Here is a 57,671-nt window from a genome sequence, read left to right as displayed (position 1 = left end):
TGACGCCTGCCCTGTTCATCCTTCTCCCATTTCTTGCCCTTGCCGGCCAGCGGCCATGAGGCGAACTTCTTCTCATGAGTGCGCACACTCAGACCGAAGTGCGTCTCGAAGCCGTCGACGAGATTCCACGGGATCGTCACGGTCTGCAGAGGGTTGACCAGGACGAGCTGCTGTCTGTGCAGCTCGACACGGGGATAGCGATAGAAGACGAAGACCAAGGTGCCGACGGCCAGCGGGATACCCGCAGCGGCCAGACCACGCAGGGTGAAATCGCCGAACACGATCGAGAGCACACCGAAGGCACAGAGGCCGCCGACGATGAAGAAGAGGGCCGTCGAACTCGTCGTCCGCACGACGGTCGGCTCGGTTTCATTGCGATCTATCTCACTGTCAGCCACCTGATCATCCTATCCATTGAGACTGAACAAAAGTTGCCTGTTTTCTTGGTCTCGAAACGGTAACGATTCGGAAATTTGCTCATTATGTGGACTCCGTCACAGTCGCCCGTGAATTAACTTTGATGCAATCCATGTGAAAAGCATGAACGCGGTCACAAGCGCTTCGGTCTCTGCCGACCCGCTGCATGTGACCGGAATGCACTCCGGTCTGGGAGTGTAAGAACGAGGGTGACTCGCCCTAGAACAACAAGGAGAGAACGTGAACAAACGCTTCCTCGCGGCCGGTGCCTCTGTGGCTGCCGCTGCAATGGTGCTCACCGCCTGCACACCCCCTGGCGGAGGCAGTGACGATGAAGCATCGAATGACACCGCCGTCAACATCGGTTGGAACGAATCCTTCCGTTCGATGAACACGCTGACCGCAAACGGCAACGCGACGTCGAACGCCATTCTCACTTACATGATGAATGACAACTTCGGGTACTACGACGACAACCTGGAGGTTCAGGAAGGCGCGCTCGGCAAGGTCGAGCAGGTTTCGGAAGATCCGCTCAAGGTCAAGTACACCTTCAACGACGATGCCAAGTGGTCCGACGGCACCCCCGTCGACGCTGCTGACCTGGCGCTGACCTGGGCTGGCACCTCGGCGAACTTCAACACCGTCGAATCCAACAACAACGACGACGGAACGGTGAAGAAGAACGACGCGAAGACCGTCTACTTCGACTCCTCGACCGCCGGTTCGGCTCTGGTCAAGAAGTTCCCCGAGATCTCCGAAGACGGGAAGGAGATCACCCTCGAATACTCGAAGCCCTACGCTGACTGGCAGACCGAGTTCGGCACCGGTGCCGACGGCGTCGGTGTGCCCGCCCATATCGTGGCGAAGAAGGCGCTCGGAATCGATGACGCCCAGAAGGGCAAGGACGCGATCCTCAAGGCCATCAAGGACAAGGACACCGAAGCCCTGTCGAAGATTTCGAACACCTGGAACACCGGGTTCGACTTCACGTCGATGCCGAAGGACAAGGACCTGCTGGTCCACAACGGTCCGTACAAGATGACGAAGTTCGAAGAGGGACAGTACGTCACCCTCGAACTCGACGACAACTACACCGGGCCGGTGAAGCCGAAGGTCAAGACCGTCACGGTCCGCTACAACGGTGACCCGATGGCCATGATCCAGGCGATCGAGAACGGCGAAGTCGACATGACTCAGCCGCAGGCGACCGCTGACGTCCTCTCCGCAGCCGAGAAGATCGACGGCGTCACGGTCGACGCCGCCGATGGTGCGACCTACGAGCACGTCGACTTCACCTTCAACAACAAGGGTCCCTTCGACCCGGCTGCCCACGGTGGCGACGAGGAGACGGCGAAGAAGGTCCGTCAGGCGTTCCTCAAGGCGCTGCCGCGTGAGGACATCGTCGAGAAGATCATCAAGCCTCTCAACGACAAGGCCGTCACCCGCGATTCGTACTCGCAGGTTCCCGGCTCGCCGATGTACGACGCGATCACCAAGGTCAACGGCGTCGCAGACGCGCCGATGGTGACGTCGCGGCCGCGAAGAAGCTGCTCGAGGAAGCGGGCGTCGACGCTCCGACCGTGCGTGTCATGTACGACAACACGAACTCGCGTCGTCAGCAGGAGTTCCAGCTGATCAAGGAATCGGCCGAGAAAGCCGGCTTCAAGATCAAGGACGTCGGAGACGTCAATTGGGGCACCCGCCTCGGCGACGGCACCTACGATGTCTCGCTGTTCGGCTGGCAGTCCGAAGGCACCGGAGTCACGGAGAACGATGCGAACTTCCGCACCGGCGCTCAGAACAACTACGGCGGCTACTCGAGCAAGGAGATGAACAAGATCCTCGACAAGCTGCTCGTGTCCAAGGAAGATGAGCAGCAGGAGCTTCTCATCGACATGGAGAAGCAGCTGACCGAGGACGCATTCGGTGCGCCGATCTTCCAGTTCCCCGAACTGACGATCTACCGTGACAGCGTGAAGAACGTGAAGTCGACGTCCGTGTCGCCGACGATGTTCTGGAACTACTGGGAGTGGGAAGTCAACTGATTCGCGACTGGCGCGATCGGTTCTTCTCCACCCAAGCCTTCTGTGGGGATCACTGTGTGATCCCCACAGCGGCGTTTTCGGAAGATTGAAACGGAACCCTCATCATGATCAGATTCATCCTCCGACGACTGCTGTCGACGGCGCTCGTACTCCTCGTCGTCACCTTCGTCCTCTACCTGCTCCTCAACGTCGCGCTCGACTTCTTCTGGGACCTGCGCGCGAGCACCTCACCGAATATCGAGGCCCTCTACGAGTCGCGTCGACGACTCCTCGACCTCGACACTCCCGCAGTCGTCCGCTACTTCAAGTGGTTGGCGGGCGTCGGCGGCTGCGCCATCGGCCAATGTGACTTCGGCATCGCCTGGAAGTCCGGCCAGGAAGTCACCGAACAGCTGCAGGGCGCGATCATCAACACGATCAAGCTCATCACCGCCTCGACGATCGTGGCCATCATCCTCGGCATCGCCGTGGGCATGATCTCGGCCATCCGCCAGTACTCGGGCTTCGACTACTTCATCACCTTCGTCTCCTTCCTCCTCTACTCGCTGCCCGTCTTCTGGGTGGCGGTGCTGCTCAAGCAGTACGGTGCGATCGACATCAACAACTTCATCAACGATCCGACCCTGGAATCCTGGTGGCCGATCATCATCGGCTGTGTGGCCATGGGCCTGTTCTGGATGGGTGCGCTCGGAGGCAGCGCGAAGCGTCGAGCCATCACCTTCGCCGCTGCCGCGCTCATCACCTTCGGCACCATCTACTACATCCTCGCCAGCGGCTGGATGCAGCAGCCGACCATCGGCCTCCTCGGCGTGGTCGTCATCGGCGTCGGCGCGGCCATCGTCATGACGTACCTGTCGACTGGCCTGAAGAACCGCCGCGTGCTCTATGCCTCGCTGACGACAGTCGTCATCGGCGCGCTGCTCTACTGGCCGCTGATGAATCTCTTCTACTACGTCGAAATGAACTGGCTGTGGATGTTCGGGCTCTTCATCGTGGCGATCGCGGTCGCCATCGGCGTCGGACTGGCATTCCGGGGACCGGATCCCTGGGACACCGCACGCACGACGAGCTTCACCGCCATCATCGTGGCCGTGCTCATCTTCGCCGACCGCGTGCTGCAGGGTTGGCAGGAGTATTCGGACGACCCGGCCATCAACAATCGCCCGATCGCGACGATCGGCGCTTCCGCACCGAACATCGACGGTGACTTCTGGATCACGAACCTCGACTCGTTCACCCACCTCCTGCTGCCGTCGATCGCTCTGGTCCTCATCTCCTTCGCCTCGTACACCCGCTACACCCGCGGTTCGATGCTCGAGGTCATGGGGCAGGACTACATCCGCACGGCACGGGCCAAGGGCCTCAACGAACGCACGGTGATCATGCGCCACGCACTGCGCAATGCGCTGCTGCCGCTGGCCTCGATCATCCCCGTCGACATCATCACGATGATCGGCGGCGCCGTCATCACGGAGACGATCTTCGGCTGGAACGGCATGGGCAAGCTCTTCATCGACTCGCTGCGGCAGGCAGAGCTCGACCCGGTCATGGCCTACATCCTGATCACAGGCCTGCTCGCCATCATCGCCAACCTGGTCGCGGACTTCCTCTACGCCGTCCTCGACCCGAGAATCCGAGTGAACGCATGAGTACCAACAACGACAATCCGAACGCTCTCGCTCTCGACGAAGTCGGGGACAATGCGATCGAGTCGAAAGAGACCGAAGGACTGTCCCAGGGCAAGATCGTCCTGCGCAAGTTCCTCCGTCACAAAGGTGCGATGATCTCCATCGTCGTCCTTGTGCTCGTGGCGGTCTTCGCCTTCAGTGCGCTGGGCTTCGCGGGCATTCCCGGATGGTGGAAGTTCACCCACACGGCCTCCGGGCCGGTGGTCAACCCCGGAGGTGCCCCGACCTGGTCGTTTGCGAACTTCTTCTCGCTCGGCGATCATCCGTTCGGGCAGGACGAGATCGGTCGTGACAACTTCGCCCGAGTGATGAAGGGGACGCAGATCTCCCTCGTCGTCATGTTCATCATCGGTATCGTGTGCCTGATCATCGGCACGGTCGTCGGCGCCCTCGCGGGCTACTACCGCGGCTGGATCGATTCGGTGCTCATGCGCATCACCGACGGCTTCGTCATCCTCCCGGTCATCGTGGTCGGATCGATCCTCGGTGTCCTCGTCGGCGGAGCGAACGGTCCGCTGCTCGGTGTGGCACTGGGCTGTATCCTCTGGGTCGGCCTCGCACGTCTGGTCCGCGGTGACTTTATGTCGCTGCGCGAACGCGAATTCGTCGATTCGGCCCGCGTGGCCGGGGCCAGCGACTTCCGGATCATGTTCAAGCACATGCTGCCCAACGCCATGGGCGTCATCATCGTCAACACGACACTGATCATGAGCCAGGCGATCGTCCTCGAAGCCTCCCTGAGCTACCTCGGCTTCGGCATCAAGCCGCCCGGCATCTCGCTCGGTCAGCTCATCAGCGAATACCAGACCTCCTTCGCCACGCGCCCGTGGCTGTTCTGGTGGCCCGGTCTGTTCATCATCGTCATCGCTCTGTGCGTGAACTTCATCGGCGACGGTCTGCGCGACGCGTTCGACCCGCGGATGAAGACCATCCCGAGCTGGAGGAAGATGAAGAAGGCCGAGCGCATGGCACAGAAGGAGGCCAAGTGATGGCTGAGAAGAAGACAGAGACCCAGCCGAAGAAGGGCTCCCCGATCCTCGAGGTCAACGACCTCGGAGTCCAGTTCTGGGTCAGCGACGAATGGTGGATGGCCGCCGAGCACCTCGACTACACGGTCAACGCCGGCGAGGTGCTGGCGATCGTCGGCGAATCCGGCTCCGGAAAGTCCCAGTCGAGCATGTCGCTGCTCGGCCTCCTGCCGACCAATGGTCGGGCCACCGGCTCGGCGAAGCTCAATGGGCGTGAGCTCATCGGGATGCCGCCGGAGAAGATGCAGGCGGTGCGCGGCAACGACATCTCTGTGATCTTCCAGGAGCCGATGACGGCGCTCAACCCGGTCTACACCGCCGGTTACCAGATCGTGGAGACGCTGCGCGTCCACCTCGACATCGGCCCCAACGAGGCCAAGGAGCGGGCGCTCGAGCTCATGCGGCTCGTCGAGATCCCGGATCCGGAGGACCGGTTCCATTCGTTCCCGCACCAGCTCTCGGGTGGTCAGCGTCAGCGCATCATGATCGCGCAGGCTCTCGCCTGTCAGCCGAAGCTGCTCATCGCCGATGAGCCGACCACGGCGCTCGACGTCACGGTGCAGGCCGAGATCCTCAAGCTCATGCGGGAGCTCAAGCACAAACTCGACGCCGGCATCATCCTCATCACCCACGATATGGGTGTGGTGGCGGACATGGCCGACCGCATCATCGTCATGCGCGCCGGCAAGGTGGTGGAGTCGGGCACTGCGGAGGAGATCTTCTACAGCCCGCAGCACCCGTATACGAAGCAGCTGCTCGAGGCCGTGCCCCACCTCGGCGCGGGAACCGACAGTGAAGCATTCGGCGGCAGCGTCGGCGATGTCGAAGCCTCTCTGAGCGATATCAGCTCCGATCAGGCTTCGCACGCCGACGACCCGGTCGGACTGTCGGAGACCGGCGGAGGCGGCGATGGTCTCTCCGAGGCCGGTGCCGCCGATATGGCCGTGGCAGAGGCTCGAGCTCAGGCGACCGAGCAGGATCGCCCCGAGATCGAGATGGACTCCACGGAGACGTACTACCATCCCGGTTCGCAGGCGGACTTCTCGAAGCCCTCTGCTCTGCAGCTGCGCGATGCCGCGATCGAGTACCCCGCGATCGGCCGGAAGAAGGCCTTCCGCGCCGCTCACCACATCAATCTCATGATCGCTCCCGGCGAAGTCGTGGGCCTGGTGGGGGAGTCCGGTTCGGGTAAGACGACGATCGGGCGTGCCGCTCTGGGGCTGCTGCCCACCGTCGAAGGCGACATGGTCGTCAACGGCACGAGCATCAAAGGCCTGAGCAACAAGCAGATGCGGCCCCTGCGCAAGGAAGTCGGAATCGTGTTCCAGGATCCTGGTTCCTCGCTCAACCCGCGACTGCCGGTCGGGGAGTCGATCGGAGAGCCTCTCTACCTCCATGAGGGGATGAAGGGGCCGCAGCTGAGCAAGCGAGTCGAGGAACTGCTGACTGCGGTCGAACTGCCGACCTCCATGCGCAACCGCTATCCGCATGAGCTCTCCGGCGGTCAGCGCCAGCGCATCGGCATCGCCCGTGCTCTGACTCTGCGACCGAAGCTGCTCATCGCCGATGAGCCGACCTCGGCGCTTGACGTGTCCGTGCAGGCGAAGGTCCTCGACCTGTTCGAAGGTCTGCAGAAGGAATACGGCTTTGCGTGCCTGTTCATCAGCCACGACCTCGCCGTGGTCGAGCGCATCGCCGAGCGCATCGCGGTCATGCGCCATGGCTACCTCGTCGAGATCGGCAAGTCCTCGCAGGTCGTGTCGAACCCCGTCCACCCGTACACACAGCGACTGCTGTCGGCGGTTCCGGTTCCGGATCCGAAGGAGCAGCGCAAGCGTCGGGAGGCCAGGGACGCGGTTCTCGAAGCCACGATGGACGCCTGACTTCGCCCAAGCTGACGGCCACCTGCACGCGAGAGCGTGCGGGTGGCCGTATAATTGTCTGTTGGGTCCGGGCTGGACCGATCTCTCTATCTCAAAAAGGTTCTTGATGACTGAAGCCATCACACGACGGGAAAACCGCCGAAACGTAGCAATCGTCGCACACGTCGACCACGGCAAGACCACTCTGGTCGATGCCATGCTCCGGCAGACCGGTGTGTTCAGCGAACACGGCGACTTCGCCGAACGCGTCATGGATTCAGGCGACCTCGAACGCGAGAAGGGAATCACCATTCTCGCGAAGAACACCTCGGTCCTCTACAACGGGCCCTCCGCCGGCGATGAACCCATCGTCATCAACGTCATCGACACCCCGGGCCACGCCGACTTCGGCGGAGAGGTCGAACGCGGACTGTCGATGGTCGACGGCGTCGTCCTCCTCGTCGACGCCTCCGAAGGTCCGCTGCCGCAGACCCGCTTCGTCCTGCGCAAGGCGCTGGCTGCGAAGCTGCCCGTGATCCTCGTGATCAACAAGACGGACCGCGCCGATGCCCGCATCGACGGTGTCGTCGAGGAAGCTCAGGACCTGCTCCTGGGTCTGGCCTCCGACCTCGCCGATGAAGTCCCGGACCTCGACGTCGATTCCGTCCTCGACGTGCCCGTCGTCTTCGCCGCAGCGAAGGCAGGTGCCGCCTCCCTCGAACAGCCCGCCGATGGAGCGGTCCCGGACAACCCCGACCTCGAGCCGCTGTTCAAGACGATCCTCGAGACGATTCCGGCACCGGAGATCAACTCCGACGGCATCCTCCAGGCCCATGTCACGAACCTCGACGCCTCGCCGTTCCTCGGCCGTCTGGCGCTGCTGCGCATCTTCGGCGGCACGCTGAAGAAGGGCCAGCAGGTCGCGTGGGCTCGCGGTGACGAGATCAGCTCGGTGAAGATCACCGAACTGCTCGAGACCCAGGGCCTCGACCGAGTGCCCGCCACGGAGGCTTCGGCCGGTGACATCGTCGCCGTCGCAGGCATCCCCGACATCATGATCGGTGACACGCTCACCGACATCAACACCCCGAAGCCGATGCCGGCGATCATCATCGACGATCCGGCGATCTCGATGACGATCGGCATCAACACCTCCCCGCTGGCCGGCCGTGAGAAGAATACGAAAGTCACCGCTCGTATGGTCAAGGACCGCCTCGACCAGGAGCTCGTCGGCAACGTGTCCCTCAAGGTCGTCCCGACCGAACGTCCCGACGCCTGGGAGGTCCAGGGTCGCGGTGAGCTGGCTCTGGCCATTCTCGTCGAGCAGATGCGCCGTGAGGGATTCGAACTCACGGTCGGCAAACCCCAGGTCGTGACCAAGCAGGTCGACGGCAAGGTCCACGAGCCCTTCGAAGAGCTCACGATCGACGTTCCGGAGGACTACCTCGGCGCCGTGACCCAGCTGCTGGCTGCCCGCAAGGGCGTCATGTCGACCATGACGAACCACGGCACCGGCTGGGTGCGGATGGAGTTCAAAGTTCCCGCCCGCGGCCTCATCGGCTTCCGCACACGGTTCCTCACCGAGACCCGCGGCACCGGAATCGCGAACACGATCTCGGCCGGATACGGACCGTGGGCCGGCAACATCGAGTTCCGCATCAACGGATCTCTCGTGGCCGACCGTGCCGGAGCAGTGACTCCGTACGCGATGATCAACCTGCAGGACCGCGGAACCTTCTTCGTCGAACCAACCTCCGAGGTCTACGAGGGCCAGATCGTCGGCGAGAACTCGCGCGCCGACGACATGGACGTCAACATCACGAAAGAGAAGAAGCTGACGAACATGCGTTCGGCATCGGCTGACAGCTTCGAGAACCTCACCCCGCCGCGCAAGCTGACCCTCGAGGAGAGCCTCGAATTCGCCCGTGAGGACGAATGCGTCGAGGTCACCCCGGGTGCCATCCGCATCCGCAAGGTCGAACTCGATCAGAAGGAACGCGCAAAGCTCTACGCGAAGCTGCGCCGCCAGAACGCCTGAGCCGGACCCCCGGACCCGGCAGCACCGAATGACCTCGAGCACCCAGGAACCAATGACTGTTACGCCACGCGTCCTCCTCGTGCACGCTCATCCCGACGATGAGACGATCACGACGGGCGGCACGATCGCAGCATTGGTCTCCGAAGGTGCCGAGGTCATGGTGCTCACCGCCACCCGAGGTGAGGGCGGCGAGGTCATCCCCGCAGACCTGAAGCAGCTCGAAGGCGACCGCCCCGGTCTCGCCCGGGTCCGGGAGCAGGAGATCGCCGAGGCGATGCGTGCGCTCGGGGCGCGCATGCACACCTTCCTCGGCGGGACCACCCGAACCTTCGAGGATTCGGGAATGGAATGGGGACCGGACGGGCACGCCCGGCCGGCTTCGTCGATGAGCGACAATGCCCTGTGCGCGACCGATGTCACGACGGTGGCCAGGCATATCGCCGCCGTCATCGATGCCTTCGAACCGCACGCGGTCATCACCTACGCCGCCAATGGGGGATACGGTCACCCGGACCATGTTCGGGTGCATGAGGCCACGACGATGGCCTTCGATCTCGCCGAATGGCGGACCGGTCGGCTCCTCTATGTCGACACCCCCACCGAGGTGGCCCGCCGTTCGTTCGACCCGAACCAGAACGGTTTCGCTGAGACCGGTTTCGCCGCAGCCGAAACGATCCCGGCCAAACCTCCGGTCGGTCAGATCGTCATCGATCAGGACATCACTGCGGTGCTGCCGGCGAAACGGGCAGCCCTGGAGGCCCACCGCACCCAGGTGAGCGTGTCCGGCGACTTCTTCGCTCTGTCCAACAGCGTCGGTCAGAGGATCGGCCACCGCGAATTCTTCTCCATCGGCGCCGGACCGCGATCCCGCCCGAGATCCTCAGCGCCGGACCGGCCCCGCACGTGCTCACCGGTCTCGACATCGCAGCAGTGGAGACGCAGGAGAATGCGGCAGCGGCCGCGCCTCTGCGACGTCGTCGTGAACCGCGCAAACCCGGGATCTTCGCCTATCTCCACTCAGCTGTGCTCGGATTGCTCATCGCGTTCCTCGGCACCATGCAGCATCTCAACGTCACGGTCATCAACCTCGGTGAGACCCCGATCATCCTGCCGTGGGGGCTCGTCCTGGCCCTGGCCCTGGCGGCCGCGGGACTCTGGCATCTGAAGACGATGTACCGCAGCAGCGCTCCGATGCTGGTCGCGGCTGTCATCATCGCCGCGTTGTCCTTCGTCTTCGGTCAGCCGACGTGGCTGCCCGGGGCCGATATGATCGTCACCGGACTGCTGCGTTCGGTTGTGTGGCTGCTCGGACCGATGGTCCTGGCCGCTGTCTTCTCCTTCATCAACGTGCGCGGACACGATCGCACTCGCTAGACTCGTGCGAACCGCACCGAATAAGTCGTTATCGACACCCTCGGGAGAATGATGCCGACCAATACCTTGTCCGATGGAACCTCGAACCCCGGCGGGCCCGACCCGTCCGGCAGCGGTGCCCGGAAGAAGACGATCTGGCCCTTCATCGTCCTCCTGGCAGTCGTCGTGCTGGCCGCCATCTACGTGGTGATCGGATTCTTCAGCGGACGTATGCTGGCGCCGGGGACGACCGTGGCCGGAATCGACATCGGCGGCAAGTCCGCGACGGAGGCCGAGAACACCCTGCGCAACGACCTGCGCGGCGATGCGGAGAAGAACATCGTCCTGAAAGCCGGAGAACCGACGGCGAAGCTCAACCCGGAGAAGGCCGGAATCACCTTCGATTCGGAAGCGACAGTAGAGCGCCTCACCGGCTTCAGCCTCGACCCCACCGTCATCTGGGACCGCCTGTTCGGCGAAGACGAGGTCGATCCCGTCATCGAGGTCGATGAGGAGAAGTTCGACAAGGAGACGTCGAAGGTCACGGAATCTCTTGCCGTCGAACCCAAGGACGCCGAACTCGAGTACGACAAGACCATACCGAAGGTCAAGGACGGCAAGAAGGGCCAGACCGTCGACTCCGCGGCCGTGCGCACCGCCGTGGACGAGAATTGGCTGCGCACCGAGGATGCTCTGCCGGTCAGCCCGACGAGCGTCGATCCCGATATCACCACGGACGAAGCCGAAGACATGGCCGACGGCTTCGCGAAGGATGCCGTGAGCAAGGATCTCACGATCACCGCGAAACCGGCGAAGGACGCGGACTCCGAGGTCAAGGGCGGTGACCTCACCGTATCCCCGAAGACCGTCGCGAAGACTCTGACATTCAAGGCCGAGGACTCGAAACTCAAACCGGTCTTCGACCAGGACGCTCTGCAGAAGTCCGTGCTGGCCGCGAACAAGGACATCGGTCGGCCGGCCGAAGACGCGAGCTTCGAGATCAAGGACGGCAAACCCGAAGTCGTTCCCTCCCGCGACGGAATCGGGATCAAGGCCAAGGAGCTGACCACCGCAGTCACCGATGCCATCAACGGCAAGGAGGACAAGCCGACAGTCACGTTGTCCTCCGTCAAACCCGAATTCACGACGAAGGACGCGGAGAAGGCCGATGTCTCTGACACCGTGTCTCACTTCTCCACCGGGTACAAATCGGAACCCGGCCGAGACACCAACCTGCGGGTGGCGTCGAAGAAGGTCTCCGGCACCGTCGTCCAGCCCGGGGAGCAGTTCTCCCTCAATGAGGCTCTGGGCCAGCGCACCGCCGCGAACGGCTACAAACCTGCCGGAGTGATCTCCGAAGGGCAGATGAAGGAGGACTACGGCGGCGGAGTTTCGCAGGTGTCGACGACGCTGTTCAATGCTGCGTTCTTCGCCGGCTTCGACCTCGACGAGCATCAAGCTCACTCGCGTTATATCTCCCGCTACCCGGAAGGGCGGGAGTCGACTCTCGACTGGTCCTCGATCGATATGAAGTTCACGAACAACTCGAAGACCCCGGTCGTCCTCGACATGTACCTCAAGGACGGAGAGGTCCACGCGAAAGTCTTCGGCGTCAAGAAGTACGATGTGTCGGCCGACGCCTCGGACCGGTTCAACCACACCTCACCGGGATCGGTCACCGAAAGCGGGCCGTCATGCACTCCGCAGTCACCGAAGGGCGGCTGGTCGATCCGCATCACCCGTACCATGAAGGACATCGCTTCGGGCAAGACCACGAAGGACGGCTTCACCACGGTCTACCGGCCGGTGAAAAAGGTCGAGTGCAAGGACTGAGCCCACTTCGATCGAGTGCACCCGTCTGAGCGCGGCGGCAGTGTCGAGCTCTCTCCGACGGGGCCGCGCCCAGTCGGTGCGGAGCCGACAGCTGCCGGTCAGCGGGCTTCGGCGTACCAGGACCGGTGACGCACAGTCGCACCGACAGAGGCGAAGAGACCCAGCGACGCGTCATTGCTCGACTCGATATCGACGAGGTAGGACCGGACTCCGCGCTGCGCAAGCAGCGCCGCCGCGGCAGAGACCACCGAACGACCGGCACCGCGACGCCGCAGATCGGGGCGAGTGATGAGGTTGGTGATAACACCCCACTTGCTGCGTTCGACGACCCTGCACGCCGCCACCATGGACTTCGAGCCATCGGGATGCTCGGCGTACGCGGTGACGAACTCACACGGCTGATCGGCTTCGATGAGCGTACGGAACGCCTCTGCCGAACCCGGTTCCTCACCGGGGCTGCGCTGGGACGTCCACGCGGCGAAATGCTCGGAAGTCGGCGCATCGGCAACGTCGATGATGAGTCCGGGAGCGGCCGCCTCGGCGGGGGAGGACGCGCCGCCGGACGCTTCGACCGTGGCGCCGGTGAGCAGCAGGGTGGCCTCCGATGGGGTGTAGCCGCGAGCAGAGAGAAGGGGAGCGAGCCCCTCGCATTCGGGCGCCAGCGCCGAGGAATCGTCGGCCGAATAGATCTGAATGCGACTGGGCCTGTTGCGGGTCCGGTACCACTCTTCGACGGCGTCGAGGCCCTGCTCCCAGCCCAGACCGGAATCGGTCACCGGCAGGCAGGAATTGGCGCGGCGGGTCGCGGATTCCGAATGACGCAGCAGCCAGCCCTTCTGCAACAGGCTGACCTCGGCGGCCGACTCGGTGCCTTCGTTGCGCAGGTTCTCCACGTGCAGCCACGACACGTCGTGGGGGAGCCAGGCGGCAGCGGAGATGCGCCGCAGATCCACGGCGGAGACGACCTCATGCGTGCGTCCGGCCTTCGTCGGGGCCGGGGGGACCTCATGGACGAGGAGGACCTGGTCGCGCGCGATGCGCAGCGGACCGCGCTTCGTATCGATTTCGAGCCCCGCCGCGTCGACGGCTGTGACGACGCCGAGGGCATCGGACGTCGAATGGGTGTCACCGGGCTCGAGCGAATACCGCACGACCACTCGTCTGCCGGGCTGCAGATCGTCCACTTCTGGCCTTCCTCCGCGAAATTGATGCCCTCCCACCCTATGACACGCACATCCCGGACCGGCGCAGGCGTGAGCGGTGATGTCAGATGCAATGCGAATCACCTGAGACCGGTGGGCACGGGAATCCGGCGAAGGCGTATTGTGGGATGTATATGCGCACCATCTGTGAGTCTTTCGAGGAGTCAGCCCAGTGACGTACATCATCGCCCAGCCCTGTGTCGACCTCAAGGACAAGGCCTGCATCGACGAATGCCCCGTCGACTGCATCTACGAAGGCGAACGCAGCCTGTACATCCACCCCGACGAATGCGTCGACTGCGGTGCGTGCGAGCCTGTGTGCCCCGTCGAAGCCATCTTCTACGAAGACGATGTGCCCGATGAGTGGGAAGAGTACTACAAAGCCAATGTCGAATTCTTCGACGACCTCGGTTCGCCCGGAGGCGCTGCGAAGCTCGGCAACACCGGCAAGGACCATCCGATCATCTCTGCCCTGCCGCCGCAGAACCACGACGACTGAACGATGACGAACGCTTTCGGACTCAACCTTCCGGACTACCCCTGGGACCGCCTCACCGAGTTCCGGCGGCGGGCCGAGGCACATCCGGACGGAGTATGTGACCTCTCCATCGGCACGCCCGTCGACCCCACCCCCGAGGTGATCCGTCGTGCGCTGTCGGACGCAGGAGACGCCCACGGCTACCCGACGACGGCCGGCACCGCGCAGCTGCGCGAGGCCATCGCCTGGTGGTACGAGCATTGGCATTCGGTCCAGCTCGATCCCGCGACTCAGATCCTGCCGACCGTGGGATCGAAGGAGCTCGTGGCCTGGCTGCCGACGCTGCTGGGGCTGCGTGAACGAGGACTGAGCGTCGCCTGTCCCTCCGCCGCCTACCCGACCTACGAGATGGGTGCGACGATCGCCGGGGTCGACTGCCTCCGCCTCGACGCCGCGCAGATCGTCGACGGAGCCTCCTTGGACGGCATCGGGCTGCTGTGGATCAACACTCCGAGCAACCCGACCGGCGAGGTCCTCGACGTCGACACCATCGCCGAGGTGGTTCGGCGTGCTCGTGCCGCCGGAGTCGTCGTCGCTTCCGACGAATGCTACGGACTGCTCAATTGGGAATCCGATGAGCCGGCACCGAGTGTGCTCTCGGCCGCGGGGGAGTCTTTCGCCGGCGTGCTGAGTGTGTACTCGATGTCGAAGCAGTCGAACCTCGCCGGGTACCGGGCGGCGTTCGTCACCGGTGATGCCGAACTCATCGCCGATCTCACCCGATCCCGCAAACACGCGGGAATGATCGTGCCGTTCCCGATCCAGGAGGCGATGGTCGCCGGACTGCGCGACACCGCGCACGTGCTCGCTCAGAAGGGGGCCTATCGGTCACGGCGCGAGCAGCTGCGAACTGGTCTCGAAGAGTTCGGATTCCGCATCGACCATTCGACCGCCGGTCTCTACCTGTGGTCGACCGCGGACAAGAACTGCTGGGAATCCCTGGCTGACCTGGCCGAACTCGGCATCGTCGCGGGTCCCGGCGAGTTCTACGGGGCTGCGGCGGCCGACCACGTGCGGATTGCGCTGACTGCCACCGACGAACGGATTCGGGCCGCGGCTGAGAGGCTCAGATCCGCCGCGAACTGAACCCGGAGCGGGAATGGGCGCTCGGAAACCGACGGTTTCCGAGCGTCCGCTAAGTTCGTGCTAAGACTTCGTTCAGGGCAAAATATCTGTCATCTGCCCTGCTCAGGAGTATTACCGACCAGTAGATGCAGGGTGCAGTGATTTTTTGATTCCCGCAGTTGTCGGTAGTCTTTGAAAGAACTGTGCAAGATACCTCAGGAAGTTCTTGAGGCCGATCAACGGTGAGGAGATCGAATGACTTCGGAGGCGAACCTCAGGATCGCTGATAAGGAGCTGACACTGCCCGAGGTGTCGGCCGCAGCGGGCAACAACGGATACCGCATCGGCTCTCTGCTGAAAGAGACCGGCTCGGTCACATACGATCCAGGGTTTGCCAACACCGCAACCACCTCGTCGTCCATCACCTACATCGATGGTGACAACGGTGAACTGCAGTACCGCGGGTACCCGATCGAACAGCTCGCCGAACAGTCGAACTTCGTCGAAGTCTGCTACCTCCTCATCTACGGTGAGCTGCCGACTCAGGAACAGTACGACGCCTTCGACGCTCGCCTGCGCGGACACACCATCGTCCACGAGGATCTGCGCCGCTTCTTCCGCGCGTTCCCGTACGATGCCCATCCGATGCCCATGGTGGCAGCTGCAGTCGCGGCTTTGTCGACGTTCTACCAAGATGACCTCGATGTCTTTGACGAAGACCAGATCGACACCTCGTCGTTCCGTCTGCTCGCGAAGATGCCGACCATCGCCGCTCTCGCGCACCGGAAGAACATGGGCCTGCCGGTCATCCACCCGGATAACTCGCTCAGCCTCGTGGAGAACTTCCTGCGTGTGAACTTCGGCGTTCCCGCTGAGGAGTATGAGCCGGATCCGCTGGCGGTCAAGGCCATGGATCAGCTGTTCATCCTCCACGCCGACCACGAGCAGAACTGCTCGACCTCGACTGTGCGTCTCGTCGGCTCTTCGCAGGCGAATGTGTTCCAGTCGATCTCGGCCGGCGTCAATGCCCTGGCCGGACCGCTGCACGGCGGCGCGAACTCCGCAGTTCTCGAGATGCTCGAGCAGATCGCGGCCTCGGACGATGGACCGAAGAAGTTCATGGAACGCGTGAAGAACAAGGAAGACGGCGTTCGTCTCATGGGCTTCGGACACCGCGTTTACAAGAACTACGATCCGCGTGCGAAGATCATCAAGAAGACGGCAGACGAAGTGCTCGCCCGTTCCGGCGGCGACCCGCTGCTCGAACTGGCTCAGCAGCTCGAAGAGATCGCGCTGGCCGACGACTACTTCGTCGAGCGCAAGCTCTACCCGAACGTCGACTTCTACACGGGCCTTATCTACAAGGCGCTCGGATTCCCGACGAATATGTTCACCGTGCTCTTCTCGGTCGGCCGGCTGCCCGGCTGGATCGCGCAGTGGCGTGAGATGATCAAGGACCCCGAGACGAAGATCGGCCGTCCTCGCCAGATCTACACGGGTGAATACAACCGGACCTATAAGGACATCAGCGAACGCTGAGTCCCGGTGATCGGCAGTCCGCTTTTCCGCGGACGACTGAGCACCGCCACGGCACGGGGAGTGCCGCGGTCAGACGCAACGGCGTCGGAGCAGAGTCTTCTGCCCGACGCCGTTGGTCATTCACTATTCCCGATCGCCCGGGCTCTGCCGCAGCATCCCTCACCCCTCGTGCCATAACCACCAGCAGGAGCGGGGCGTTGTGGCAGTCCCGGGACGACTTGCGACGATGGCGGTGTTTCGGCACGAAGCATGCTGGATGGCGGGCGCCGGCACAGAAATGAATGCGCTGAGCACACGCTGCCCCGGGAGTGAATGAATGTGCTGAGGGCGCGTCCACACGATGTGAACGCGCCCTCAGCGATTCGGCTGGGCCGACGGTCAGTGCAGGTCGGGGTTGAGCTCGATGCCCTTGGAGTCGCGGGCGATCGCCTCGACGGTGCCGGTGACCGAATTGCGGCGGAAGAGGATGTTGTTCTTCCCGCTGAGGTCGGCTGCCTTGACCACGGCATCGCCTTCGCCGGGAACCGTCACGCGGGTGCCGGCGGTGATGTAGAGGCCGGCTTCCACGATGCAGTCGTCGCCGATGGAGATGCCGACTCCGGCATTCGCACCGAGCAGGCTGCCCGAGCCGATGGAGATGCGGTGTGTTCCGCCGCCGGAGAGCGTGCCCATGATCGAGGCTCCGCCGCCGATGTCCGATCCGTCACCGACGACGACGCCCTGCGAGACGCGGCCTTCGACCATGGCCGAACCCAGCGTGCCGGCGTTGAAGTTCACGAAGCCTTCGTGCATGACCGTGGTGCCGGGAGCCAGGTGGGCGCCAAGGCGGACACGGTCGGCATCAGCGATGCGCACACCGGAGGGGATGACGAAGTCGGTCATCCGCGGGAACTTGTCGAGTCCGTATACGGCGACGGGTCCGCGGGCCAGCAGCTTCGCGCGAGTGGCCTCGAAGTCTTCGGGCGAGCAGGCGCCGAAGGACGTCCACACGACATTGGCGATATGGCCGAAGATGCCGTCGAGGTTGACATCGTTGGGAGCCACGACGCGGTGGGAGAGCGCGTGCAGACGCAGGTAGGCATCGGCCGCCGAGGCGGGACCGGCGTCGAGATCGATCGTGGTGGTGACGACCTCGGAGCGGGTGCCGCGAGCCTCATCGGTGCCCACCAGGGCGTCGAGGCCATCGTCGGCTGCGCGGGCGGTGGCGGCCGCCTCGGCGGCGTCATGGGTATCACCGGTGCTCAGGGCGGGATACCAGACGGAGAGGACGGTGTCGGAGTGAATCGTGGCGAGTCCACGTGCGGAAACTATGCGTTCTGTCATGCCTCAAGCCTAGACGGTGGCGCCGTACTAGGCTAAGAGACATGACTGTCGATCCAACTGCTGAGACTGATGCCATATTCGCTCCTGCCGGCGAGCTCGGTGAGTACCTGTTCGCCGCACTGGGCGACCCGGCCGAACTCACCGGCCGCCTGTGCGCCGTCGAATCCGTGTCCGGGAACGAAACCGCCCTGGCCGACGCCGTCGTCGACGTGCTGGAGAAGATCAGCGCGGGACCGGGACCAGACCTGGAGATCCTCCGCGATGGAGACACCATCGTCGCTCGCACGAACCTCGGTCTGTCCGAGCGCATCGTCGTCGCCGGCCATCTCGACACCGTTCCTGTCGAAGACAACCTTCCGCCGGTGCGCACCCACATGACCGGAGAGAACTACCCTGACGATGAGGTCATCTGGGGCCGGGGAGCCTGCGATATGAAGGCCGGAGTGGCGATGCAGCTGTCCACGGCGGCAGCACTGACGGCACCGAGCCGCGATGTCAGCTGGGTCTTCTACGACCACGAGGAGGTCGATGCCTCGCTCAATGGGCTCGGCCGCGTCTCCCGCAACCACCCCGACTGGCTGGCCGGCGACTTCGCGATCCTCGGCGAACCCTCGAATGCCTCGGTCGAAGGCGGCTGCAACGGAACCATCCGCGTCGACGTCACCACCACCGGGGTCCGCGCCCACTCGGCCCGGGCATTCATGGGCGTCAACGCCATCCACTCCGCCGCCGAGGTGCTCACCAGGCTCGCCGAATTCGAAACCGACACGGTCACGGTCGACGGCCTCGACTACCGCGAATCCCTGTCCGCCGTGAACATCCGCGGGGGAGTCGCCGGAAACGTCGTGCCCGACGAATGCGTCGTCTCCGTGAACTATCGCTTCGCCCCAAGCAAGTCCGCAGCCGAAGCAGAGGCCTTCCTGCGCGAGCTGTTCACCGGATTCGACGTCGTCGTCACCGACGCCGCCGAAGGGGCACGCCCCGGGCTCGACAGGGCGATCGCGCAGGACTTCATCGACACCCTCGGTCTGTCCCCGGCCCCGAAGCTCGGCTGGACGGATGTGTCGCGATTCAGCGCGCTCGGCGTTCCGGCGGTGAATTTCGGTCCCGGCAACCCGCTGTATGCCCACAAGTCGGATGAGCATGTGAGAGTCACCGAGGTGGAACAGGCCACCGCAACTCTGCGCAGCTACCTCCAGGGTCGGTGAACGAGATGACCAGAGCGACGGACGATCCGAGAGGCGATGCGATAGGCGCCTCGGCAGGTGATTCTGCGGGCACCCTGACAGGCACCCCGACAGGGGATCCGAAGTCCGACACAGCCGGCGACCCAAGCTACTACAGCAAGGGGCCGCTGCGGCTGAGCGGTGACCAGGTGCCGGAGACGACGACGGACCAGCGTCTCCTCGAATCGAAGTCGGGCACCGACTGGGTGCACGAGGATCCGTGGCGCGTCATGCGCATCCAAGCCGAGTTCGTCGAAGGATTCGGCTCACTGGCAGAGATCGGACCCGCCGTGTCGATCTTCGGCTCCGCCCGTCTCAAAGCCGGCACGCAAGCCTATTCGGACACACGGGAGATCGCCCGCCGCATCGCAGAGAACGGCAATGCGATCATCACCGGCGGAGGCCCCGGAATCATGGAGGCCGGCAACCACGGCGCCTGCGAGGGCGGGGGAGTGTCCATCGGACTGGGCATCGAGCTGCCCTTCGAAACCGGCCTCAACGAGCACGTCGAACTCGGCGTGAACTTCCGCTACTTCTTCGTGCGCAAGACCATGTTCCTCAAGTACTCGCGGGGATTCGTCGTCATGCCCGGCGGCTTGGGCACACTGGACGAGCTCTTCGAGGCCCTCACCATGGTCCAGACCGGCAAGATCACCTCGTTTCCGATCGTGCTGTTCGGAACCGACTATTGGCGCGGACTCGTCGATTGGATGCGCGATTCGCTTCTCGCCGCGGGAACGATCAGCGAAGCAGACCTGCACATGTTCACCCTCACCGACGACATCGACGAGGTCGTCGCCGCGATCGGACCGGGAGCGAATGACTCAACCGCGTCGAATCCTGTGGACGGCCGACAGTGAGGGGCGGCACTTCACCAGCGGCGGAGACCGAACGGTTCGATCTGGCCCGCGCCCGGCCCGGCACCCCGGCGATCATGGCCGTGATCAACCGCACCACCGATTCCTTCTACGAATCCGCCGCCACCCTCGATGAGGCGATCACCGTCGTCGAGGCGGCGGCGTCCGCCGGTGCCCACATCGTCGATATCGGGGGAGTGCGCGCCGGTCGCGGCCGGGAGATCTCCGTGAGCGAGGAGATCGACCGCGTGTGCCCGACCATCGAAGCCGTCGCCGGGTCCCACCCGCACATGCTCATCAGCGTCGACACCTGGCGTCATGAGGTCGCCGAGGCCGCCTGCCGGGCCGGCGCGGGACTGCTCAATGACACTTGGGCCGGGGTCGACCCGAAACTCGCCGAGGTGGCTGCCCGACACGGTGTCGGCATCGTCTGCTCCCACACCGGGGGACTGGACCCGCGCACCGACGCTCACCGCAACCGCTATGGTCTGCAGGCCGGTGAGGTCGTCGACTCGACCCTGTCCGGCGTCATCGAGCTCGCCGAGGCGGCCCGTGCGGCGGGCGTTCCCGACGACCGGATCATCATCGATCCGACACCGGACTTCGGAAAGAACACCTATCACTCGCTGCGGCTGCTGCGCGAACTCGAACGGTTCACCGCCACCGGCTACCCGGTGCTGCTGGCGATCTCACGCAAGGACTTCGTCGGTGAGGCGATCGGCGAGGTCGCCCCGCAGGACCGCCTGTACGGCACGATCGCCGCCACCGCGCTGGCCATCGAGAAAGGCGCGGCGATGATCCGCACCCACGACGTGCGGGCGACTGCCGACGCCATCGACGTGACCGTGGCGATCACCGGCGAAGCGGCACCGAAACACACCGTGCGCGGACTGCGCTGAGCGTTGCGCGCACTTGCCTATGCGAAAATGGGGGCATGCCTCTGTGGATTGTCATCGGTGTCGCGGCCGCGATCTTCGTCCTCGTGTTCGTCGTCGCGGCGACCTTCAACGTCTTCTCGTCCGAAACCGTCGACGAGGCCGAAGAACGCTGGACCGGGCTGCCTGCGGAGTTCACGAGTGAGGACCTGGAGTCGGTGCGTTTCCGGCCCGCCCTGCGCGGCTACCGGATGGACGACGTCGACGAGGCCATGGCGGTGCTGCGCGCACGCCTGAGCGAGCTGGAATCCGCGACCACCTCCGCCGAGGCGGCAATCACAGCCGGCCCGACGACCGCTCCTGACGGACCGGAAACCGCTGCCGGATCACGATGACCCGCCCCGCAGACCTGCCCGGAATCACCCTCGCCTCCGAAGTCTTCGACTCCTCCCGCTTCAGCCGCCTCGGCGCTCTGTTCATGAGCCTGCCCGTGTGGCTGCAGGCCGTGGCCGTGTACTTCGCATCCCGGGTCGTGAGCATGTCGATCTTCGCCGCGGTCCTCAAACGTCAGGACCCGGCGAACTGGTCGTCGTCCCCGGTGAGCACGACGCTCAATGACTTCCTCAACTTCTGGGACGGCGGCTGGTACGGACGCGTCGCCGATGAGGGGTATCCGCGCATCCTGCCCGTCGACGATACGGGAGCGGTGGCGGAGAACCAGTGGGCATTCTATCCGCTGCACCCGTCGATCGTGTCCACTCTGGCCGACCTCACGGGGCTGAGCTACGAGGTCATCTCGCCGATCGTGTCCACGCTTGCCGCGGGGCTGGCCTCGATCGTCGTCCTCCACCTCTTCCGGAAGTACGTCGACGCCGGACAGGCCCTGATGGGACTGGCGCTCGTGATGTTCTTCCCGCCGGCCGCCATCTTCTCCACCGGCTATGCCGAATCCCTGACTCTCCTGCTGCAGGCGACGGCGCTCTTCCTCGTGGTCGAACGCCGCTATCTCACCGCGCTCCCTGTCGTCGTCTTCATGGATCTGTCGCGACCCATCGGCGTGGCGTTCTCGTTCTTCATGCTCTTCCACCTCATCGACCGCTTCCTCCGCCGCCGCAGCGATCCGTATCCGGCCGGTGAGGCGATCCGGTCCTGGACCCTGGGCGTGCTCTCCTGCGCGGCGGCCCTCATCCACCCGATCCACGCATGGTGGGCGACAGGTTCGCTGACGGCCTATACCGACACCGAGGCGGCCTGGCACACCGGAGAGACCACGTTCGTCGTCCAGTGGGTGGCTCGGTCGATCAGCCTCATCGGTCCGCTCGGCCCGGTGCTGCTCGCCATCGTCATCGCCGGAATGCTCGCCCTGATCTTCTCTCCGGCCGGCGCGCATATGGGACGGACCCTCCAGCTGTTCTGCCTCGGCTACGGTGTGTACCTGCTCATCTTCTTCAATCCGCAGACCTCCACCCTGCGACTGCTGCTGCCGCTTTTCCCGATGGCACTGACCCTGGCGCTGGTGCGCTCCCGAGGCTACCGGGCAGCGATGCTGATGGCCTATATCCTTCTCCAGATCGTGTGGGTCGCCTACCTGTGGCACTTCACTCCGCCCGCTGATCTGCCGCCGTGATCGTCCATTGAGTGGGAGAGTTACCGGGAACGCGCGGATCATGGAATAATCGGGAGTACATCTTTCGGTCCACCTGGTGTGAACCGTCTTTGTATGACAACGGAAGGAAGAGCCCATATGGCAGCCCAGAAACCCCGCACCGGCGACGGACCTCTGGAAGTGACCGAAGAAGGCCGAAGCATGGTGATGCGGCTTCCAGTCGAAGGCGGAGGTCGCCTGGTGATCGAACTCAGCAGAGATGAAGCCACCGGACTCCACGACACTCTCGCCCAGACACTGGGGCTCTGAGCCGACGGCCGCAGAACACGGCCGGACGGAGACGCACGAACAGCAGAGACTTACCTGTAAGTCTCTGCTGTTTTCGCTTCACCGGGTCTTCTGCAGAAGCAGCAGACCTTCGCCGATGGGCAGCAGCACCCGCTCGAGGTGTTCCTGTTCCGCGATGCGGTTGAGCATGCCGCGGGAAGCTTGGGTACGCGGGCTGCGATCGACGGGATCGGCGACGGCGCCCTTGAGCAGCGTCTTGTGGATGACCAGCAGGCCCTGGGAGTCGAGCAGCCGCAGTGACGGCTGGATCATCCTCTCCAGATTGCCCGGCTCCACGTCGATGAAGACCATGTCATAGGCCGCAGGAGCGAGTCGTTTGAGCACCTCTTCGGCACGGCCGCTCATCAGCCGCAGCCGACCAGGTCTGATCCCGGCCATGTCGACGAGGTCGCGAGCAGCGCCCTGAGTCGTGGAGTTCGTATCGATGGACGTGAGTATCCCGGCGGTGGGCATTCCGCGCAGCAGCGACAGGGTCGATGTTCCGACCCCGGTGCCGACTTCGACGGCCGCCACCGGGGTGAGCAGTCGGGCAAGCAGAGTCAGCGTCTTCGCCGTGGTCTGGGACACCGGCGCGATTCCGAACTCATGAGAGTGGGTGCGAGCGGCATCGAGCAGCGGATCGGGACCGTTGTACTGTTCCGAGAAGGTGAGATCACCTGCATTTTCGCGTGCCAACCGGCCCCTCCCATCTGGTGCTGAGTTCTCCCAAGTCTAACCGCATTCGGGATCGATTCCGTGGGTGCGCCACAGCTGATCGAGTTCATCGACATCGAGGAATGCCGTGCGTTCGACGCGCTGGTGAGAATGGGGAGTGCCTTCGTCATCCCAGTGGATGCGGGCTCGAGCGAAGATCTCGGCCGGCAGAGCCCCGGCCGCATTGACGACCCGCCACCACGTGACGTTCGACCCGAATTCCCGCATCACCCGCCCGACGTAACGGGGTGAGCAGTCGGCGACGGCGCCGACCGTTCCGTAGGCGACGACGCGCGCGGCGGGAACGAGTTCGACGATGCGCAGCACCCGTTCGACGGCTATCTCGTCCACTGCACCTCCCGGCATGATCGAGTTGTCGAACCTGTGCTGACCATGAGTCGATGCTACCGCCGTCCACGGTAGACTTGAGACCATGTTCGGTATCAACGGCACCGAGATGGTGATTCTGATCGTTGTGGCGTTGGTCGTCATCGGACCCAAACGCCTGCCCGAATACGCTCAGAAGCTGCGCGACTTCGTGCGCCAGATGCGTCGCATGGCCGAAGGCGCGAAAGACAGCGTCCGACGCGATTTCGGCGACGACTTCAAGGACGTGGACTGGCAGAAGCTCGACCCGCGTCAGTACGATCCGCGCCGGATCGTGCGCGAGGCACTCGTCGAAGAGGACGCGGCCATCCGCGAATCCAAGCGTCAGGAACGGACCGCCGGCGAATCGTCATCGGCAGAGTCCTCAGGTGCTGCAGCGTCGACTCAGACCGACACCGAGGCGGCCCCCGCCCGGGAATTGTCACCCATCGAACGGTTCCAGACCCAGGTCGACCTGCGCGACCGTTCCGCCGCGGCACCGTTCGATCCTGAAGCCACCTGAGTTCTTCTCCGACAGCGCCGGATCGTCCCAGAGCCTGAACGGCCCACTGCGGCGTCGGCGCTCTCCGTGTTCACCGCAGCAACGGCCTCAGCGACTCAGTTCTTCATCACCGCGGGATGCTCGGGATTCGAGCACAGCTCATCCGCATACCCGCGGCAGAACTACGATCCGCCCTTCTTCAACTCGATGCCGGAGAAAACAGAGCAGACGAGGATGCTGCGAGGAGAGAGGGGAGACACCGACTCAGACCGGGCTCAGGCCCAGAGATCTGCCGGACAGTCCGCGACTGCGTCGCCGCAGCGACTCCGCGAGGGAGTCGAAGGCCTGCGCCGCGGGCGACTCGGGGCTGCCGAGCACGACCGGATTGCCGGCATCCGATCCTTCCCGCAGACGAGTGTCCAAGGGAATCTGAGCGAGCAGCGGAACCTCGTGTTCGAGGGTGGCGGCGAGGTTCTCTGCCACGCTGGCACCTCCGCCGGAGCCGAACACCTCCATCCGAGTGCCGTCGGGCATCTCCATCCACGACATGTTCTCGATGACTCCCGCCAGCTTCTGCTTCGTCTGTGTGGCGATGGATCCCGCGCGTTCGGCGACCTGGGCGGCCGCGGACTGAGGCGTGGTGACGACGAGGAGTTCGGAACCGGGCAGCAGCTGTGCCACGGAGATCGCAATATCACCGGTGCCGGGCGGCAGATCGAGCAGGAGCACGTCGAGGTCGCCCCAGAACACATCCGTGAGGAACTGCTGCAGGGCGCGATGGAGCATCGGACCCCGCCAGACTACGGCCTGGCTCGGCGGGACGAACATGCCGATGCTCATCACCTTCACATTGTGAGCGACCTGGGGCAGGATCATCTCATCGACGCGGGTCGGCTTTCCGGAGAGACCGAGCATTCCGGGGATGGAGAAGCCGTAGATATCGGCATCGACGATGCCGACGCGCAGGCCTTTGTCGGCCAGAGACACGGCGAGGTTAGCGGTCACCGAGGACTTGCCGACTCCGCCCTTTCCGGAAGCGACGGCGTAGACCTTCGTCAGCGACTCGGAGCGGTTGAACGGGATGTCGCGGGTACCGGTGCCCTGCAGCTTCTCCTTCATCGCCTTGCGCTGTTCGGGGTTCATCGTGCCCAGCACGACAGCCACCTCGGTGACCCCGTCGACTCGGGCCACTGCGGCTTCAGTGTCCCGGGTGATGGTGTCCTTCAGCGGGCAGCCGGCGATCGTGAGGAGAACAGTGACGGTGACCTTGCCGCCCTCGATGCCGATCGATTCGACCATATCGAGTTCGACGATGCTGCGGCGGATCTCCGGGTCGATGACGCCGGTCAGTGCCTCTCTCACAGCGTCTTCAGAGGGACCAGTCATACCCACGTCCTTTCCTTCCCGGATCAGTGCTGCCGGGCTCTCAACCCTACCGCTTCGCCCGTCGTTCCGTCATCCGCTGCGCGGGCCGCCTCGGCGCTGTTCGGTCGGCCGGGAATCGGTGTCGTCGGACCGGTCACCGTCCTGTCTCTCCTCTTCCAATTCCTTGAGCAGATCCTTGAGCTCGGACCGGATGAAGTCACGGGTGGCGACCTCACGCATGGCGATGCGCAGCGCCGCCACCTCCCGTGCCAGGTACTCGGTGTCGGCGAGATTGCGTTCGGCGCGCTGCCGATCGTGTTCGAACTCGACGCGGTCGCGGTCGGTGCTGCGGTTCTCTGCGAGCAGGATCAGCGGGGCCGCATAGGACGCCTGCAGGGACAGGATGAGGGTCAGCAGGGTGAAGTTGAGCGACCTCGGGTCGAACTGCCATGATTCGGGCAGCAGGGTGTTCCACAGCAGCCACACCGCACAGAACACCGTCATTCCGACGAGGAACGCCGGAGTGCCCATGAACCGGGCGAAGGCTTCGGCTCCCCGCCCGAAGGTCTCGGGGGACACGGCGAAGCTCGGGAGCTTGCGTTTGCTCGACCTCGGGATCTCGAAATCATCGACGGCCATATCTACCCCCTGCTGCGATCGTCACGACCGGTGGTTCGCCAGTCCTCGGGCAGAAGCTCGTCGAGGACGTCATCGACGGTGACCACACCGACGAGGCGATCATTGTCGTCGGTGATCGGCACCGACACCAGATTGTACGCGGCCAACAGCTTCGCCACTTCGCCGAGAGGAGTCTCCGGCGACAGCGGTTCGACCTCGGTGTCGAGCATGATGCCCACCGCCTCGTGCGGGGGATGGCGCAGCATCTCCTGGATGTGGACGAGGCCGAGGTACTTGCCAGTCGGGGTCTCCACCGGCTGACGGCAGACGAAGACCGCCGCGGCCAGGGCTGCAGGCAGGTCCTCCCGGCGCACATGTGCCAGGGCCTCGGCGACGGTGGCTTCCGGGGTGAGGATCACCGGTTCGGTCGTCATCAGACCGCCGGCGGTGTCGTCGTCGTAGGCGAGAAGAGTACGCACATCCTCGGCCTCATCGGGCTCCATGAGAGTCAGGAACCGTTCGGCCTGATCATCACTGAGCTCGCCGAGGAGGTCGGCCGCGTCATCAGGTTCCATCTCCTCGAGCACGGTCACGGCTCGTTCGGTCTCGAGCCCCGTGAGGATCTCGATCTGGGTTTCGGCCGGCAGCTCCTCGACGACGTCGGCGAGGCGTTCGTCATCAAGTGCCCGGGCCACCTGGAGGCGACGGGACGAATTCATCTCGAAGAGCACATCGGCGAGGTCGGCAGGCTTCGTGTCCTGGTAGGCGGCGATGAGCTGGGTGGCTTCCTGATCGACCTCGGAGTCCACCGGATGGTCGGCATCCGTCCAATCGATCTGCTTGGTCTCACCGCGCCGGCGGAACGCGGCGAAGGCGCTGCGTTCGGGCACACGTCGCACGAATAGGCGGGTGACCTCCCAGTCCTTGTTCACCTGCTGTTCGATGCCGACGTCTTCGACGAGCACCGGTGAGTTGTCCTCTCGCAGACGCAGCCGCCGGTCGAGCAGGTCATTCATCACCAGGGTCTCCGACTCGCGCTGTTCGAACCGGCGCATATTCACCAGACCGGTGGTGATGACCTGCCCGGAATCGATCGCGGTGACCCGTCCCATCGGCACGAATACGCGGCGGCGGCCCGGCACCTCGACGACGAGGCCGATGACTCGGGGGAACTGCCGCATCGTCGCACGGTAGACGATGACGGCGTCGCGGACACGGCCGACCTGATCTCCGAGAGGGTCGAACACAGGGGCGGAGACGAGCCGGGCGACGAAGACTCTTTTCGGTGGACCACTCATGGTCTCAGACTACGTGGTGCGTGGAGATTGCAGTGGTTGCCGCAACGAATTGAATCCAGATCACAGTCGCCGGCGGTGAACCGACCGGGCGTCGGGTTCCATCCGCCCTCTTCTTCTATTCATCAAGCCGTCCTGCCTGCTTCATCTCGTGGTCGCCCCGTCTCCCTAGGGTCATTTCTCGGCAGAACCCGCCACAGTCGAATACAGGAGAAATCTATGCAGACACGACGAATCCGCTCGCGCACCGCTGCCGCAGGCTTGGGAGCCTGCGCCGCGCTCTCACTCTTGGCTCCGCTTCTCTCACCGACCTCGGCAATGGCCGCGGACGCGCCGGCCGAACTCTACGAAGGCCACGTCCAGGTCGACCGCGGCAAGGCGGACGATCCGAAGAAGTTCACCGGACAGGTCTTCGACGACGTCAACGAGAACTCGAAGCTCGATGGTGATGAGAAGGGCGTCTCCGGCGTCGCGGTGAGCAACGGAGTCGACGTCGTCCAGACCGACGGAGACGGCCGCTACGAGCTGCCCGTGCGAGAGAACATGACCGTTTCGATCACTCAGCCCTCCGGATGGCAGGTGCCCGTCGATGAGGACAAGGTCGCTCAGTTCAGCTACAACCACCTGCCCGAAGGCTCCGGCGATCTGGAGTTCGGAGGCATCGAACCCACAGGTGAGACGCCGAAGGCCGTGAACTTCCCGATGATCGAATCGCAGGCCTCGGCGAAGGACGACCAGAACTGCCCGATCGCGTCTGACACCCAGGCCTATGACATGACGGAGATGGGCTACGCCCGTGACGGAGCCGTCGGCGACCTTGCCGACCGCAGCGATTACGGAGCCTGTGGAGTGCTCCTGCTCGGCGACAACGTCGGTGACGACCTCAGCCTCAATGACGAACTGCGCGATATCTACTCGCAGATGAACGGCCCTGTCCGCGTGGCACCGGGCAACCACGATCAGGACTACGACGCCGTCGATGACTCACATGCCCTCGACACATTCCGTGATCAGTTCGGACCTTCGTACTTCTCCTACGACGTCGGCAAGACCCACTTCGTCGTCCTCGACAGCATCGAATACGAAGGCAAGGCGAACCGGAAGAAGTACAAGGAGAAGATCAGTCAGGAGCAGCTGACCTGGCTGGAGAACGATCTGAAGAACGTGCCGAAGAACGCGCAGGTCGTCATCGCCACCCACGCGCCCATCCTCACGCACAAAGAGGTCGTCGTCGACAATGCGAAGGACTTCTACGACGTCATCGCCGACTATCCGAATGCTGTGACCGTCGGCGGGCACACCCACACGCAGGAGAACCTCGTTGCAGGGGAGACGCGGAAGGAATGGGCGGAAGCCGGGATCGAGAAGCTGCCGAACACGCAGATCGTCGCCGGTGCCGTCTCCGGTGACTGGTACTCCGGAGGCCTCAACGCCGATGGACTGCCGTACTCATTCACTCAGGACGCTTCCGAGCCGGGCGTGCTCACTCTCGAATACGACGGTGCTTCGCGCAGCGAACGTTACACCGTGCGCAACGAATCAGATGACCATCAGCTGCTGCTCGGCGTGAACTCGCCGCAGTGGCGTGACTGGGCGCAGAAGGCACAGGAGTGGCAGGACGCGGACAAGGAGGGCACTGCTCCGAAGGAGATCTCCGAACGCGTCGTCACCCGCGAGGACCTCAAGCAGGGCGAGACCTGGCTGACCTCGAGCTTCCTCGCCGGCACCTCGGACGCACGAGTCGAGGTCAGCTTCGACGGCAAAGCGCCGAAGCAGTCCGAGCACACTCAGCCGGGCAAGGGCGAAGCCCTGGCGAAGGGCTGGGAGTACACCGATCCGTACACGGCGTCACAGAACCTGCGCACCTCCGGCAATGTGGGCCAGTCGAGCTCGCACCTGTGGCGGACCGAGATCCCCTCGGATCTCGATCTGGGCACCCACACCGCCGAGGTGACCGGAACCGACCGCTACGGTCGTGACTTCACCGAGTCGGTCCGGTTCACTGTGGTCGAGGATGAGGCCGCGGCGAAGACCGAATCGCAGAAGCTGCTGCGTCAGGACGGCTTCGATGCTCAGCAGAAGAAGGAAGTCCGAGACCCGAAGGGTCTCGACTCCGAAGAGGCTCAGTCGGTCCGCAACGACTGACAGTCCAGCAGGAGCAGCATCTCAGCGCGGCCCTCGGATGGCACCGCTTGAGTGCTGGACTTGCTGAGAGAAGCGGGGCCCGCCGAACGGCGGGCCCCGTCTCTGCGTTCAGAGTGAAGTGAACGCAGAGGTGAAGTCCGGTGCGATCTCGCTCAGTGTCGGCGGCTGCCCCGATGCCCCGGCGACGGGTGTCGCCGAAGCATGGGCGTCGAGGATCGCCAGGCTGAGAGCATCGGCCGCCGCTGCGGTGATCATCACGAGCTCGCGAGTGGCGGCGTCGCGGTCTGTCGGCAGCTCATCGGCTCCGGTGGCGATGCCGAAGACCGTGTCACCGTCGAAGAGAGTGTGCGAGGGCTGCACTGCTCGTGAGATGCCGGCATGCGCTCCCGCGGCCATCCGTGTGGTCTGAGCCGGGTCGAGTCGTGCGTCAGTGGCGACGATCGCGATCGTCGTGTTCTTCGCCGCCGTCCCGGAATCCGCCGGCGGTGCGGCGGGAAGACCCTGCACCGTCGGCAGATCGAGACCGATCGAGCGCAGCAGCGGGTCCAACCACAGGCCGCCCGACGGGGTGCCGATCGTCCCCAGCGAATTCGCCGCGACAAGTGCCGCGACGGTGGTCCCACTGGGCAGTCGGACGGCGAAGGATCCGAGTCCTCCACGCAGAGTCTGAAAGCCCGACCGGGCGCCGAGGCCCACTCCGACGCTGCCACGGACCTCATCGATCCGACCGGACAGCGCCGCGTGTGTCGCTTGGGCGCCTTCGTTCGGTCTCGGCGGGGCCACGGAGCCGTCCCCGCGACCGAGGTCGTAGATCGCGGCGGCGGGGACGAGCGGAATGACCGCGCCGGCGAGTCCGGGAGCGGGGAATCCGAGTCCCGCCTCGGCGAGGGTGTCGACGACGCCGGACACGGCACCCAGGCCGAACGCGGACCCGCCGGTGAGGACGATGGCATCGGCGCCGTAGGAGTGCGTGCCCGGCGCGATGACGTCGGTCTCACGCGTGGCGGGACCGCCTCCGCGGACATCGACGCCGATGGTCGAACCGGACGGGGGCAGCACGGTGGTGATCCCCGTCATTCGGGCAGCGGTGAACTCACCGGCATGGCCGAGGCGGATACCGGGGATCTCGAGGATTCCGCGCCCGCGGAACGGGCCGGGCTGCGCGATAGGGCCGGAACCGCGTGCGGCATCCGAGGCCATCAGCAGTCCTGGGACCGCCCCTGCACCCAGGCCTCGATCTCGGCGCGGGTGCGGGGGAAGTCAGCGGAGAGGTTCTCGACTCCGTCGGCGGTGACGAGAACGTCGTCCTCGATGCGCACGCCGTTGCCGCGGAACTCCTCGGGCAGCAGCAGGTCATCGGACTTGAAGTACAGTCCCGGTTCGATGGTGAAGACCATTCCCGGTTCGATGGTCGCGTCCAGGTACATCTCCGCTCTCGCCTGAGCACAGTCATGGACGTCGAGGCCCAGGTGATGGCTGGTGCCGTGGACCATCCATCGGCGGTGCTGCTGTCCTTCCGGAGACAAAGACTCAGCAGCGGAGACCGGCAGCACACCGAACTCTTCGAGACGTTTCGCGATGACCTCCATGGCCGCCTCGTGGACCTCACGGAACTTCACCGGACGGTTGGGGTGGTCGGCGGCCACGGCGAACGCGGCATCGGAGGCTTCGAGCACAGCGTCGTAGATCTTCGCCTGCACCTCGGTGAAGGTGCCCGAAACGGGCAGGGTGCGAGTGATGTCCGCAGTGTAGAGCGAATCGGCTTCAGCTCCGGCATCGACGAGGATGAGATCGCCGTCGCGGACCTGACCGTCATTGCGGATCCAGTGCAGGGTGCAGGCATTGTTGCCCGAGGCGGCGATCGTGTCATAGCCGACTCCGTTGCCGTCGGAGCGAGCGGCGGTCTCGAACGCGGTCTCGACGACTCGCTCACCACGACGGTGGCCGAGCGCCTTCGGCAGCGATTCCACGACATTGTCGAAACCGGCACGGGTGATGGCGACGGCTTTGCGCAGCTGCTCGACCTCGTGGTCATCCTTGATCAGGCGCAGCTCGGAGAGCATCTGAGCCAGTTCGGCATCCCCGGCCTCGGACGTCTCGAGATCGGCCTGGACCTGGGTGCGAGCGAGGTCGATGACTCCGTCGATGCGGGAATCGGCCTGGCGGACGAGGCGGACCGAGATGGCCCCGAGATCCTTGGTGATGGCGTCATCGACGGTCGCGGAGCTCTCCGTGGCGATGCCGGTCATGGTGGACATCGCTTCGAGGTCCGCGCGCGACGACCCAATACTCGCCGTAGCGGGAATCGGAGAAGAACTCCTCGGTATAGGCACCGGCGCGGGGGCGGAAGTACAGCGTCACGTCGTGGCTGTCACCCTCGGGTTCGAAGACGAGGACGGCGTCGGGTTCGGAATCGGCTTCCAGACCGGTGAGGTGGATGAACGCGGAATGCGCGCGGAAGCGGTAGTCGGTGTCGTTCGAGCGGACCTTGAGTCCGCCGGCGGGAACGACGAGCCGTTCACCGGGGAATGCTGCCGAAACGGCGTCCCGTCGGGCCGGGGTGAAACCAGCGGCGGCGAGAGCTTCGGCGTTGAGCGGAGTGCGATCCCATCCGGAGGCGACGAAGTCGCGGAAGGCGGTGGAATTCGGGCGATGCGAGCGGTTGTTGACGCGGTCTGCGAGGTCCTGAGTCGAGTCTGGGGTATCTGAGTTCTGCTCTGTCATGCCGCCAGTCTAGACGGGCGGAGTGACATGGTGCGTACAGGTGGAAGTCGGAACGACAGATGCAGATACACTGTGACCATGGTCATCGATCTCCATGTGCACACCGCATTCTCGGACGGGACCCAGACCCCTTCCGAACTCATCTCAGAAGCCTCGATGGAGGGCATCGACGTCGTCGGTCTCACCGACCACGACACCACCGCAGGTTGGACCCTTGCCGAAGATGCCGCCCGCGTCTACGGGCTCGGACTGGTGAGGGGAATGGAGATCTCCTGTCGCTACGAGGGAATCAGCGTGCACCTGCTCTCCTACCTCCACGACCCATACGACACGGGGCTGGCCGAGGTCGTGCAGGAGACGCGGCGGGCACGCCTCGACCGAACGCACCTCATCATCGAGCGACTCGCCGAAGACTATCCGATCGACATAGATGCTGTGCTCTCGGTCTCCGGCGAGGACGCCACGATCGGACGTCCGCATATCGCCGATGCGCTGGTGGCAGCCGGCGTCGTCGAGAGCCGCACAGAAGCGTTCTCATCGATTCTGTCCAGCCAGGGCAAATACCACGTGTCCCTGCCGACGATCGACCCGATCACGGCGATCGGGCTGATCCGGGAGGCCGGGGGAGTCTCGGTCTTCGCTCATCCGCGTGCGGCCATGCGCGGTCGCGTCGTTCCTGATTCGGCGATGACCGAATTCATCTCCGCCGGACTCGACGGACTCGAAGTCGACCACCGCGACAACCCTCCGCAGGAGCGTGAGGCGATGCGGCGTCTGGCACATGAGCACGGTCTCATCGTCACCGGTTCCAGCGACTACCACGGGACAGGCAAACCCAACCGCCTCGGCGAGCATGTCACCTCAGACCATATGCTCGCGAAGCTGCTCGAGCGTGCGGCCTCACGGCCGGGCGGAGTCGACTACATCCAGGGCTGATTCCGGCAACAGCCGCTGGCCGCGCCAACCTGCACCCCGGGACCGACCCCGACGTCATCTCAGGGCTGAGGTCAGCCGAGGATTCTGCGCAGATGCAGCTTTCCCCAAGCGAAGCTCAGCCCATAGGACAGGGCGGCCATGAGGACGAGCAGACCCAGATACTGGATGACGAGCAGGACCGGCGCAGCATCGACGTCGAAGAGGCGTTCGAAGAAGAGCTCGAGGAAGAACACGTGGACGAGGAACGCACCGAATGATGCCGTCGCCATCGTCGTGAAGACCTTCTTCGTCCGCTCGCCGAGGCGGATGCGCGAGACGAGGAGGATGACGCTGATAGCGAGTCCGATGATGAGCGGGTTCGCATTCTCGATCGGATAGGACCGTCGCGACTCCCACCACAGCACGCCGAGCGCCGAGACTGCGAAGAGCAGGCACAGCGTCCAGATCGGCGGACGCAGCTCATATGCGTGGTGGATGACGAAGGCCCCGACGGTGAAGTAGACGACCTGATACGTCGCGAAGCCCCATTTCCATGCATCCTGATCCGAGCCGATGAGTTCGAGCGCGAATGGAGCCCAGACGGTCGATCCCGCGAGAACGACGGCGAGGGTCGCGAGCTTCCACGGGCGCTGTCCCTTCCAGAACAGGACGAGCGTGCCGAAGACGAGGATGAGCGGAACGTACGCGTAGAGATACCACAGGTGGAAGGCCGGTCGTCCGGCTTCGAGGAAGCTGCGGGCGAGGTCGTGGCGGACGTTGACCTCATCGGTGTCGAAGAGGTTGAAGCCGAGCACGAAGATGACCGACCAGGCGGCCAAGGGCACGACATGGCGGACGATGCGGTCCCACATCTTCGCTTCGGTGCGTGGGGGTGCGCCGGCGAGCACGGCCCAACCGGCGATCATGAAGAACATCGGCACGGCCCAGGGATTGACCGCCTCGGCGAGGTGGCCGAGCCACCAGGCATCGCTGCCCTTGTCGGCGCGCCCGATGAGGACGCCGCCCGAATGGCCGATCATGACGGTGAGTCCGGCGAGCACTCGCATGACGTCGACGTCATGGCGATGCGTCTTCGGGGTCCTCGGCTGCGCAGTCGGGGTCTGGGACTGTGCGGTCGGGGCCTCAGGCTGTGTGGTCGGGGAAGGTGTCGTCGTCGGCTCCGCGGTGGAGAGGTCGACCCGGGCAGGAGCTGCGGGGGACTCGTCGTCCAACCGGCGTGAACCGAACAATGACTCACTCTCGTTCGTACTCGATGACATGACGTCCGATCATCATCGGTCACAGAATTGAACGGGATCGGGGGTCGAATTGAACACAGGATGAACGTAGGGCCCCGACCGGGTGGTCGGGGCCCTACGTAAAGTCTGCGCGGCGAATCGCTCTCGCCTGCGGACGGATCAGTCCTCGCTGGAGTCGGTGGCCTGGTGGCCGCCCTGACCTGTCTGACCGCTCTGCGCGCGGTTGACCGGCTTGCCGCCGCGGGTGCGGCGACGGCTGCGCTGGCGGCGCGGCTTGCGGTCTTCGCCACCGGAGGCGGAGGAGGAGTCACGACGGTCGGACGAGCCGCCTCGGCGGGATTCGGAACGGCCGCGACCGGAACCGCGACGATCGGACCCACGGCCCTTGCGCTCACCGGTGGACTTCTCGTCCTCACCGTCGGAGTGCTGGCGCGGCAGCCGACCCTTGGTGCCCTTCGGAATGCCGAGGTCGGAGAAGAAGTGCGGGGAGGTCGAATAGGTCTCCGCGGGCTCATCGAAATCGAGGCCCAGGGCCTTGTTGATGAGGCGCCAGCGGGGCATGTCATCCCAGTCGACCAAGGTCATGGCGACACCGGAGTTGCCGGCTCGACCGGTGCGTCCGATGCGATGGACGTAGGTCTTCTCGTCCTCGGGACACTGATAGTTCACGACGTGGGTGACATCGTCGATGTCGATTCCGCGGGCCGCGACATCCGTGGCCACGAGCACGTCGACCTTTCCGTCGCGGAAGGACTTCAGTGCCTTCTCGCGCTGGGACTGACCAAGATCTCCGTGGAGGGCCTTGACCGCGAATCCGCGATCCTCGAGTTCGGCGGCGAGCTTGTCGGCGGTGCGCTTGGTGCGGGTGAAGATGATCGTGCGACCGCGGCCCTCGGCCTGGAGCATGCGGGCGACGAGCTCGGATTTGTCCATCGAGTGGGCACGGTAGACGAACTGCGTCGTGTTCTTGCCCGTCAGCGACAGGTCCTCATGATCCTGTGCGCGGATGTGGGTGGGCTGATTCATGTACCGCCGGGCCAGGGTGATGACCGCTCCCGGCATGGTGGCGGAGAAGAGCATCGTCTGGCGGTGCGCGGGCACGGCGTTGACGATCTTCTCGACATCGGGCAGGAAGCCGAGGTCGAGCATCTCGTCGGCTTCGTCGAGGACCACGGTGCGCACGCGGTGGAGCTTGAGGATCTTGCGACCATAGAGATCGAGAAGGCGACCGGGCGTGCCGACGACGACGTCGACGCCGGACTTGAGGCGGTTGATCTGCGGGTCGAAGTCCATGCCGCCGTAGATCGTCATGATGTCGATATCGCGCTGGACGGAGGCGGTGACGAGATCGGCCGCAACTTGCTTGGCCAGCTCACGGGTGGGAACGACGACGAGGGCCTGCGGCAGACGCGGCTCCTTGCCATCGCCCACGCTGTCCGGAGTCGATTCCGGGTCGGAGGTGACCGACGAATCCTCGGTCTTGCCGACGACGCGCTGGAGAAGGGGGATGCCGAATCCCAGGGTCTTTCCGGTGCCCGTCTTCGCCTGCCCGATGATATCGGCGCCCGACAGTGCCACGGGCAGCGTCAGCGCCTGAATGGGGAAGGGGTGGGTGATTCCTGCCGAGGCCAGCGAGGCCACGATCGGTCCGGCGACTCCCAGTTCCGCGAAATCCGCTTCCGTCTCCGCCATATTCCAAACTCCTTTTAGCGCGTATGCGCTTGTCATGGTGCGAACCGGTAGTCTTGAACTATGCCCGATTCTGTCCCATTGGCCGGTAATGATGCTGCGACGCTCGCACTTCTGGCGTTCGGCGAGCTGACCGGTTTCGAACGTATGGCCACTAACGCGACGACCGCAGCGGATCTGGATGACAAAGTCATCCTGGCGCGGCTGGCCTCTCAGTCATTCGCGAACTTCGAACAGCTCTCACAGCACATCGATCAGATGGGCCAGGATGTGATCGAGCTCTGTCAGCATTTCGAACCGACCTTCAGCACTCTGGCTGAAAGGACTCGTCCTCGCGACTGGTACGAAAGCCTCATGAAGGGATTCGTCTTCGACGGAATCATGAATGATTTCTACCGCACGGCGGTGAACGAACTCGCGGAGCCCGGATACAGCCTGGCTATTGCAATTCTCGATGATACACGTGCCAGCGAATATGCGCGCAATCGTCTGACATCCGAAGTGGCCGTCGACACACAGCTGGCTTCGCGGCTGGCCCTGTGGGGGCGCAAGCTCGTCGCAGAGACCCTGGGCCGTGCCCGCAGTCTGCTCACCGACCCGGTCCTCGGCCTCGACGAAGACCTCGTCGTCGAACTGATCCCGGCGGTGACGTCGAACCATTCGAAGCGGATGTCGGCACTCGGCCTCGTCGCCTGACTCTGTATCTGAGACACCATTCCGCAGCGGATGCAGCAGGGCCCCGGTCATCATGACCGGGGCCCTGCTGCTGTTGATGTGTTTCTCAGGCGCTGAAGCCCACACGACGCGGTGACTCGGCACCGATTTCGAGGTAGCCGAGCGAAGCGGAGGGAACGAACACCTGACGGCCCTTCGTGTCGGTGAAGGTCAGCAGCCCCTCGGACTGGATCGTCTCTTCGACGCGGGCTGCTAGTGCCTTCGCATCTTCGTCCGTTTCGAGGATGATCTCGCGCTGAGTCTGCTTGACGCCGATCTTGATTTCCATGGTGCTCCTTGTGCCGATGCTCGGTGACCGTTGACGGATTGGACTGTGTTCAGCTTAACGTCCGCAGGCATGGGTTTCTTCCCTGCGGATTCCGCTGAGGGCTGAGGGGCCGGAGTGACGTCAGCGATCAGCGAACGACCGCAGACCGCCCCAGCTCATCTGGGTGAGCAGATTGACGGCTGTGTCGACGTCGACACCACGCTGCGAGTCGATCTGCTTAACGACGACCTCGGCAGTGCCGATGAGAGCCCGGCACACCAGCTGCGCCTCATCGTCGCTGAGGCGGGCGAAGTTCTTCAGGGCGGAGACGACTCGCGTCGCCGAACTCTCGCGCAGCGCGCGCAGCTTCTGCTCGGCCTTCGGCTCGTAGACATCCGAATTGAAGATGATGACGAACTCCTCGCGGTGTGAGACCACGAAGTCGAAATAGGCGCGATAGGTGGCGTGGACCTGCTCATGCGGATCGTTGGTCGATCCCAGTGCCTCGGCCAGACGGGAGTCGAGGTGCGCCGCCGAGGAATCGATGAGGGCCAGGTAGAGGTCCTGCTTGGAATCGAAGTGCTGATAGAGCACAGGCTTGGACACACCGGCTGCCTCAGCGATCATGTCCATTGAGGTCGTCCGATATCCACGGGTGGCGAAAACGGAGCGTGCGACTCCCACTAATTGGTCGCGGCGCTGGACACGGGGCAATCTCTGTTGTGGACTCGACATTCTTCAATGCTACGCGAAGACAGGCTGTGCATCGGGCATCCGCGCTGTCACATTGACGACGCGCCGGTCAGGGGCTCGGAAGTCTCATGTCAGCGGGCCGTGATGGAATACGAGTATGGATGAGATGACGCAGCGGATGGGCAGCACCCTGCTCTCCGGCGGCTGCCTGAATATCATCGGGCGGCCGGGAACCGGGAAGACGACTCTGCTCGAGTCGCTCTATGCACAGCTGGTGTCGACGATCGACCCCGCCTCGGTCCTCGTTCTCACACCCGACCGTGATCACGCCGATGTGCTGCGCAACCGTCTTCAGCTGCCTGCCGATGCCGTTCTGTCCTCCGCCCCGGCCCGCAGTCTGGCGTCGTTCGCGTACGGCATCGCCCGTGCCGCACATACGACGCGGACCGGGGAGGACCTCGAATTCATCTCCGGTGCCGATCAGGATGTGTTTCTCGCCGATCTCCTCGGCGGCCACGAACTGGGCCATTCCCGCGGCCCGGCGTGGCCGGCGGAGATCACCGCCGAGGTGCGCTCGACCTCGGCCTTCCGAACCGAGGTCCGCGACGCGCTCAACCGCGTGATGGAGTTCGACTTCGGCATGCGCACTCCCAGCCCGTCGTCGGAGACCTCCGAGCACGTCTTCGACTTCGGTCGCAGCGCCCTGGATCGTGCCCTTGCCGACAACCCTGACCCTCGGTGGGAGGCCGTGGCTGAGATCCTCGACGAATATCTGGGCATCATGTCCATGCCCGGATACGGGGGCGTCGACTCCGCGACCGTTCTCGCCCTCGCCGCTTTCGAGATCCTCCGTGAACCCGCCGAGGTGACGGCCGGACGTTCGTGGACGTTCGCCCCCGACCGATTGCCCACCGTGGTGCTGGCCGACGGGGTACAGGACTTCCCTGCCGCCAGTTGGGGAATCCTCGAACAACTGCGCGCCAGGGGGAGCGCCATCGCTCTGTTCGGCTCGCCCGAGACGGTGACCGGACGTTTCCACGGAGCCGACGCGTCGATCATCGATCGCGCCGCGATCGAAGCCGGTTTCGAATCGGTCGTCCTGGAGCGTCAGTGGGATGTCGATCCGGCCCTGGCGACGGTCATCGACGGCTTCGGCGCCAGGATCACCACGCGCTGGTCGATCGGACACATGCCCCGGCCGCGACCGTCTGAGGATGCGGCCGTATCTCCAGCGGCGGAATCGGCCGAGTCTCTGCCCGCGGCACCACCCGAGGAGCCGACTCCCGCTGCGGTGGAAACTCCAGTGGAGACGCATGTGTTCGAGGGCAGTGCGTCCGGACACCGGTACCTGGCCCGACGGATCATGAACTTCGTCGAACAGGGCCACAGCTGGTCCGATGTCGCGCTCGTCTGCCGCAACTCCTCGAACGCCCGCGCGATCGCCAACGAACTGCGAGCATCGGGGGTCTCGATCGCCACTCTGATGCAGCCACTCAACGTCGACCCCGCGACCGCGCCGCTGTTGGACCTGCTCTCGGTCTCTCCGGATTTCGACGATGACGAATCGATCGCCGAACTCGCCCTGTCACTGGCCGGCAGCATCTACGTCCGCCTCGACCCCGTACAGATCCGCCGTTTCCGTCGCGCAGTGCGCAGGCAGTTCCCGGCGCCCAACAGCACGGCATCGCTGGCTCAGGCATTGCGCAGCCCCATCGACGACTCGTCCCCACAGGGACTGGCCACCATTTCGCGGATGCTCCACGCCGCGGCGGAGGTCGGCACGACCGACCCCCACCAGGCGCTGTGGAGCATCTGGGACGCAGCCGGGGTCGCGGAGAGATGGCAGTCCGAAGCCCTGCGTGATCCGGAATCGGTGACCAACGGCTATCTCGATTCCGTGCTGCGACTCTTCGCCTTGGCCGAGAAGATCGCCGACCGCGGCGGATTCACCGCCCGGTCGTTCGCCGGCATCGTCGCCGAACAGGACATCGCCCAGGACTCCCTGGCCGATACCGCCGGATTCGCCGATCACGTCCTGGTGGGCACGCCGTCCTCTCTCGCCCATGTGCGTGTGCCTCTGGTGATCATCGCCGAAGTCAACGAAGGCGTGTGGCCGAACCCGAAGCTGCGCGGCGGAATCCTCGGCCTCACCGACCTCACAGCGGTGCTTGCCACCGGTGAGACGGTCACGGGCGACCCCGGCTACCACGCCCATGCGAAAAGGACGAACCTGCGCGAGGAAGGCGAGCTGTTCTACACCGCACTCAGCCGGGCCCAGGAACTCGTGATCGTCACGGCAGTCACCGATGCGGAGACCGAACCGTCCCCATTCTTCGATGTGCTCGCCGCCGGCTCGGCTACGGGCTCCGAGGCAGGCGACGGCTATGCGATCACTCATGAGGATGAGCTGCCTCCGCTGACGCTGCCGGAGATGGCTGCGCACGCTCGTGCCCACCTGTTGCAGACCGCGGCAGCCGAATATGACGAAGGCACGAGTGCTGCGACGGCGGCTTCGGAGACCAACCCGGACGAGAGCCCGGAGAGCTCTGAGACGCCGGACGGCTCTGGGATGCCGGACCCGGACACACAGTCGTGGGCGGCACTGATGCGGGCACTCTCGAACGCCTCTCTGGCGGTGGAATCACCGACGCAGTGGCGCGAAGCAGAGGACGTCACCACGAATGAGCCGCTCTACACAGACTCGGATACGGTCCGCGTCTCGCCCTCCCAGGTCGAAGCATTCACCGACTGCTCCCTGCGGTGGTTCCTCACCCGCAACGGCGGTGACCGCCCGATGTCGACGGCCCAGAATCTCGGAACCATCATCCACGCCGCCGCCGAGAACTATCCGGAAGGACCCACCTCAGCGATCCGAAGCTTTGTGGAAACGGAGTTCGCGTCTCTGGAATTCGATGCGGAATGGGAACGCGAACGGGAATTCGACGTGGCGATGAGTATGGCCGAGCGCCTCGGCGATTACATCAAGAAGACGCCGGGCCGCCTCGTCGGAGTCGAAGCGCAGGTCTATGCGGTCGGTGTGGACGCAGACGGACGTGAGTGGAAGGTCACCGGACGACTCGATCGAGTCGAGGAAGTCGAGGGCGGACTGCGCATCGTCGACTTCAAGACCGGCAGGAATGTCGTCGCCGGCAAGGAGATGGACCGGCACGCCCAGCTGGTGTGTATCAGGAGGCGATCAATTCCGGCACCATCAGGGTCGGTGAGGACCGGGAGATCGACGCGCATGCCTTCGGCGCCGAACTCGTCTTCCTGCGCAAGTCTGCCCGAACGGTTCGGGAGCAGTCGGCGCTGGACGTCGATGAGAACCCCGACTGGGCGCGAGAGCTCATCGACGACGTGTCCGGCAGGATGCGTGCCGCGAGCTTCCCAGCCCGGGTGGACCCGCAGAAGTGCCTGTCGTGCCCCGTCCGATCATCGTGCCCGGCGATCGGTCCGAAGATGTTGGAGGAGACCTGATGCGCTTCACCGCCGAGCGCCTTGCCGAGCTCACGGCTGCCGAGCCTGCCCAGGCTTTCCCACCCAGCCCCGAGCAGAAGGTGATCATCGAAGCGGACCCCGCACAGTCGATGAAAGTCACTGCCGGGGCCGGTTCCGGAAAGACCACCGTCATCTCGCAGCGCGTGGTGTGGCTGGTCGCGAATGAGTACGTCTCTCCGGAAGAGATCCTCGGGCTGACCTTCACTCGCAAAGCCGTCGGTGAACTCGGCGGACGCATTCGCCTGCTGCTGTCCCGCCTGCGGCACAACCTCGGGCGCGGCCAGGACCTGTCCCTGCCCGGTCTCGACAACCCGACCGTGTCCACATACAACTCCTACGCCGCATCGATCGTCAGCGAACACGGGGTGAGCATCGGCATCGAACCCGAAACGGTCCTCCTGGATGACGCTGCAGCGCACACCATCGCAGGGAATCTCATCGATTCCACACCACCCGACGAGATCCCCGGAGACTTCTCACGCGAGACGATGATCGCCGACATCATCGCCTTGGCCGGGCAGATGAATGATCACGGTCGAGATGTCGACGAAGTCACGAACTATCTCGAGCAGTGCCTGGCCGCGCTGGTGTCCAGCAAAGGAAAACCCGTCGACCCCAACGGGCGACGGGCGAAGCTCGAAGCCAAGATCCGAACGGCTCGGCTAGCCGATGCCTATATGCGTGCGAAACGCCGCAACCTGGCCATGGATTTCTCCGACCAAGTGCGATTCGCTCAGCGCATCCTCGACGAGGTGCCGGCCGCAGCCGAGGCCGAAAGGGCCCGGTGGAAGATCGTCCTCCTCGACGAGTTCCAAGACACTTCGGTGGCTCAGCTGAAGCTCCTGCGCGATCTCTTCCATTCCACTGCGGTCACCGCGGTCGGCGATCCCCGCCAGGCCATCTACGGCTGGCGCGGTGCCAGTGCGGACAACATGGTCCGGTTCTCCTCGGATTTCCGCGATGTCGAATCCCTGTCTCTGAGCACGAGCTGGCGCAACGACCGGACGATCCTGCAGGCCGCCAACCGCATCGCCGCCGGACTCGCCGACAGCAATGAGTCCCCGCTGTCGGCCCGCGATGGAGCCGGAGACGGAGAAGTCAGCGTCGAGATCAGCTCCGGTGCCCACGACCCTGATTTCCTCACCAACGGCCTGCGTGCACTCACGGAATGGTTCCGCACCGTCCCCGCAGGTTCGTCGAAAGCCGTGCTGTGTCGCAAACGCGCCCACTTCGCACCGGTTGCGGCGGCCTTGGAGGCCGCCGGGTTCGCCGTTCATGTCCATGGCTCCTCCGGGCTGCTGACCGACCCCTTCGTCGCCGATCTGCGTGCGGTGCTCACCGCTGCGGTCGATCCGATGGCCGGTGACGAGATTATGAGGCTCATCAGCGGACGGATGCTCGGCCTCGGCGCGGGCGACATTGCGGGACTGCAGGCCTTCACCCGTCGTCAGACGGAGAGGCGAGCCGCAGACAGGGCTGAACCGGCCACCGAGGATGTCATCGCCGAAGCCATCGACCAGGCGACGATCGTCGAGGGCATCGATGAACTCATCGAGGTCCAACGTGCTCTCGACCAGGGAGCGCGAACAGGTGCCGACAAAGGACTTGTCGCCGATTACGAGCAATCCGGTCTGAGCTCGGAGGCGCTGCATCGTCTGGTGCGGCTGGCACGCGCGCTGCGAGCCACCCGGTCGGGTACGGGCACCGTCGCCTCGATCATCCGCACCGCCATGTCAGAGACCGGAATCGATTCGGATATCTGGGGTCTCAGCGACTCCCTGCGCAATCTGCACCGAGCGTCCGTCGACGCGTTCCTGTCCGCGGCCAGCCAGTATTCGGCCACCGATGACAAACCCTCGATCACCGGCTTCCTGTCCTGGCTCAGCCTCATGGAAGCCCACGATGCCCTCAGCGTCGCTGAACCGACGACGGCAGCGGACGCGATCAACATCATGACCGTCCACGCCTCGAAGGGCCTGGAGTTCGACGCCGTCGCCGTTCCCTCCCTGGTGGTCAAGGACTTTCCGACCGAACCGCGGGACAAGGAAGGGTGGATGGACCGCACCGCCCTGCCGTACCCGCTGCGCGGTGACCGCGCTCATCTCGTCGACTTCGACCTGCGGGAAGCCGAATTCGATACGAAGAAGGCCCTGGACGAGTGGATCGGAGACTTCATCCGCCCACGGATCGCCGACGCGCACGAGGGGGAGGAGCGCCGCCTGGCCTATGTGGCATTCACCCGCGCCAAGAGGCATCTGTGGCTGGGAGCGGAACTGATGGGCTCACGCGCCGTCCCCGACGATCCCTCGCCCTTCCTCACCGAAGCGATCGAGGCCCTGGGGCTGGAGGTGGAAATTCCCGAACCGGCCGACGAATCGGCGGCGGACCGGATCGAGACCACCCCATGGCCGGTGCCCCGCACGAGGCAGGTCGCCGCCGCACAGCGAGCGGCAGGCTGGGTCGACGCGAGCCCGGACGTCAGCTTGGAGTCTCTGGCTGAAGAGCCGGGAGTGATCGGACGCTTCGCCTCTCAGGCCCTGCGCATCGGCGCCCGCCCAGAATCCATGTCCGCGGCGGCGATGCCCGATCGCCTGTCGGCGACGGCCCTGGTCGCCTGGCGACGGGACCCTCAGGGATTCCGTACGCAGACCCTCCGCCCGATCCCGACTCCGCCGAGCCGAGCGGCCGAGATCGGAACGACCTTCCATTCCTGGGTGGAACAGCATTTCGGTCAGTCGAGCATCGACATCGGCGAAGACGAATCGGTGCGACCGATCGACGCCGAGACGATCGAACGTCTGCAGGCGACGTTCTCAGCCTCCGAGTTCGCGACGCGTCGAGCCGACCATGTGGAGATGTCCTTCGAACTCGTCCTCGGCAGATTCCGGGTGCCGGGGAAGATCGATGCCGTCTTCATCACCGGGGATCATGCCGAAGTCGTGGATTGGAAGACGTCGAAGAAGCCCGATGCCGCAGTGCTCGAAGTGATGAAATGGCAGCTGGCGCTCTACCGGTTCGCGATTCTGCGCGTGCATCCGGAGATCACCGAGGTGACCGGGACGTTCTACTTCGTCGGCAGCGATGAGATCGTGCAGTTCACGGATCTTCCTGACGAGGCCGACGTCGTCGCATGGCTGGAAGCCAACGATCTCGGCTGAGTTCAGTGGAGCCGGGACTTCGGCCGAGTACAGCGGATTCCGGCTGAGATCAGCGGATCCGGCCGGTCTCTTCCCCGTTATCACCTTCGTCGGAGTCCCGAGTCGGTTCGGTCCGCACCTGCGATCCCGGCTCGGAGTCGAACTCTGAATCGTCATCTGAGCCTGTTGCCGCTGGTTGAGCTCCGGGAATGAACACATCGGCGGCTGCGGTCTCTGTGATCGCGGCTTCGACGTCGGGGGAGTCGGTTCCTGCCGCTGCCGTCGCTGGCTGTGCACCGCGAGAGCTCTGCGCATCACGAGAGGCGGCTTTGCCAGAGACCGCATCACCGGCAGAACCGGCAGCGGAATCCGCGGTCGGCCCCTGAGCGGGTGCAGTGTCATCGGCTGTGCTGCCGAAGAGGACCTCATTGAATGAACGGAGGAGCTCGGCGGCATCCTCGATCGCCGTCTCATCCCCGGAGTCGACGGCTTCGAGCAGCCAGTCGAGCACTGCGAATTCGGCCAACAGCTCGGCACGGGCGATGACGTGCTCATCCGCGCGGGGCCGGGAGTTGCGGTATTCCTCGTAGAAGGTCGGCAGGGCGGCAGGATCGATCAGCGCAGAAGCCGCTGCCAGATCGATGGCCGGATCGGCGACGCGCAGACGTCCGATCTCCGCGAGTGCGAGCACTCGCTCCTGATCGGTATAGACGCTCGTCTCATCGAGAGAGCCGTGGATGGGTGTGGCGAGGAAGTGCCAGAGCGCGACCTTCTCGAATTCCTCTTCCCAGTGCTGCAGCAGAGACGACGGCACTCGACCGGTGCTCGCCGCCTGATCGAGACGTTCGAGGATGAGGAACTGCGATCGCGAAGGATCCTCCACCGGGAAGCCCGCATCGGAGACGGGCTCGGGCGCTGCCGAATGCAGAGTCGCCAGAGCCTGCGCCAAGGAACTCGCCCGCGAGGTGTCGGCGATGGGCACATCTCCCAGGGGTGCACCCGGCAGCGGATCGGCCAGCGTCACCGTCGTCGGAGACGTGGTGTCGAAGTAGTCGGCGTCCACCTCGGTGATGGCCCGCAGGCGCGGCCAGACGAAGTCCGCATGCGGATACATGGACTCGTAGATGCGTCCGGCCTCAGCAGACGAGCCGATGTCCGCGGTCCGATCGAGTTGGGTCTGAGCCGTTGCGACGAGCTGCTGATCGTCATCGTCGAGCAGGACTCTGACTCCGGCGTCCAACGGCGGCAGGGGAGTCCATGAGGTCGGGACGAAGCCGTCGAGCATCGTCGCCGCGATCGCAGTCAACTTGAGCGCCTTGGTATCCACCTTCCCCAATCTACCGTCTGGGTTCGGCTGAGACACGGGACTCGCCGTCGAGCGTGTCTGCTGAGGCGACTTTCGGTTCCGCTCGGGCAGGCACGGTCAGGGTCGTTGTGTCAGGACGCTGAGATATCGTGGAGGGCATGAAGCCATTGCCTCCAGTGCAGCCGATCAGTCTCGCCCGACACGGAATCGATCGGGACCATCTGACTCGGGGCCACGACGGAGACCTCAGCGAGATCTGGGCCTCAGGGGCCCGAGCCGTCTTCGAACATCGCGGGACGCTGCTCGTCGCCGGCGGCGGACTGTTCCTGACAGACCGCGAACAGGTTCCGGAAAGACAGACGGAGGTCTACCTCGGTCGTGATCCGCAGGGCACCCGTTATATCGGAGTGTCCCTGGACGACGACGGTCGCAGCCACATCGATGCTCGACTGGACGCTTCACGCGCCCGGGACGCCTCCGACCAGCTCACCGCGCCGGGCGAGGGCATCGACAGTTCCGAACCTGTCTGGCTGCCCCTGCGTCATCTCGCCGAGGCTCTCGACGATGTGCAGGTCTCCCTGGCCTGTGAGATCGTCGGCTTGGGAAACTGGCATCGCGCTCACCGATTCTCACCGCGCACCGGCACCCCGACCACTCCCGTCCTGGGCGGATGGGTCCGCCGCGACCCGGAGACCGGAAGCGAACACTTTCCCCGCACCGATCCTGCCGTCATCGTCGTCATCGTCAACACCGAAGAGGACGGTGTCGAGCGTGTCCTGTTGGGCAACAACGCCGCGTGGGAGTCCGATCGGTATTCGCTCTTGGCCGGATTCGTCGAACCGGGGGAGACGCTCGAACACGCCGTGATTCGCGAGATCTGGGAAGAAGCTCACCTCGAAGTCACCGAACCGCGGTATCTGGGCTCCCAGCCGTGGCCGTTTCCCTGTTCGCTCATGCTCGGCTTCTCGGCAGTCGCTCCCAGCCGCGACTTCGCCGCTGACGAAGCGGAGATCGCCTCCCTGCGCTGGTTCACCCGGGAGGAGCTGAAGGACGCCATTGCCAGTAGTGAGGTGCGCGCCCCGTCGACGATCTCCATCGCCGGTCAGCTCCTGCACAGCTGGTTGGACAACGCATGAACGCTTCGGCCACGGCCCTGCTCGAGGCCCTGGACGATGAACAGCGTGCTGTCGCCACCCACTTCGACTCTCCGGTGATCGTCCTCGCCGGTGCGGGCACAGGCAAGACCCGCGCCATGACGCACCGGATCGCCTATGGAATCGCCTCCGAGGTGTTCCCGGCAAACCATGTCCTCGCTCTGACCTTCACAGCGAAAGCAGCGGGGGAGATGCGTTCACGATTGCGCGGTCTCGGAGTTCCTGCGGTTCAGGCGCGCACGTTCCACTCCGCGGCGCTGCGTCAGCTGCGGTTCTTCTGGGACCGATTCGCCGAGGGAGATTTTCCGCGGATCATCGAGAACAAGGCGGGCATCATCGGCTCGGTCATGCAGAGTCTCGGGCTGGAGACCAGCCGGGAGCTGACCAGAGACGTCGCGTCGGAGATCGAGTTCGCGGCGTCTTCCCTGCTCGGTGTCGAAGACTATGCGACGAAGGCGGCGGCCCGGGACCTCCCCGGCCAGCTGAGTGTCGAGGACATGGTTCGGATCTTCGAAGCCTACGGGGAGGCGAAGACGCGAGGACGGCTGCTCGACTTCGACGATGTGCTCCTCGTGCTGTCGGGTGTTCTGGCCGAGTATCCTGCCATCGCGGCCGAGATCCGCGAACAGTACAGACACTTCGTCGTCGACGAATTCCAAGACGTCTCGCCGCTTCAATACGATGTGCTCTCCCGGTGGCTGGGCCCCCGTGACAATCTCTGTGTCGTCGGTGATCCCGCCCAGACGATCTATACCTTCGCCGGAGCCGACGCGAGTCTGCTCGGATCGCTGAGCACCTCGATGCCCGAGGCCAGAACGATCCGATTGGTGCGCAACTACCGGTCGTCCCAGGCCATCGTGTCCACGGCGAACAATCTGCTGCGGCACACCTCGCGGACCGCGCTGACTCTGCGGACCGACAACCCCATAGGCCGTCAGCCGCGTATGGTGGAGTATCCGACCGACGAGGCCGAGGCCACCGGAGTGGTCCAAGCAATCTCCGCCGAGATCCAGGCAGGACGGCGTCCTCGCAACATCGCGGTCCTCTTCCGCACCAACGGGCAGAGCCCGTCCTACGAGCAAGCGCTGGCCGCAGCCGGAATCCCCTACGTGCTGCGTGGCGGAGAGCGCTTCTTCGCTCGGAAAGAAGTCAAAGAAGCCGTGCTCATGCTCAAAGCCGCACGAGCGACCTCGAGCGGTCAGCGTCTGCCAGAAGCTGTGATGGAGGTCCTCGGTTCACTCGGCTTCACTCGTGAGCCGCCTGCGGCCGGAGCCGGCAGGCAGCGCTGGGAATCGCTCAAAGCTCTCGTCGACCTCGCCGAAGAACATCAGCACGGTCAGGAGCTGCCCGTGCCGATGGAGGTCTTCCTAGACGATCTGTCGGATCGTGCCGAGCATCAGTTCGCCCCGGACATCGAAGGCGTCACTCTGGCGTCCTTCCACGCCGCGAAGGGCTTGGAATGGGACAGCGTGCACCTGGTGGGCCTCAGCGAAGGATTGCTGCCCATCAGCTACGCCCAGACACCGAGAGCTATCGCCGAGGAGCGGCGTCTGTTCTATGTGGCACTGACTCGTGCCGGCACAGACCTGCGGATGAGCTGGTCGCTGGCCAGGTTCGATTCGAAGCAGAAGCCGCGGAGATCCTCGCGCTTCCTCACCGAACTCGGGCAGTCCGGGCCGACGATGGGGGACGGTCGCGCACCGTCGAGCTCTGCGACTCTCAACCGCTGCAGCAGCTGCGGGCGGGCATTGGTCTCACAGGTCGATCGTGCCGTCGGACGATGCTCTAACTGCCCTGCCGACATCGACCTCGAGCTGTTGGACCGTCTGCGCCGGTGGAGGGTTCGGATCGGAATGGAGCAGGGGCTGCCGCCCTACCTCGTGCTCACGGACACCTCGCTGTCGGTCATCGCAGAGGTTCGGCCGCGCAGCCTCGACGAACTCGCTCGGGTCCCCGGGATCGGTGCGACCAAACTCGAACTCTACGGAGCGAACCTACTGGGTCTGCTCGGCGACTGACCCGAAGTCGGGGACCGGTGTGCGACATCGGCACCGGTCGTGGAAAACCAGTCCGGTGTCCGTGATCTCTCCCGCATCCAAGGTGACCACTCGACGGACGGGTTCCACCTCGGGTCGCAGCAGGGCCTGGCGCAGCATCTGGACGACATGTGCTGAACCGAGGATCCGCGCTGCGGGGTCGCTCAGGCTCTCACGTTCGGGTAGAGCACGCAGACGCGGATGCTGATCGAGCCACCCGGCATCACTGTCCTTTCTATGCAGGCATGCGCAGACAGAGCACGGCGTCGACCCGGGACGGATGAGCCCCGTGATCTCCACCGCCTGCTCACCGAGGACGACTTGGCAGTGGTCGACTTCGCGATCGCTGAGCCACATCGCGGAATTCAGATCCGGAACCAGATGTGAACTCGTGATCACCACTGGTGCCGCCATGAGGTCGAGCTCTTCGACACGGTGATCCGCGGCGACGGCGAATCCGAGGGCGGCCAGCTGTCCGCCGAGATGGGCACGCAGCGGGCCGGTGACCAGGACCGGCCGCGATCCGAGGACTTGTGAGACGCGATCCGGCGACAGATTGAATGTACGCGCGGCGGCGAAGACCGGTGACCCTTTCGGCACAGTGCCGCTGTCTGCATCGTCGGGGACGAGCACACTCGCCTCGCCGAGGAGGGTGATGAGGGAACTTGCCCTGCTGAGGTCGACCCCGAGCTCCTGAGCGCGCGCATAGAACTGAGCCGAGCCGATGCCGAGGCGGAGATCCTCGATGAGACTGGCATCGCCGGGCAGCAGACCATCGATGAGCACAGGATCATCGGCACCGAACTGGATGCACGAGGACGAACGCCATGTGATCGGAACGCTCGGAAAGATTCTGAACATCTCGGCCCCTTCGCCTCGGCATTGTGGAGACTTCCACGGTAGTGAACGAGAGCCGGAATAGCCACGGCAGGGGATCGGCTGTGGATAACCCTGTGGAAAAACGGCTGAGGACAGGCCGGGAAACGTGTCCCGACATGCCCTCAGCCGCATAGTGCCCCAGGCGCTCGCGAAGACTCGTGCGGCTTCCCCTTCCGCACGCATCCTCGGGTTTTCCGGGGTCAAGCATAGAACTTATTCCGCAAAAGCCTCCGCGTCAATGCACCGTCATGCACAGACACGTCAACAGCGTGTGGATAACCTGTGGGAATCGCCGTGGAGTCTGTGGAGGAAAGGTGCCTTGAGTGTCTATCCGGCTGTTGATAAATCGGCTCCCGGACGGCTCCGCTCCCGTTCTGCGGGGAGCGGTATCGCCGAGGCGGCTGTGGACGAGGGAATCGCCCCTGATTTTTCGACAGACTCAGGAAACTCACAAACTCGGGATCCCGGAGTGCGTTCGTGTTGAGAGCCATTCCATTGACGCTGTCACCGCGTCAGTGCCGTTTCCTATGATGGTCCGGTGAGCAGAGCACAGCGGTGGAGTGAAGAAGAAGTGCTGAGGGCGATCGCCCGGGGCGAGATCGAAGTGCGCCGATCGGCGCGGCGGAAGAAGACCGTCGCGGTCTCGAAGGAGATCGAGACCTACGTGCTGCGCACTCCCGTGCGCTACAGCGTGGAACACAACATCCGATCGCTGACGGACCTGTTCAATCGTCTCTCCGCCCGTGACCATTCCTCGGACGCCGATCTCGTCGAACTGGCCGACGAGATGAGCCGACGGTACTTCAGTGGGAAGCTGCGGCCGGCGTCGATCCGCTGGGTGACGAATCAGAATGTCAGCAGGTGGGCATCGACGACGACATCGACGGGTGATATCCGCATCTCCCACCGCCTGCAGTCAGTGCCCCGCTGGGTGTTGGAGACCGTGGTGGTCCATGAGCTCGTCCACCTTCAGATCGGCCCGCATTCGAAGGAATTCCATGCCTTGGCCGATCGTCATCCGCAGCAGTCGGACGCGAAGCTCTATCTCGAAGGCTTCAGCGACGGAGAGCGATTCAGTCGCGGGAGCTGAGCGCTGCCGCGGCTGAGCGGAAGAGGCCGGGCAACCGGTCCGGCAGATCGGGCATGAGGCCATCGGGCAGCCGATCGAGCCGGAACCACGCGACGTCGAAGGACTCATCCGACACATGTGGCGAATCATCAGTCGATGCCTGCGCGGCGAAGACGACGTCGAAATGACGGGTGCAGGTCCCGAACGCGGCCGACAGGTCGTGCACATGCAGATCGATCGGGGCCGCTGTGATGCGGGCAAGCGGCCGCAGACCGCTTTCCTCTTCAGCCTCTCGTCGCGCGGCATCACGGAGTGAGGTGTCGACAGGTTCGAGGTGGCCGCCGAACTGACCCCACAGACCAGCCTTCCGGTGGTGGTTGAGCAGAACCGCCTCGGCAGCCGGGTCGATGACCAGGCAGCTGGCGGTGACGTGGTGCTCGCCGCCGGAGCGGCGCAGGGAATCGGCACCCTGCCGGTCGAAGAGCTCTGCGAACGACGCGGAGAATGTATTCTGCGGTCCGCGCTCCACTTCCCGTCGGACGGTGTCGAGATCGATCATTCAGCGATCGTCGGGATCGTCGGAGCTGTCTTCGTCAGTCGATCCGGAGTCATCAGATCCCGAATCCTCTGAACTGTCGGTCGATTCGGCGTCGCTGCCGCCGGCCCCGTCGAGGCCCTCGGCGAGGATGCGTGACAGCGCCTCATCGATGCTCGACTCATTGGTCCACTCGGCATGACGACGCTCGGAGTATCCCAGTGGGTCATCGAGGTCCTGTGTGGTCGGCAGCAGATCCGGGTGAGAGAACACACGATCGCGGGCTTCGGCCCCGCCCTGCGTCTCGAGGTAGGCGAACAGCGCAGCCGCATCGCGAAGGCGACGGGGATTGAACTGGAGACCGACGAGAGTGGAGAAGGTCTTCTCCGCCGGTCCCGCGGTTGCCCGGCGACGGCGCAGAGCCTCGCGGACCTGATCGCGGCCGGGCAGATGCTTGCAGGCCTCGTAGACGACGACGTCGACCCAGCCGGCGATGACGGCGAGGAGGTTCTCCAGGGACGTCAGCGCCTTCTTCTGGTCCTCTGTCGTCGGCGGGTTGAACAGTCCCTGGCGGATATTGTCGCTGAGGTCGGAGATGTTCGAGGGATCGATGTTCGATGCCATGTCCTCGATCTGCGAGGTGTCGACCTTCAGTCCCTGCGCATAGCGAGTCAGGGCCGTCTCCACCTGGGCACTCAGCCACGGCGCGCGCTCGAACAGCGCCAGGTGGGCGAGCTCCTGAGCCGCGAGGTAGATGCGGACCTCGGAGACGTCGACATCGATCTCCGAAGCGAACGTTTCGACGTTCTGCTCGATGACCACGGCGGTGTCGTAGGGGAGCAGGGGCAGTCCCACCTCGGTGCCGGTGAGGACGCTTTCGGACAGCGCACCGACGGCCTGTCCGATCTGCATGGCGAACATCGAATCGCTCATCGAACCGAACATGGACGAAGCACCCGCGAGGATGCCCTTCATCTCGGCCGGGACCTGGGACTCCAACGTATCGGTCAGTGCCGAGGACATGTTCTCCTTGATGGGCAGTACGAACTTCTGCCAGCCGGGCATCGTCTCCTTGACCCAATCGGCGCGGCGCAGGGGACGAGCGGAGCGGTTGGCGACGGAGAAGTCGGTGGCCTCTGCCAGCCAGAGTTCGGCCAGACGAAACGCATCGGTCGTGGCTCGTTCGGAGTCCTCGGACACTGCGGGGTCGGGAGTGGGCACGGCCTTCTGCGCGATCGACACGGCCTGCGCCTGCGGGTCGGCACCCTGGCCGAAGAGCCCCTGCATCTGGCTCATGATCGTGGACATCATCGCCGGATCGATCGGGAAGCCCTGCGGCATGCCCGAACTGTTCTTGTCGTCTCCCTGACGGATCCGGGACCATTGGCGCCGAAGAGCATTCCGAAGATCTGCTCGAACGGATTCTGCTCGTTGTTGTTGTCATCGGTCATTGTTCTACAGCCCCCAAGAATCGGTTTGACTCAACGTTAACGGTTCCGAATGTGCGAAGCTTCCCAATTCCGGGAGGTTTCGCAGGATGTTCGCACCGGGCGAAAGGAGTCTGTGAAAAGGACACTGAGGTTTCAACTAGACTGGTGGGGCGGTGCAGCGAAAGGACTACATGACAGAGAACGCCCCTCGGGCCGTGCCGGCGTCACCGGCATCGACACGCGGCACCAAACGACGTCGGACTCCACGTCTGGCAACGACTTCGGGCGTCCTCACCTACGTCTTCATCGCTTTGGCCGTGCTTCTGCCGGTTCCGTACATGCTTCAGCTGCCGGGACCGGTTTTCAACACCCTCGGCGACTACCAGGGCGACCCGATGATCAGCGTCTCCGGAGCCAAGACCTATCCGACTGCAGGTCGCATCGACATGCTCACCGTCGCCGTCAGCGGCGGGCCCGGCCGCGACATCTATGCCTCGCAGGCGCTCGGCGCGCTCATCAACGGCGAGCAGACCGTGGTCCCCACGGAGGCGTACTACCCTTTGGAAACCACTCGTGAGGACGTGACCGAATCGAACGCGGTCGAGATGTCCTCGAGTCAGGACGTCGCCATCGCGGCCGCCATGGGCCAGATGGACAAATCCTATTCCGTGCATCTGTCGGTCGACGACGTCGTCGCCGATGCTCCCGCGCAGGGCAAGCTGCGCAAGGGCGACCGGCTCATGTCGGTCAACGGAGAGAAGTTGGATTCCGATCCCGAGGCCGCACAGATCATGAGCAGGACCGTGCTGGAATCGGACTCCGTCGAACTCGGAATCGAGCGCGAAGGAAAGAAGAAGACCCTTACGCTGACTCCCGCGACGGTCGATGACCGCAAGGCGATCGGCATCACGATGAAGCAGGACTTCGAATTCCCCGTTGACGTGAAGTTCAACGTCGACGGCGTCGGCGGCCCCTCGGCAGGGACGATGTTCGCTCTGGCCATCATCGATGAGCTCACGCCCGGTGCGATGACCGGCGGCAAGCATGTCGCCGGCACGGGGGAGATCACCCCCGGCGGAACCGTCGGCCCCATCGGCGGTGCCCGCCAGAAGGTGGCTGCCGCCACCGAGAAGGGAGCGACGCTGTTCCTCTCTCCCGCCGACAACTGTGCGGAGGTCATGGCCGCCGCAGACCAATCCAAGATCACGGTGGCGCGCATCGATACTCTCGATGACGCGCAGACCACCGTGGAGCAGTACGCCGCCGGCAACACCTCGGACCTGCCGAAGTGTCCTGCCGATGGTGCCGACAACAATGAGAAAGGGCAGTAGTGAGCACCTCGTCCTCACCCACCTCCGCACGCATGCCGGCGAATCGGCCAAGACGTTCGCCGCTGCTGCTCACCCTCGTGTCTGTGGCGATCCTGCTGATCGCCTTCATCGCCTTCACCCAGGTGTATACCGAGGTGCTGTGGTTCCGCCAGATCGACGCGGCAAACATCTTCCGCACCATGTGGCTCACCCGCGGACTGACGTTCCTCGCCGGATTCATCGTCATGGCCGTCCCGGTCTGGCTGAGTCTGCACCTGGCCTACCGCCATCGCCCCGTCTACGCGCCGACGACTCCGCGACAGGAGAACCTCGATCGCTATCGTGAGGCCATCGAGCCTCTGCGTCGGGTCGCGACGATCGCGATTCCGGCAGTCATGGGTGTCCTCGCCGGCATCACCGCCTCGGCGCATTGGAACACGATCCTCGAGTGGATCAACTCGACGTCCTTCGGCTCGAAGGATCCTCAGTTCGGTCTCGACAAGTCGTTCTTCGTCTTCGTCCTGCCCGGTCTGCGCCTCATCGGCAACCAGCTGGGCATGGCTCTGCTCATGGCCCTCATCGCAGCACTCGTCGCCCACTACCTCTTCGGCGGCATCCGTCCGGGGGAGCAGAAGGGCATCATTCTGACGAAGGCCGCTCAGTGGCAGCTGGGCATCACCGTGGCGGTGCTCGTCATGGTTCAGGCCGGTCGGCTGTGGCTCTCCCGCTACGATCGGATGACCGCTGCCGGCGGAATCGTCCCGGGCGTCACCTATGTCGACGATCGTGCCGCCCTGCCTGCGATGGCGATCGTCGCCATCGCGGCGGTCCTGGTGGCGCTGCTGTTCGTCTACACGGCGTGGAAGGGCAACTGGCGGATCTCGATCATCGCTACGCTCACGCTCATCGTGCTCGGCGGCGTCTCGATCATCGCCTACCCGGCGCTGCTTCAGCAGTTCCAGGTCAACCCGTCTCAGCAGAGCAAGGAATCGGAGTACATCCAGCACAACATCGATGCCACGCGTGAAGCGTTCGACTTCGATGACATCGAGGTGACTCCGTACTCGCCGAGCACCAGCGGCAAGAAGGGCGACCTGCGCAAGGACGCCGAGACCGCGGCCTCGATCCGTCTGCTGGATCCGAACCTCGTCTCGGACACCTTCCGCCAGCTGCAGCAGGTGCGCCCGTACTACTCGTTCCCGCAGAAGCTCGATGTCGACCGCTACGACATCGACGGAGAGATGCGAGACACCGTGATCTCCGTGCGCGAACTCGCCCCGAGCTCGGTGAACAATCAGAGCTGGTTCAACCGGGCGATCGTCTACACCCACGGATTCGGTGTGGTCGCGGCCAACGGAAACCAGCGCAACCCGGACGGCGAACCACTGTTCATGGAGTCGGATATTCCCCCGAAGGGTGAGTTCCCCGAATACGAGCCGCGCGTGTACTTCGGCGAGTCCTCTCCGGACTACTCGATCGTCGGTGCTCCGAAGGGTGCGACTCCGCGTGAGCTCGACTATCCCTCCGATGAGAAGAGCGGCTCCGGTCAGGTGAACAACACCTTCTCCGGTGACGGCGGACCGTCGGTGGGCAATGTATTCAACCGTCTCGCCTACGCTCTGAAGTTCCAGGACGAGCAGATCCTTCTCTCGGACGCCCTCAATGAGGAATCCCAGATCCTCTACGACCGTCACCCACGTGAGCGTGTGGAGAAGCTCGCTCCCTTCCTCAAGGTCGACGGCGATCCGTACCCGGCCGTTGTGGACGGGAAGATCAAGTGGATCCTCGACGGATACACGACTGCCGAGGACTACCCGTACTCGACACCGCAGCCGCTCCAGCAGGCGACCGAGGATTCGACCACGGCGTCGGCTCCGGATTCGGTGGCGACTCTGCCGGATGATGAGGTCAATTACATCAGGAACTCGGTGAAGATCACCGTCGACGCCTATGACGGTTCAGTCGACATGTACCAGTGGGACAAGGACGATCCGGTTCTCAAGACCTGGATGAAGGTGTTCCCCGGACTCATCAAGTCCTCCTCGGAGATGTCCGGTGATCTGATGAGCCACGTCCGCTACCCGGAGGACCTGTTCAAGGTTCAGCGTGACCTGCTCACGAAGTACCATGTCACCTCCGCCAGTGAGTTCTACTCCGGTCAGGACTTCTGGACCCTGCCGACGGATCCGACGACGAAGGCGAGCAGCGGACTGACGCAGCCGCCGTTCTACATGACCCTGCAGATGCCGGGTCAGCAGTCGCCGTCGTTCTCGCTGACGAGCTCGTACATTCCTGCTCGATCGTCCGAGGGACAGTCGCGCAACAACCTCACCGGCTTCCTCTCGGCTGATGCCGATGCCGGGAACAAGAAGGGCGAGACTGCCGAAGGCTACGGCAAGCTGAGACTGCTGCAGCTGCCGCGCAATACCACTGTGCCCGGACCTGGTCAGGCACAGAACAACTTCAACACCGCACCCGATGTGCAGCGCAGCCTGAACCTGCTGCGTCAGGGTGAGTCCGAAGTCGAGAACGGCAACCTGCTGACTCTGCCGATCGGCGGCGGCCTGCTCTACGTCCAGCCGGTCTACGTCCGGTCCGCCGGAGAGACCTCCTACCCGCTGCTGCAGCACGTGCTCGTGGCCTTCGGCGAGGACATCGGGTTCGCCCCGACCCTCGACGAAGCGCTCGACCAGGTGTTCGGCGGCGACTCCGGAGCCAGCGCAGGTGACGCCGGCACCGAGGACAGCGGAGACGGCGAATCGGGATCCACTTCCGGCGGAGAGAACGCGGACTCCCCGTCCGGCTCGCCGGACAAGGCCCTCAACGACGCTCTGCAGGAGGCGAAGAAGGCCATGGAGGACTCCGATGCCGCTCTGAAGGACGGCGACTTCGCCGAGTACGGCAAGGCGCAGGACCGTCTGAAGAAGGCGCTTGAGGATGCCGTTGCGGCCGATCCCTCGCTCGCCGAGGATGGAGCGGGCGGCGAGTCCTCCGCTCCCGCCTCGGCGCCGGCAGACGAAGGCGGTGACTCGGGCAACTGAGCCTGAGGCGGACCGATTCGGCCCGCTGAGGCAGCGCCGACGGAGTTCGCGCCTCTCAAGACGGGCGCCCCTGGGACATCCCAGGGGCGTCCGTCGTTCCCAGCGGAGTACCCGAGCTCCACCAACCCACAGACAACCCTTGTTACTACCTGACGGCGGCCCAGCAACCTCGCGCGAGGTTGCTGGG

At 64.4% G+C, this 57,671-nt stretch carries 45 protein-coding genes and 2 pseudogenes (1 of these 47 running past the window's edge); 29 read left to right on the top strand and 18 right to left on the bottom strand.

Going from position 1 to position 57,671, the window contains the following annotated elements; genetic code table 11:
• A protein-coding gene (locus AC2W7L_RS03150; RefSeq protein WP_167195582.1) for a hypothetical protein crosses the window boundary here: on the bottom strand, positions 1–398 show its 5' portion. The gene continues 187 nt to the left of window position 1, outside the view; only the first 398 of its 585 coding nucleotides appear in the window; the start codon lies at positions 396–398; the stop codon falls past the left edge of the window.
• A 259-nt stretch (positions 399–657) separates the two neighbouring features.
• Here AC2W7L_RS03150 and AC2W7L_RS03145 point away from each other — a divergent pair, with 259 nt between their 5' ends.
• The 9 genes from AC2W7L_RS03145 to AC2W7L_RS03105 all read left to right on the top strand — a co-directional run bounded on the left by AC2W7L_RS03145 (position 658) and on the right by AC2W7L_RS03105 (position 12,264).
• Positions 658–2,052: an ABC transporter substrate-binding protein gene (locus AC2W7L_RS03145; protein WP_486003230.1), complete on the top strand. Its 1,395-nt coding sequence runs from the start codon at positions 658–660 to the stop codon at positions 2,050–2,052.
• Positions 1,998–2,462, top strand: coding sequence for a hypothetical protein (locus AC2W7L_RS03140; RefSeq protein WP_486003229.1), 465 nt, complete (start codon positions 1,998–2,000; stop codon positions 2,460–2,462). The genes AC2W7L_RS03145 and AC2W7L_RS03140 overlap by 55 nt, the downstream gene beginning before the upstream one ends.
• Positions 2,463–2,566: 104 nt before the next feature.
• Positions 2,567–4,111, top strand: coding sequence for an ABC transporter permease (locus AC2W7L_RS03135; protein WP_486003228.1), 1,545 nt, complete (start codon positions 2,567–2,569; stop codon positions 4,109–4,111).
• On the top strand, positions 4,108–5,139 hold the full coding sequence (locus AC2W7L_RS03130) for an ABC transporter permease (RefSeq protein ID WP_486003227.1): 1,032 nt from the start codon (positions 4,108–4,110) through the stop codon (positions 5,137–5,139). The genes AC2W7L_RS03135 and AC2W7L_RS03130 overlap by 4 nt, the downstream gene beginning before the upstream one ends.
• Positions 5,139–7,061, top strand: coding sequence for an ABC transporter ATP-binding protein (locus AC2W7L_RS03125; RefSeq protein WP_486003226.1), 1,923 nt, complete (start codon positions 5,139–5,141; stop codon positions 7,059–7,061). Before AC2W7L_RS03130 ends, AC2W7L_RS03125 begins: the two co-directional genes overlap by 1 nt.
• A gap of 106 nt (positions 7,062–7,167) precedes the next feature.
• A complete protein-coding gene (gene typA, locus AC2W7L_RS03120; protein WP_167195597.1) occupies positions 7,168–9,078 on the top strand; it encodes a translational GTPase TypA in 1,911 nt (636 codons plus the stop codon).
• A gap of 52 nt (positions 9,079–9,130) precedes the next feature.
• Entirely contained in the window at positions 9,131–10,243 is a 1,113-nt protein-coding gene (locus AC2W7L_RS03115) for a PIG-L family deacetylase (RefSeq protein ID WP_486003225.1), read from the top strand.
• A 5-nt stretch (positions 10,244–10,248) separates the two neighbouring features.
• Positions 10,249–10,452 (top strand): hypothetical protein, encoded by a 204-nt coding sequence (locus AC2W7L_RS03110; RefSeq protein ID WP_486003224.1) that lies wholly within the window; start codon positions 10,249–10,251, stop codon positions 10,450–10,452.
• A 48-nt stretch (positions 10,453–10,500) separates the two neighbouring features.
• The gene (locus AC2W7L_RS03105; RefSeq protein WP_486003223.1) at positions 10,501–12,264 is read left to right on the top strand and encodes a VanW family protein; all 1,764 of its coding nucleotides are present in this window, start codon (positions 10,501–10,503) and stop codon (positions 12,262–12,264) included.
• Between the two features lie 98 nt (positions 12,265–12,362).
• Here the strand turns inward: AC2W7L_RS03105 and AC2W7L_RS03100 are convergent, their stop codons facing one another.
• Entirely contained in the window at positions 12,363–13,448 is a 1,086-nt protein-coding gene (locus AC2W7L_RS03100) for a GNAT family N-acetyltransferase (RefSeq protein ID WP_486003222.1), read from the bottom strand.
• A 190-nt stretch (positions 13,449–13,638) separates the two neighbouring features.
• On the opposite strand from AC2W7L_RS03100, the gene fdxA reads away from it, so the two are divergent.
• From fdxA to AC2W7L_RS03085, 3 genes are all read left to right on the top strand, one after another.
• Positions 13,639–13,965: a ferredoxin gene (fdxA, locus tag AC2W7L_RS03095; protein ID WP_025776980.1), complete on the top strand. Its 327-nt coding sequence runs from the start codon at positions 13,639–13,641 to the stop codon at positions 13,963–13,965.
• Between the two features lie 3 nt (positions 13,966–13,968).
• Complete coding sequence (dapC, locus tag AC2W7L_RS03090; protein WP_486003221.1) at positions 13,969–15,090, top strand: succinyldiaminopimelate transaminase; 1,122 nt, start codon at positions 13,969–13,971, stop codon at positions 15,088–15,090.
• 234 nt (positions 15,091–15,324) lie between these two features.
• Positions 15,325–16,608: a citrate synthase gene (locus AC2W7L_RS03085; protein WP_167195607.1), complete on the top strand. Its 1,284-nt coding sequence runs from the start codon at positions 15,325–15,327 to the stop codon at positions 16,606–16,608.
• A 378-nt stretch (positions 16,609–16,986) separates the two neighbouring features.
• On the opposite strand, the gene dapD is transcribed toward AC2W7L_RS03085, so the two are convergent.
• On the bottom strand, positions 16,987–17,931 hold the full coding sequence (dapD, locus tag AC2W7L_RS03080) for a 2,3,4,5-tetrahydropyridine-2,6-dicarboxylate N-succinyltransferase (RefSeq protein ID WP_486003220.1): 945 nt from the start codon (positions 17,929–17,931) through the stop codon (positions 16,987–16,989).
• Between the two features lie 41 nt (positions 17,932–17,972).
• Between dapD and dapE the strand changes: the two genes are divergently transcribed.
• The 6 genes from dapE to AC2W7L_RS03050 all read left to right on the top strand — a co-directional run bounded on the left by dapE (position 17,973) and on the right by AC2W7L_RS03050 (position 22,804).
• Positions 17,973–19,139 carry a succinyl-diaminopimelate desuccinylase gene (gene dapE / locus AC2W7L_RS03075; protein ID WP_486003219.1) on the top strand — a complete coding sequence of 389 codons (1,167 nt, stop codon included), beginning with the start codon at positions 17,973–17,975 and terminating at the stop codon, positions 19,137–19,139.
• Positions 19,140–19,144: 5 nt separating this feature from the next.
• On the top strand, positions 19,145–20,017 hold the full coding sequence (locus tag AC2W7L_RS03070) for an LOG family protein (RefSeq protein WP_486003218.1): 873 nt from the start codon (positions 19,145–19,147) through the stop codon (positions 20,015–20,017).
• Positions 20,014–20,913 (top strand): dihydropteroate synthase, encoded by a 900-nt coding sequence (gene folP / locus AC2W7L_RS03065; protein ID WP_486003217.1) that lies wholly within the window; start codon positions 20,014–20,016, stop codon positions 20,911–20,913. The genes AC2W7L_RS03070 and folP overlap by 4 nt, the downstream gene beginning before the upstream one ends.
• Before the next feature lie 35 nt (positions 20,914–20,948).
• Positions 20,949–21,284: a DivIVA domain-containing protein gene (locus tag AC2W7L_RS03060; RefSeq protein WP_486003216.1), complete on the top strand. Its 336-nt coding sequence runs from the start codon at positions 20,949–20,951 to the stop codon at positions 21,282–21,284.
• On the top strand, positions 21,281–22,516 hold the full coding sequence (locus AC2W7L_RS03055) for a hypothetical protein (protein WP_486003215.1): 1,236 nt from the start codon (positions 21,281–21,283) through the stop codon (positions 22,514–22,516). The genes AC2W7L_RS03060 and AC2W7L_RS03055 overlap by 4 nt, the downstream gene beginning before the upstream one ends.
• Positions 22,517–22,633: 117 nt before the next feature.
• Positions 22,634–22,804: a DUF3117 domain-containing protein gene (locus tag AC2W7L_RS03050; RefSeq protein WP_064485784.1), complete on the top strand. Its 171-nt coding sequence runs from the start codon at positions 22,634–22,636 to the stop codon at positions 22,802–22,804.
• 78 nt (positions 22,805–22,882) lie between these two features.
• Here AC2W7L_RS03050 and AC2W7L_RS03045 read toward each other — a convergent pair whose 3' ends face one another.
• Entirely contained in the window at positions 22,883–23,518 is a 636-nt protein-coding gene (locus AC2W7L_RS03045) for an O-methyltransferase (protein ID WP_486003214.1), read from the bottom strand.
• Between the two features lie 36 nt (positions 23,519–23,554).
• Entirely contained in the window at positions 23,555–23,887 is a 333-nt protein-coding gene (locus AC2W7L_RS03040; protein ID WP_486003213.1) for an MGMT family protein, read from the bottom strand.
• An 82-nt stretch (positions 23,888–23,969) separates the two neighbouring features.
• Here AC2W7L_RS03040 and AC2W7L_RS03035 point away from each other — a divergent pair, with 82 nt between their 5' ends.
• Entirely contained in the window at positions 23,970–24,425 is a 456-nt protein-coding gene (locus AC2W7L_RS03035) for a twin-arginine translocase TatA/TatE family subunit (protein ID WP_486003212.1), read from the top strand.
• A 243-nt stretch (positions 24,426–24,668) separates the two neighbouring features.
• Here AC2W7L_RS03035 and AC2W7L_RS03030 read toward each other — a convergent pair whose 3' ends face one another.
• The 3 genes from AC2W7L_RS03030 to AC2W7L_RS03020 form a co-directional block, all read right to left on the bottom strand.
• Positions 24,669–25,790, bottom strand: a complete 1,122-nt coding sequence (locus tag AC2W7L_RS03030) for an Mrp/NBP35 family ATP-binding protein (protein WP_486003211.1) — start codon at positions 25,788–25,790, stop codon at positions 24,669–24,671.
• 69 nt (positions 25,791–25,859) lie between these two features.
• Complete coding sequence (locus tag AC2W7L_RS03025) at positions 25,860–26,408, bottom strand: DUF1003 domain-containing protein (RefSeq protein WP_486003210.1); 549 nt, start codon at positions 26,406–26,408, stop codon at positions 25,860–25,862.
• 2 nt (positions 26,409–26,410) lie between these two features.
• Complete coding sequence (locus tag AC2W7L_RS03020) at positions 26,411–27,685, bottom strand: magnesium transporter MgtE N-terminal domain-containing protein (protein ID WP_167195642.1); 1,275 nt, start codon at positions 27,683–27,685, stop codon at positions 26,411–26,413.
• A gap of 216 nt (positions 27,686–27,901) precedes the next feature.
• On the opposite strand from AC2W7L_RS03020, the gene AC2W7L_RS03015 reads away from it, so the two are divergent.
• Positions 27,902–29,827 carry a calcineurin-like phosphoesterase C-terminal domain-containing protein gene (locus tag AC2W7L_RS03015; RefSeq protein ID WP_486003209.1) on the top strand — a complete coding sequence of 642 codons (1,926 nt, stop codon included), beginning with the start codon at positions 27,902–27,904 and terminating at the stop codon, positions 29,825–29,827.
• Between the two features lie 108 nt (positions 29,828–29,935).
• On the opposite strand, the gene AC2W7L_RS03010 is transcribed toward AC2W7L_RS03015, so the two are convergent.
• Together AC2W7L_RS03010 and AC2W7L_RS03005 are read right to left on the bottom strand one after the other, a co-directional pair.
• Positions 29,936–31,027 carry a P1 family peptidase gene (locus AC2W7L_RS03010; protein ID WP_486003208.1) on the bottom strand — a complete coding sequence of 364 codons (1,092 nt, stop codon included), beginning with the start codon at positions 31,025–31,027 and terminating at the stop codon, positions 29,936–29,938.
• Positions 31,027–32,551 (bottom strand): annotated as a pseudogene (locus tag AC2W7L_RS03005) (aminopeptidase P family protein). The gene AC2W7L_RS03010 and the pseudogene AC2W7L_RS03005 overlap by 1 nt, the downstream one beginning before the upstream one ends.
• A 78-nt stretch (positions 32,552–32,629) precedes the next feature.
• On the opposite strand from AC2W7L_RS03005, the gene AC2W7L_RS03000 reads away from it, so the two are divergent.
• Positions 32,630–33,487 carry a PHP domain-containing protein gene (locus AC2W7L_RS03000; RefSeq protein WP_062242121.1) on the top strand — a complete coding sequence of 286 codons (858 nt, stop codon included), beginning with the start codon at positions 32,630–32,632 and terminating at the stop codon, positions 33,485–33,487.
• Positions 33,488–33,558: 71 nt separating this feature from the next.
• Here the strand turns inward: AC2W7L_RS03000 and AC2W7L_RS02995 are convergent, their stop codons facing one another.
• Together AC2W7L_RS02995 and AC2W7L_RS02990 are read right to left on the bottom strand one after the other, a co-directional pair.
• Positions 33,559–34,716, bottom strand: a complete 1,158-nt coding sequence (locus AC2W7L_RS02995; protein ID WP_486003207.1) for an acyltransferase — start codon at positions 34,714–34,716, stop codon at positions 33,559–33,561.
• 168 nt (positions 34,717–34,884) lie between these two features.
• Positions 34,885–36,417: a DEAD/DEAH box helicase gene (locus tag AC2W7L_RS02990; protein WP_486003206.1), complete on the bottom strand. Its 1,533-nt coding sequence runs from the start codon at positions 36,415–36,417 to the stop codon at positions 34,885–34,887.
• Between the two features lie 60 nt (positions 36,418–36,477).
• Between AC2W7L_RS02990 and AC2W7L_RS02985 the strand changes: the two genes are divergently transcribed.
• Complete coding sequence (locus AC2W7L_RS02985; RefSeq protein ID WP_167195663.1) at positions 36,478–37,110, top strand: ferritin-like fold-containing protein; 633 nt, start codon at positions 36,478–36,480, stop codon at positions 37,108–37,110.
• Positions 37,111–37,195: 85 nt separating this feature from the next.
• On the opposite strand, the gene AC2W7L_RS02980 is transcribed toward AC2W7L_RS02985, so the two are convergent.
• Together AC2W7L_RS02980 and AC2W7L_RS02975 are read right to left on the bottom strand one after the other, a co-directional pair.
• A complete protein-coding gene (locus AC2W7L_RS02980; protein ID WP_167195666.1) occupies positions 37,196–37,417 on the bottom strand; it encodes a DUF3107 domain-containing protein in 222 nt (73 codons plus the stop codon).
• Positions 37,418–37,537: 120 nt separating this feature from the next.
• The gene (locus AC2W7L_RS02975) at positions 37,538–38,131 is read right to left on the bottom strand and encodes a TetR/AcrR family transcriptional regulator (RefSeq protein WP_486003205.1); all 594 of its coding nucleotides are present in this window, start codon (positions 38,129–38,131) and stop codon (positions 37,538–37,540) included.
• 115 nt (positions 38,132–38,246) lie between these two features.
• On the opposite strand from AC2W7L_RS02975, the pseudogene AC2W7L_RS02970 reads away from it, so the two are divergent.
• Both AC2W7L_RS02970 and AC2W7L_RS02965 read left to right on the top strand, forming a co-directional pair.
• A pseudogene (locus AC2W7L_RS02970) lies at positions 38,247–41,566 on the top strand (PD-(D/E)XK nuclease family protein).
• Positions 41,566–44,745 carry an ATP-dependent helicase gene (locus AC2W7L_RS02965; RefSeq protein ID WP_486003204.1) on the top strand — a complete coding sequence of 1,060 codons (3,180 nt, stop codon included), beginning with the start codon at positions 41,566–41,568 and terminating at the stop codon, positions 44,743–44,745. The pseudogene AC2W7L_RS02970 and the gene AC2W7L_RS02965 overlap by 1 nt, the downstream one beginning before the upstream one ends.
• 49 nt (positions 44,746–44,794) lie before the next feature.
• On the opposite strand, the gene AC2W7L_RS02960 is transcribed toward AC2W7L_RS02965, so the two are convergent.
• Positions 44,795–46,030, bottom strand: a complete 1,236-nt coding sequence (locus tag AC2W7L_RS02960) for a protein kinase family protein (RefSeq protein ID WP_486003203.1) — start codon at positions 46,028–46,030, stop codon at positions 44,795–44,797.
• A 158-nt stretch (positions 46,031–46,188) separates the two neighbouring features.
• On the opposite strand from AC2W7L_RS02960, the gene nudC reads away from it, so the two are divergent.
• Both nudC and AC2W7L_RS02950 read left to right on the top strand, forming a co-directional pair.
• Complete coding sequence (nudC, locus tag AC2W7L_RS02955; RefSeq protein ID WP_486003202.1) at positions 46,189–47,166, top strand: NAD(+) diphosphatase; 978 nt, start codon at positions 46,189–46,191, stop codon at positions 47,164–47,166.
• Positions 47,163–49,202, top strand: coding sequence for an ATP-dependent DNA helicase UvrD2 (locus tag AC2W7L_RS02950; protein ID WP_486003201.1), 2,040 nt, complete (start codon positions 47,163–47,165; stop codon positions 49,200–49,202). Before nudC ends, AC2W7L_RS02950 begins: the two co-directional genes overlap by 4 nt.
• Here the strand turns inward: AC2W7L_RS02950 and AC2W7L_RS02945 are convergent.
• Positions 49,179–50,081, bottom strand: a complete 903-nt coding sequence (locus AC2W7L_RS02945; RefSeq protein WP_486003200.1) for a hypothetical protein — start codon at positions 50,079–50,081, stop codon at positions 49,179–49,181. The genes AC2W7L_RS02950 and AC2W7L_RS02945 overlap by 24 nt on opposite strands.
• 556 nt (positions 50,082–50,637) lie before the next feature.
• Between AC2W7L_RS02945 and AC2W7L_RS02940 the strand changes: the two genes are divergently transcribed.
• Positions 50,638–51,189 carry a M48 metallopeptidase family protein gene (locus tag AC2W7L_RS02940; protein WP_486003199.1) on the top strand — a complete coding sequence of 184 codons (552 nt, stop codon included), beginning with the start codon at positions 50,638–50,640 and terminating at the stop codon, positions 51,187–51,189.
• Here the strand turns inward: AC2W7L_RS02940 and AC2W7L_RS02935 are convergent.
• Both AC2W7L_RS02935 and AC2W7L_RS02930 read right to left on the bottom strand, forming a co-directional pair.
• On the bottom strand, positions 51,173–51,727 hold the full coding sequence (locus AC2W7L_RS02935) for an NUDIX hydrolase (RefSeq protein WP_486003198.1): 555 nt from the start codon (positions 51,725–51,727) through the stop codon (positions 51,173–51,175). The two genes, AC2W7L_RS02940 and AC2W7L_RS02935, sit on opposite strands and share 17 nt — an antisense overlap.
• Complete coding sequence (locus AC2W7L_RS02930) at positions 51,728–53,044, bottom strand: zinc-dependent metalloprotease (protein ID WP_486003197.1); 1,317 nt, start codon at positions 53,042–53,044, stop codon at positions 51,728–51,730.
• Between the two features lie 280 nt (positions 53,045–53,324).
• Between AC2W7L_RS02930 and AC2W7L_RS02925 the strand changes: the two genes are divergently transcribed.
• Entirely contained in the window at positions 53,325–54,464 is a 1,140-nt protein-coding gene (locus AC2W7L_RS02925) for a YlbL family protein (protein WP_486003196.1), read from the top strand.
• Positions 54,464–57,484, top strand: coding sequence for a UPF0182 family membrane protein (locus AC2W7L_RS02920; RefSeq protein WP_486003195.1), 3,021 nt, complete (start codon positions 54,464–54,466; stop codon positions 57,482–57,484). The genes AC2W7L_RS02925 and AC2W7L_RS02920 overlap by 1 nt, the downstream gene beginning before the upstream one ends.
• Positions 57,485–57,671 lie beyond the last annotated feature (187 nt).

The sequence above is a fragment of the Brevibacterium sp. LAARM3_SD1 genome, from assembly GCF_057364765.1.
The sequence above is the reverse complement of the archived record's forward strand: the minus strand, read 5'-3'. Positions and strand labels throughout refer to the sequence as shown.

Coding starts and splice junctions, on each gene's coding strand:
- nudC (WP_486003202.1), top strand. CDS start 46,189: ATGAAGCCATTGCCTCCAGTGCAGCCGATCAGTCTCGCCCGACACGGA.
- AC2W7L_RS03055 (WP_486003215.1), top strand. CDS start 21,281: ATGACCCGCCCCGCAGACCTGCCCGGAATCACCCTCGCCTCCGAAGTC.
- AC2W7L_RS03070 (WP_486003218.1), top strand. CDS start 19,145: ATGACCAGAGCGACGGACGATCCGAGAGGCGATGCGATAGGCGCCTCG.
- dapC (WP_486003221.1), top strand. CDS start 13,969: ATGACGAACGCTTTCGGACTCAACCTTCCGGACTACCCCTGGGACCGC.
- AC2W7L_RS03025 (WP_486003210.1), bottom strand. CDS start 26,408: ATGGCCGTCGATGATTTCGAGATCCCGAGGTCGAGCAAACGCAAGCTC.
- AC2W7L_RS03085 (WP_167195607.1), top strand. CDS start 15,325: ATGACTTCGGAGGCGAACCTCAGGATCGCTGATAAGGAGCTGACACTG.
- AC2W7L_RS03010 (WP_486003208.1), bottom strand. CDS start 31,027: ATGGCCTCGGATGCCGCACGCGGTTCCGGCCCTATCGCGCAGCCCGGC.
- AC2W7L_RS03035 (WP_486003212.1), top strand. CDS start 23,970: ATGTTCGGTATCAACGGCACCGAGATGGTGATTCTGATCGTTGTGGCG.
- AC2W7L_RS03020 (WP_167195642.1), bottom strand. CDS start 27,685: ATGAGTGGTCCACCGAAAAGAGTCTTCGTCGCCCGGCTCGTCTCCGCC.
- AC2W7L_RS03030 (WP_486003211.1), bottom strand. CDS start 25,790: ATGACTGGTCCCTCTGAAGACGCTGTGAGAGAGGCACTGACCGGCGTC.
- AC2W7L_RS03050 (WP_064485784.1), top strand. CDS start 22,634: ATGGCAGCCCAGAAACCCCGCACCGGCGACGGACCTCTGGAAGTGACC.
- AC2W7L_RS02985 (WP_167195663.1), top strand. CDS start 36,478: ATGCCCGATTCTGTCCCATTGGCCGGTAATGATGCTGCGACGCTCGCA.
- AC2W7L_RS03130 (WP_486003227.1), top strand. CDS start 4,108: ATGAGTACCAACAACGACAATCCGAACGCTCTCGCTCTCGACGAAGTC.
- AC2W7L_RS02950 (WP_486003201.1), top strand. CDS start 47,163: ATGAACGCTTCGGCCACGGCCCTGCTCGAGGCCCTGGACGATGAACAG.
- AC2W7L_RS03015 (WP_486003209.1), top strand. CDS start 27,902: ATGCAGACACGACGAATCCGCTCGCGCACCGCTGCCGCAGGCTTGGGA.
- AC2W7L_RS02975 (WP_486003205.1), bottom strand. CDS start 38,131: ATGTCGAGTCCACAACAGAGATTGCCCCGTGTCCAGCGCCGCGACCAA.
- AC2W7L_RS03125 (WP_486003226.1), top strand. CDS start 5,139: ATGGCTGAGAAGAAGACAGAGACCCAGCCGAAGAAGGGCTCCCCGATC.
- AC2W7L_RS03115 (WP_486003225.1), top strand. CDS start 9,131: ATGACTGTTACGCCACGCGTCCTCCTCGTGCACGCTCATCCCGACGAT.
- AC2W7L_RS02945 (WP_486003200.1), bottom strand. CDS start 50,081: ATGTTCAGAATCTTTCCGAGCGTTCCGATCACATGGCGTTCGTCCTCG.
- dapD (WP_486003220.1), bottom strand. CDS start 17,931: ATGACAGAACGCATAGTTTCCGCACGTGGACTCGCCACGATTCACTCC.
- AC2W7L_RS03135 (WP_486003228.1), top strand. CDS start 2,567: ATGATCAGATTCATCCTCCGACGACTGCTGTCGACGGCGCTCGTACTC.
- AC2W7L_RS02990 (WP_486003206.1), bottom strand. CDS start 36,417: ATGGCGGAGACGGAAGCGGATTTCGCGGAACTGGGAGTCGCCGGACCG.
- AC2W7L_RS02925 (WP_486003196.1), top strand. CDS start 53,325: ATGACAGAGAACGCCCCTCGGGCCGTGCCGGCGTCACCGGCATCGACA.
- AC2W7L_RS03105 (WP_486003223.1), top strand. CDS start 10,501: ATGATGCCGACCAATACCTTGTCCGATGGAACCTCGAACCCCGGCGGG.
- AC2W7L_RS02965 (WP_486003204.1), top strand. CDS start 41,566: ATGCGCTTCACCGCCGAGCGCCTTGCCGAGCTCACGGCTGCCGAGCCT.
- AC2W7L_RS03000 (WP_062242121.1), top strand. CDS start 32,630: ATGGTCATCGATCTCCATGTGCACACCGCATTCTCGGACGGGACCCAG.
- AC2W7L_RS03060 (WP_486003216.1), top strand. CDS start 20,949: ATGCCTCTGTGGATTGTCATCGGTGTCGCGGCCGCGATCTTCGTCCTC.
- dapE (WP_486003219.1), top strand. CDS start 17,973: ATGACTGTCGATCCAACTGCTGAGACTGATGCCATATTCGCTCCTGCC.
- AC2W7L_RS03110 (WP_486003224.1), top strand. CDS start 10,249: ATGTACCGCAGCAGCGCTCCGATGCTGGTCGCGGCTGTCATCATCGCC.
- AC2W7L_RS02930 (WP_486003197.1), bottom strand. CDS start 53,044: ATGCCGCAGGGCTTCCCGATCGATCCGGCGATGATGTCCACGATCATG.
- typA (WP_167195597.1), top strand. CDS start 7,168: ATGACTGAAGCCATCACACGACGGGAAAACCGCCGAAACGTAGCAATC.
- AC2W7L_RS02980 (WP_167195666.1), bottom strand. CDS start 37,417: ATGGAAATCAAGATCGGCGTCAAGCAGACTCAGCGCGAGATCATCCTC.
- AC2W7L_RS02935 (WP_486003198.1), bottom strand. CDS start 51,727: ATGATCGATCTCGACACCGTCCGACGGGAAGTGGAGCGCGGACCGCAG.